At 62.3% G+C, this 56,590-nt stretch carries 53 protein-coding genes (2 of these 53 cut by a window edge); 41 read left to right on the forward strand and 12 right to left on the reverse strand.

Features of this window, described 5'->3' with window-relative positions:
- The 10 genes in view from AC1RT2_RS15775 to AC1RT2_RS15820 are tightly spaced (at most 32 nt apart) and all read left to right on the forward strand, a layout consistent with a single transcriptional unit that may run on beyond the window.
- Positions 1–608 carry the end of an ABC transporter substrate-binding protein gene (locus AC1RT2_RS15775; protein ID WP_069063574.1) on the forward strand. The gene continues 616 nt to the left of window position 1, outside the view, so only the last 608 of its 1,224 coding nucleotides appear in the window; the start codon falls outside the window, past its left edge; its stop codon occupies positions 606–608.
- 26 nt (positions 609–634) lie between these two features.
- Positions 635–1,510 carry a sugar phosphate isomerase/epimerase family protein gene (locus tag AC1RT2_RS15780; protein ID WP_493103309.1) on the forward strand — a complete coding sequence of 292 codons (876 nt, stop codon included), beginning with the start codon at positions 635–637 and terminating at the stop codon, positions 1,508–1,510.
- Entirely contained in the window at positions 1,507–2,292 is a 786-nt protein-coding gene (locus AC1RT2_RS15785; RefSeq protein ID WP_493103311.1) for a 6-phosphogluconolactonase, read from the forward strand. Before AC1RT2_RS15780 ends, AC1RT2_RS15785 begins: the two co-directional genes overlap by 4 nt.
- Positions 2,289–3,254, forward strand: coding sequence for an ROK family protein (locus AC1RT2_RS15790; protein WP_493103313.1), 966 nt, complete (start codon positions 2,289–2,291; stop codon positions 3,252–3,254). The genes AC1RT2_RS15785 and AC1RT2_RS15790 overlap by 4 nt, the downstream gene beginning before the upstream one ends.
- The gene (locus AC1RT2_RS15795) at positions 3,251–4,324 is read left to right on the forward strand and encodes an ABC transporter ATP-binding protein (protein ID WP_493103315.1); all 1,074 of its coding nucleotides are present in this window, start codon (positions 3,251–3,253) and stop codon (positions 4,322–4,324) included. Before AC1RT2_RS15790 ends, AC1RT2_RS15795 begins: the two co-directional genes overlap by 4 nt.
- A gap of 1 nt (position 4,325) precedes the next feature.
- Positions 4,326–5,234, forward strand: a complete 909-nt coding sequence (locus tag AC1RT2_RS15800) for a carbohydrate ABC transporter permease (RefSeq protein ID WP_493103317.1) — start codon at positions 4,326–4,328, stop codon at positions 5,232–5,234.
- A 1-nt stretch (position 5,235) separates the two neighbouring features.
- Positions 5,236–6,075, forward strand: a complete 840-nt coding sequence (locus AC1RT2_RS15805; RefSeq protein ID WP_493103319.1) for a carbohydrate ABC transporter permease — start codon at positions 5,236–5,238, stop codon at positions 6,073–6,075.
- Between the two features lie 28 nt (positions 6,076–6,103).
- Entirely contained in the window at positions 6,104–7,189 is a 1,086-nt protein-coding gene (locus AC1RT2_RS15810; protein ID WP_493103321.1) for a Gfo/Idh/MocA family protein, read from the forward strand.
- Positions 7,190–7,221: 32 nt separating this feature from the next.
- On the forward strand, positions 7,222–7,788 hold the full coding sequence (locus AC1RT2_RS15815) for a TetR/AcrR family transcriptional regulator (RefSeq protein WP_493103323.1): 567 nt from the start codon (positions 7,222–7,224) through the stop codon (positions 7,786–7,788).
- Positions 7,789–7,818: 30 nt separating this feature from the next.
- On the forward strand, positions 7,819–8,664 hold the full coding sequence (locus AC1RT2_RS15820) for a cupin domain-containing protein (RefSeq protein ID WP_493103325.1): 846 nt from the start codon (positions 7,819–7,821) through the stop codon (positions 8,662–8,664).
- Between the two features lie 469 nt (positions 8,665–9,133).
- On the opposite strand, the gene AC1RT2_RS15825 is transcribed toward AC1RT2_RS15820, so the two are convergent.
- Both AC1RT2_RS15825 and AC1RT2_RS15830 read right to left on the reverse strand, forming a co-directional pair.
- A complete protein-coding gene (locus AC1RT2_RS15825; protein WP_493103327.1) occupies positions 9,134–10,093 on the reverse strand; it encodes a sugar phosphate isomerase/epimerase family protein in 960 nt (319 codons plus the stop codon).
- Positions 10,094–10,104: 11 nt separating this feature from the next.
- Positions 10,105–11,118, reverse strand: a complete 1,014-nt coding sequence (locus AC1RT2_RS15830) for a Gfo/Idh/MocA family oxidoreductase (RefSeq protein ID WP_493103329.1) — start codon at positions 11,116–11,118, stop codon at positions 10,105–10,107.
- Between the two features lie 323 nt (positions 11,119–11,441).
- Here AC1RT2_RS15830 and AC1RT2_RS15835 point away from each other — a divergent pair, with 323 nt between their 5' ends.
- The 9 genes from AC1RT2_RS15835 (at position 11,442) to AC1RT2_RS15875 (ending at position 21,170) form a co-directional block, all read left to right on the forward strand.
- Positions 11,442–12,467 carry a LacI family DNA-binding transcriptional regulator gene (locus AC1RT2_RS15835; protein WP_493103331.1) on the forward strand — a complete coding sequence of 342 codons (1,026 nt, stop codon included), beginning with the start codon at positions 11,442–11,444 and terminating at the stop codon, positions 12,465–12,467.
- 499 nt (positions 12,468–12,966) lie between these two features.
- A complete protein-coding gene (locus AC1RT2_RS15840; protein WP_493103333.1) occupies positions 12,967–13,995 on the forward strand; it encodes a sugar ABC transporter substrate-binding protein in 1,029 nt (342 codons plus the stop codon).
- A 100-nt stretch (positions 13,996–14,095) separates the two neighbouring features.
- A complete protein-coding gene (locus AC1RT2_RS15845; protein WP_493103335.1) occupies positions 14,096–15,052 on the forward strand; it encodes an ABC transporter permease in 957 nt (318 codons plus the stop codon).
- Between the two features lie 17 nt (positions 15,053–15,069).
- Entirely contained in the window at positions 15,070–15,840 is a 771-nt protein-coding gene (locus tag AC1RT2_RS15850; RefSeq protein WP_493103337.1) for an ATP-binding cassette domain-containing protein, read from the forward strand.
- The gene (locus AC1RT2_RS15855) at positions 15,840–16,814 is read left to right on the forward strand and encodes an ABC transporter permease (protein WP_493103339.1); all 975 of its coding nucleotides are present in this window, start codon (positions 15,840–15,842) and stop codon (positions 16,812–16,814) included. The genes AC1RT2_RS15850 and AC1RT2_RS15855 overlap by 1 nt, the downstream gene beginning before the upstream one ends.
- A gap of 262 nt (positions 16,815–17,076) precedes the next feature.
- Positions 17,077–18,186 (forward strand): phytanoyl-CoA dioxygenase family protein, encoded by a 1,110-nt coding sequence (locus tag AC1RT2_RS15860; RefSeq protein WP_493103341.1) that lies wholly within the window; start codon positions 17,077–17,079, stop codon positions 18,184–18,186.
- A gap of 64 nt (positions 18,187–18,250) precedes the next feature.
- Positions 18,251–19,195, forward strand: a complete 945-nt coding sequence (locus AC1RT2_RS15865; protein ID WP_257947775.1) for a sugar ABC transporter substrate-binding protein — start codon at positions 18,251–18,253, stop codon at positions 19,193–19,195.
- A gap of 77 nt (positions 19,196–19,272) precedes the next feature.
- The gene (locus AC1RT2_RS15870) at positions 19,273–20,394 is read left to right on the forward strand and encodes an ABC transporter permease (protein WP_493103344.1); all 1,122 of its coding nucleotides are present in this window, start codon (positions 19,273–19,275) and stop codon (positions 20,392–20,394) included.
- A complete protein-coding gene (locus AC1RT2_RS15875) occupies positions 20,394–21,170 on the forward strand; it encodes an ATP-binding cassette domain-containing protein (RefSeq protein ID WP_493103346.1) in 777 nt (258 codons plus the stop codon). Before AC1RT2_RS15870 ends, AC1RT2_RS15875 begins: the two co-directional genes overlap by 1 nt.
- 38 nt (positions 21,171–21,208) lie before the next feature.
- Here the strand turns inward: AC1RT2_RS15875 and iolE are convergent, their stop codons facing one another.
- Entirely contained in the window at positions 21,209–22,111 is a 903-nt protein-coding gene (iolE, locus tag AC1RT2_RS15880) for a myo-inosose-2 dehydratase (RefSeq protein WP_493103348.1), read from the reverse strand.
- Positions 22,112–22,226: 115 nt separating this feature from the next.
- On the opposite strand from iolE, the gene AC1RT2_RS15885 reads away from it, so the two are divergent.
- From AC1RT2_RS15885 to AC1RT2_RS15920, 8 genes are all read left to right on the forward strand, one after another.
- Positions 22,227–23,348, forward strand: coding sequence for a Gfo/Idh/MocA family protein (locus AC1RT2_RS15885; protein WP_493103350.1), 1,122 nt, complete (start codon positions 22,227–22,229; stop codon positions 23,346–23,348).
- Between the two features lie 212 nt (positions 23,349–23,560).
- Positions 23,561–24,997, forward strand: a complete 1,437-nt coding sequence (locus AC1RT2_RS15890; RefSeq protein WP_493103352.1) for an NAD-dependent succinate-semialdehyde dehydrogenase — start codon at positions 23,561–23,563, stop codon at positions 24,995–24,997.
- 10 nt (positions 24,998–25,007) lie between these two features.
- A complete protein-coding gene (locus tag AC1RT2_RS15895; RefSeq protein ID WP_493103354.1) occupies positions 25,008–25,823 on the forward strand; it encodes an HpcH/HpaI aldolase family protein in 816 nt (271 codons plus the stop codon).
- On the forward strand, positions 25,824–26,810 hold the full coding sequence (locus AC1RT2_RS15900; RefSeq protein WP_493103356.1) for a hydroxyacid dehydrogenase: 987 nt from the start codon (positions 25,824–25,826) through the stop codon (positions 26,808–26,810).
- 2 nt (positions 26,811–26,812) lie between these two features.
- Positions 26,813–28,321, forward strand: coding sequence for a sugar ABC transporter ATP-binding protein (locus AC1RT2_RS15905; RefSeq protein ID WP_493103358.1), 1,509 nt, complete (start codon positions 26,813–26,815; stop codon positions 28,319–28,321).
- A complete protein-coding gene (locus tag AC1RT2_RS15910; RefSeq protein ID WP_493103360.1) occupies positions 28,318–29,334 on the forward strand; it encodes an ABC transporter permease in 1,017 nt (338 codons plus the stop codon). Before AC1RT2_RS15905 ends, AC1RT2_RS15910 begins: the two co-directional genes overlap by 4 nt.
- 34 nt (positions 29,335–29,368) lie before the next feature.
- Positions 29,369–30,313 carry a substrate-binding domain-containing protein gene (locus AC1RT2_RS15915; protein ID WP_493103362.1) on the forward strand — a complete coding sequence of 315 codons (945 nt, stop codon included), beginning with the start codon at positions 29,369–29,371 and terminating at the stop codon, positions 30,311–30,313.
- 196 nt (positions 30,314–30,509) lie between these two features.
- Positions 30,510–31,421, forward strand: coding sequence for a MurR/RpiR family transcriptional regulator (locus AC1RT2_RS15920; RefSeq protein WP_069063817.1), 912 nt, complete (start codon positions 30,510–30,512; stop codon positions 31,419–31,421).
- Between the two features lie 44 nt (positions 31,422–31,465).
- Here the strand turns inward: AC1RT2_RS15920 and iolG are convergent, their stop codons facing one another.
- The gene (iolG, locus tag AC1RT2_RS15925) at positions 31,466–32,467 is read right to left on the reverse strand and encodes an inositol 2-dehydrogenase (protein WP_493103364.1); all 1,002 of its coding nucleotides are present in this window, start codon (positions 32,465–32,467) and stop codon (positions 31,466–31,468) included.
- Positions 32,468–32,575: 108 nt separating this feature from the next.
- Here iolG and AC1RT2_RS15930 point away from each other — a divergent pair, with 108 nt between their 5' ends.
- From AC1RT2_RS15930 to AC1RT2_RS15950, 5 genes are all read left to right on the forward strand, one after another.
- Positions 32,576–33,769: a Gfo/Idh/MocA family protein gene (locus tag AC1RT2_RS15930; protein ID WP_493103366.1), complete on the forward strand. Its 1,194-nt coding sequence runs from the start codon at positions 32,576–32,578 to the stop codon at positions 33,767–33,769.
- Between the two features lie 93 nt (positions 33,770–33,862).
- Complete coding sequence (gene iolD, locus AC1RT2_RS15935) at positions 33,863–35,704, forward strand: 3D-(3,5/4)-trihydroxycyclohexane-1,2-dione acylhydrolase (decyclizing) (protein ID WP_493103368.1); 1,842 nt, start codon at positions 33,863–33,865, stop codon at positions 35,702–35,704.
- 45 nt (positions 35,705–35,749) lie between these two features.
- Positions 35,750–36,802: a sugar phosphate isomerase/epimerase family protein gene (locus AC1RT2_RS15940; protein ID WP_493103370.1), complete on the forward strand. Its 1,053-nt coding sequence runs from the start codon at positions 35,750–35,752 to the stop codon at positions 36,800–36,802.
- 53 nt (positions 36,803–36,855) lie between these two features.
- A complete protein-coding gene (locus tag AC1RT2_RS15945) occupies positions 36,856–37,989 on the forward strand; it encodes a Gfo/Idh/MocA family protein (RefSeq protein WP_493103512.1) in 1,134 nt (377 codons plus the stop codon).
- A 60-nt stretch (positions 37,990–38,049) separates the two neighbouring features.
- Positions 38,050–38,856 (forward strand): SDR family oxidoreductase, encoded by an 807-nt coding sequence (locus tag AC1RT2_RS15950; RefSeq protein WP_493103375.1) that lies wholly within the window; start codon positions 38,050–38,052, stop codon positions 38,854–38,856.
- Positions 38,857–38,962: 106 nt separating this feature from the next.
- Here the strand turns inward: AC1RT2_RS15950 and AC1RT2_RS15955 are convergent, their stop codons facing one another.
- The gene (locus tag AC1RT2_RS15955; RefSeq protein ID WP_493103377.1) at positions 38,963–39,556 is read right to left on the reverse strand and encodes a hypothetical protein; all 594 of its coding nucleotides are present in this window, start codon (positions 39,554–39,556) and stop codon (positions 38,963–38,965) included.
- A 236-nt stretch (positions 39,557–39,792) separates the two neighbouring features.
- Here AC1RT2_RS15955 and AC1RT2_RS15960 point away from each other — a divergent pair, with 236 nt between their 5' ends.
- Entirely contained in the window at positions 39,793–40,146 is a 354-nt protein-coding gene (locus AC1RT2_RS15960; RefSeq protein ID WP_493103379.1) for a type 1 glutamine amidotransferase family protein, read from the forward strand.
- A gap of 1,089 nt (positions 40,147–41,235) precedes the next feature.
- Here AC1RT2_RS15960 and AC1RT2_RS15965 read toward each other — a convergent pair.
- Positions 41,236–42,168, reverse strand: coding sequence for a LysR family transcriptional regulator (locus AC1RT2_RS15965; RefSeq protein ID WP_493103381.1), 933 nt, complete (start codon positions 42,166–42,168; stop codon positions 41,236–41,238).
- A 114-nt stretch (positions 42,169–42,282) separates the two neighbouring features.
- On the opposite strand from AC1RT2_RS15965, the gene AC1RT2_RS15970 reads away from it, so the two are divergent.
- The 7 genes from AC1RT2_RS15970 (at position 42,283) to AC1RT2_RS16000 (ending at position 49,026) form a co-directional block, all read left to right on the forward strand.
- Positions 42,283–43,257: an ABC transporter substrate-binding protein gene (locus AC1RT2_RS15970; RefSeq protein WP_493103383.1), complete on the forward strand. Its 975-nt coding sequence runs from the start codon at positions 42,283–42,285 to the stop codon at positions 43,255–43,257.
- Entirely contained in the window at positions 43,254–43,787 is a 534-nt protein-coding gene (gene uraD, locus AC1RT2_RS15975; RefSeq protein ID WP_493103385.1) for a 2-oxo-4-hydroxy-4-carboxy-5-ureidoimidazoline decarboxylase, read from the forward strand. The genes AC1RT2_RS15970 and uraD overlap by 4 nt, the downstream gene beginning before the upstream one ends.
- A 147-nt stretch (positions 43,788–43,934) precedes the next feature.
- Positions 43,935–45,524, forward strand: a complete 1,590-nt coding sequence (locus AC1RT2_RS15980) for an ABC transporter substrate-binding protein (RefSeq protein ID WP_493103387.1) — start codon at positions 43,935–43,937, stop codon at positions 45,522–45,524.
- A 1-nt stretch (position 45,525) separates the two neighbouring features.
- Entirely contained in the window at positions 45,526–46,560 is a 1,035-nt protein-coding gene (locus AC1RT2_RS15985) for an ABC transporter permease (RefSeq protein WP_493103389.1), read from the forward strand.
- The gene (locus AC1RT2_RS15990; protein WP_493103391.1) at positions 46,560–47,456 is read left to right on the forward strand and encodes an ABC transporter permease; all 897 of its coding nucleotides are present in this window, start codon (positions 46,560–46,562) and stop codon (positions 47,454–47,456) included. The genes AC1RT2_RS15985 and AC1RT2_RS15990 overlap by 1 nt, the downstream gene beginning before the upstream one ends.
- Complete coding sequence (locus tag AC1RT2_RS15995; protein WP_493103393.1) at positions 47,456–48,295, forward strand: ABC transporter ATP-binding protein; 840 nt, start codon at positions 47,456–47,458, stop codon at positions 48,293–48,295. Before AC1RT2_RS15990 ends, AC1RT2_RS15995 begins: the two co-directional genes overlap by 1 nt.
- Entirely contained in the window at positions 48,292–49,026 is a 735-nt protein-coding gene (locus AC1RT2_RS16000) for an ABC transporter ATP-binding protein (RefSeq protein ID WP_493103395.1), read from the forward strand. The genes AC1RT2_RS15995 and AC1RT2_RS16000 overlap by 4 nt, the downstream gene beginning before the upstream one ends.
- A gap of 60 nt (positions 49,027–49,086) precedes the next feature.
- On the opposite strand, the gene AC1RT2_RS16005 is transcribed toward AC1RT2_RS16000, so the two are convergent.
- The 6 genes from AC1RT2_RS16005 to AC1RT2_RS16030 all read right to left on the reverse strand — a co-directional run bounded on the left by AC1RT2_RS16005 (position 49,087) and on the right by AC1RT2_RS16030 (position 55,669).
- A complete protein-coding gene (locus tag AC1RT2_RS16005) occupies positions 49,087–49,881 on the reverse strand; it encodes a MurR/RpiR family transcriptional regulator (RefSeq protein ID WP_493103397.1) in 795 nt (264 codons plus the stop codon).
- A 43-nt stretch (positions 49,882–49,924) separates the two neighbouring features.
- A complete protein-coding gene (locus AC1RT2_RS16010; RefSeq protein WP_493103399.1) occupies positions 49,925–50,782 on the reverse strand; it encodes an inositol monophosphatase family protein in 858 nt (285 codons plus the stop codon).
- The gene (locus tag AC1RT2_RS16015) at positions 50,779–51,876 is read right to left on the reverse strand and encodes an ABC transporter ATP-binding protein (protein ID WP_493103401.1); all 1,098 of its coding nucleotides are present in this window, start codon (positions 51,874–51,876) and stop codon (positions 50,779–50,781) included. Before AC1RT2_RS16015 ends, AC1RT2_RS16010 begins: the two co-directional genes overlap by 4 nt.
- Positions 51,877–51,881: 5 nt before the next feature.
- On the reverse strand, positions 51,882–53,564 hold the full coding sequence (locus tag AC1RT2_RS16020; protein ID WP_493103403.1) for an ABC transporter permease: 1,683 nt from the start codon (positions 53,562–53,564) through the stop codon (positions 51,882–51,884).
- Between the two features lie 111 nt (positions 53,565–53,675).
- Positions 53,676–54,695, reverse strand: coding sequence for an ABC transporter substrate-binding protein (locus AC1RT2_RS16025; RefSeq protein ID WP_493103405.1), 1,020 nt, complete (start codon positions 54,693–54,695; stop codon positions 53,676–53,678).
- A 185-nt stretch (positions 54,696–54,880) separates the two neighbouring features.
- Complete coding sequence (locus AC1RT2_RS16030; RefSeq protein ID WP_444801556.1) at positions 54,881–55,669, reverse strand: DeoR/GlpR family DNA-binding transcription regulator; 789 nt, start codon at positions 55,667–55,669, stop codon at positions 54,881–54,883.
- A 262-nt stretch (positions 55,670–55,931) separates the two neighbouring features.
- Here AC1RT2_RS16030 and AC1RT2_RS16035 point away from each other — a divergent pair, with 262 nt between their 5' ends.
- Positions 55,932–56,590 carry the 5' portion of an inositol monophosphatase family protein gene (locus AC1RT2_RS16035; RefSeq protein ID WP_493103407.1) on the forward strand. It continues 160 nt past the right edge of the window, so only the first 659 of its 819 coding nucleotides appear in the window; it begins with the start codon at positions 55,932–55,934; its stop codon lies beyond the right edge, outside the window.

Consider the following 56,590-nt stretch of genomic DNA (forward strand, 5'->3'; position numbering starts at 1 on the left):
ATCCGAAGGCGGTGGAGGCGCTGGAGCTTGCCCGCACCTGGATCGGCGGCATCAGCCCGGAAGGTGTTCTGAACTATGACGAGGAAGGCTCGCGCGGCGTCTTCGAAGCCGGCAGCTCGGTCTTCCATCGCAACTGGGGTTATGTCTGGGGCACCAGCCAGGCAGAAGGGTCATCATTGCTCGGCAAGGTCGGCGTGATGGCGCTGCCGGTCGGTGCGGAAGGCGAAAAATCGAGCGGCTGCTATGGTGCCGGCCTTCTCGGCGTGTCGAAATATGCCGACGACACCGATGCAGCGGTCAGCCTCGTGCGCTATCTTACGAATGCCAAGGAGCAGAAGCGCCGCGCCATGCAGGGCTATAGCCCGACCTTGAAGGCGCTCTACCAGGATGAGGAAATCCTGGCGAAGAACCCCTCGCTACGCTTCGCCGAAAAGGCCTATGCGGAAAGTGCATCCCGGCCTTCGCAGGTTACGGGCGCCTCCTACAACCGGGTCTCGCAGCGCATTTTCAACGGGGTCCACAACGTGCTGAGCGGCAAGGAGGGCGCCGAGGACGCGCTCGCCAAGGTGAGCAGCGATCTGGAACGGTTGAAGAAGCGCGGCTGGTAAGCGCTTAGAAGATCAAGGAAAAGACAGTGAATATCGCGATCGCACCGTGCTGCTGGGGCGTCTATTGGCCCACCGGCAACGACCTCGGCTGGACCGACTATCTCGACCGCATCGTGGCGGCCGGCTATCGGCACACCGAGCTTGGCCCCTACGGTTATTTCTCGACCGATCCAAAGGTGCTTTCGCACGAACTCGACCGCCGCGGCCTCTCCGTGGTCGCGGCGGCCAATGTCCACACGCTGGCGGATCCGGAGACGGTCGGGGCACTGGCGGAGCGGACACACCAGATCTGTGCGTTGCTTTCTGCCGTTGGCGGCACGCATTTCATCCTGATGGACGAGTCGGAATTCTATCCGAAGGACCGGATGGGTGTCGTCGATGAAGCGGGCTGGCGCACCGTCGTCGACCTCACCACACAGGCCGCTCGCATCGTGCGGGAACATGGCCTGCAATTCAGCTTCCACCCCCATGTCGGCACCTGCGTCGAGCATGAGAACCAGATCGAGCGGCTGCTTGCCGAGACGGATCCGGCGCTGGTTGGCCTCTGCCTCGACACCGGCCATCACGCCTACTGGAAGGCCGATCCGAAAGACTTCTTCCTGCGTCACGCAGCGCGCATCAACGCCATCCATCTCAAGAATGTCGACGGTGCCTTCCGTGAAAAGGTTCTGGTCGAAAACATCCACTGCGACCGTGCCTTTGAAGAAGGCATCATGACCGACCTCGACCGCGGCGTGGTCGATATCGCCGATTTCATGCGCACGCTGATCGCCCATGGTTATGACGGCCCGCTGGTCGTCGAGCAGGACCTTGCGCCGAAGCACTCCGAGACGCCGGAGGCGATCGCGGCGCAGAATTTTGCCTTCGTCTCCTCACTGTTGCGGGAGCAGGCAAGCCGATGAAAGTTACGGTTCACAACAATCCTGCGGCAATCGGCGAGCATCTCGCAACCCGCATCCTTACGGAACTGTGCGCTGCCAATGCCGCCGGACGGCCCTATGTGCTCGGCTGCCCCGGCGGGCGCAGCCCCATGCCGGTCTATGAGGCGCTGCAGCGGCAGCTGGCCGTCCGCCCGGTCGATTGCTCCGGGCTGATCGTGGTTATGATGGACGAATATCTGCTGTCGGGCGCACAAGAACTTGTTCCGCCGCCGGCTTCCGCACACTATTCCTGCCGCGGTTTTGGCGAGCGGGAAATCGTCGGCCGGATCAATCGGGCTCTGCCGGCAGACCTGCGCATGCCGGCGGCGAATTTCCGCATGCCGACATTGCGTGAGCCCGAAGCCTACGACGCGGACATCGCAGCGCTCGGTGGCATCGACCTCTTCCTTCTGGCGTCCGGCGCGGGTGACGGTCACATTGCCTTCAACCCACCGGGCTCTGCCCGTGACAGCCGAACGCGCATCGTGACGCTCGCCGAACAGACGCGGCGCGACAATCTCGCGACCTTTCCTGAATTCCGAGGGCTGGACGACGTGCCGACGCATGGCCTCACCGTCGGCGTCGGCTCCATTGCAACCCTCTCGAAGGCGGTTGCTATGATTGTCTGGGGCGAGGGCAAGCGTGAGGCTTTCCGGCGCCTTTCGATCGTTTCCGCTTACGACCCTTCCTGGCCTGCGACCATTGCGGTCGAATGCCGGAATGCCGAGTTGCATGCCGATGCAGCCGCTGGAGCAGCCCCATGACACGGCACGCGATCGGCATCGACGTCGGCGGCACCAAGACCAAGGGCTGCATCGTGCGGCTTTCGGATGGCGCGGTCGTCGCTGAACGCACCGAGGCGACGCGTTGCCAGGATGGCGGCGCTGCGGTGCTCGATCTCGTCTGCGCGCTGGCAGCTTCCATGCGGGAGCGCGGGGACAGAGAGGCGCTCGATGTCACGGCGCTCGGCATCTGCCTGCCGGAACTCGTGACGCGCACCGGCGAGCCGGCCTCGGCCTGGAATTTCGACTGGCGCGGTCTCGACTATCGCGAGCGCCTCGGCGCCTTCGGCGCGTTGCACATCGATAGCGACGTGCGCGCCGCCGCCTTTGCGGAGGGCTGGATGGGCGCGGGCAAGGGCATCGATCCCTTCGTCTACGTAACCATTTCCACCGGCCTTTCCCATTCGCTGGTCATCGGTGGAGTGCCCTATGAGGGCGCGCGTGGCTTTGCCATCCACTTCTCCGGCAGTGATCTCGTCGCCTTCGACGGGCCAAACCGTAACCGCCAGGTCCGCCATAATCTTGAGCTTTTTGCCGGCGGCAAGGCGCTCGGCGAACGCTACGGCACGGTGATCGACCGGCCGGAGACGACGGCACTCGACCTTTTCGAGGCAGAAGCGCACGATCCGCGGGCGGCGGAGATGGTGGCAAACGGGCTGCTCTCGCTCGCCTCCTATCTCGGCCAGCTCGTCAACACGCTCGACCCGGCAGTTCTTGTGCTCGGTGGTGGCATCGGCAGCGACCCGAAGGTGACGCCGCGGCTGGCGGCGCTGACGCGTCCGTTCATCTGGGCCGACGGCGCACGCGACATGCCGATCATGCCGAGCCGTATCGGCGATGCCGCCTGCGCCATCGGGGTGGCGGCGCTTGCGGCCAAGGCAAATCCGGCAAAGGGCCGCCGCGGCTTTGCGCACACGACAACCAGCAAGATGGAACGGCCATGAGCGGTATCGATCTCATCAACGTCGTTAAGCGCTTCGGCGCACTGACCGTCATCGACGGTGTTAATCTCAACGTTGCCGAGGGCGAGTTCGTGGTCTTCGTCGGCCCGTCCGGTTGCGGCAAGTCCACGCTGCTGCGCATGATCGCGGGGCTGGAGGAAATCTCCGACGGCGAGCTGCGCATCGCCGACAAGCGCATGAACGAGACACCGCCGGCCAAGCGCAACATCGCCATGGTCTTCCAGTCCTACGCGCTGTACCCGCACATGAATGTCGAGCGCAATCTCGGTTTCGCGCTGGAGACCGCCCGGCTTCCGGTCGCCGAAATCCGCGAACGCGTGGCCAAGGCTGCGAAATTCCTCAAGATCGACCACCTACTGGAGCGGCGGCCCGCACAGCTCTCCGGCGGCCAGCAGCAGCGTGTCGCGATCGGCCGCGCCCTCGTGCGCCAGCAAAAACTCTTCCTCTTCGACGAGCCGCTCTCCAACCTCGATGCCGATCTGCGCATGGAAATGCGCGTCGAGATCGCTCGCATCCACCGCGAGGTGAAGGCCACCACCGTCTACGTCACGCATGACCAGATGGAGGCGATGACGCTCGCCGACCGCATCGTCGTGCTGAAGGACGGCCGCATCGCCCAGATCGGCACGCCGATGGAGCTCTACGAGCGCCCGGCCAATCGCTTCGTCGCGGGCTTCATCGGCTCGCCGCGCATGAATTTTCTCCCCGGTCTTCTGGCCCGCGAGGGCGAGGAGAGCGTGCTGTCGCTGTCTGGCGGACGCCACCGGCTCGCTGCCCATGACTATGCGGGCGACGTCACGCTCGGCATCCGGCCGGAAGACCTGATACTCGGCGGCGGCGATGCCGCGCTGGAAGCGGAAGTCCTGCTCGTCGAACCGCTTGGCGGTGAATCCCTCGTTCATCTCAATGTCGGCGATGGCCGCTCCATCGTCGCCAAGGTGCAGGGCAAACCCGATATCCGGCCGGGCGCCAACACGCTCGTCGGCTGGAGGAACGAGCGAGCGCACCTCTTCGACAAGGATGAACGCGCGCTGCTGCCGGGGAGGGTGTGACATGGCGAACGGAGCGATGCGCATCGGCCTCAATGCGATGCGGGCGCGAACGGCCTGGCTGTTCCTCGCGCCGAGCCTCGTCGTGCTCTTCGCGGTCGCGCTCTGGCCGCTTGGCCGAACCTTCGTGTTCTCCTTCACCGACGCCTTCCTCACTGAGCCGGACATTTACGACTATGTCGGCTTCGAGAACTATTTCACCTTGTTCGAAGATCCGCTCTGGTGGCAGTCGGTCCGCAACACGCTCTATTTCACCGTCATCTCGGTCTCGATCGAGACGGTGCTGGGGCTCGCCATCGCCCTTCTGTTGAACGCCCACATTTCCGGCCGCGGCCTGATGCGCGCCGTCATCCTCATTCCCTGGTCCATTCCCGTCGTCGTCAGCGCGCGCATGTGGCAATGGATGCTGCATGACCAGTTCGGCATCCTAAACCATGTGCTGAAGCTCATGGGCCTCATCGATAACGGCATTGCCTGGACGGCCAATCCGGACCTCGTCATGCCGGTCATCATCGCGGTCGACGTCTGGATCACCACGCCCTTCATGGTGCTGCTCATCCTCGCTGGCCTGCAGATGTTGCCGAAGACCCTTTACGAGGCGGCGTCCATCGACGGCGTGCCGGAATGGCGTCAGTTCACGGCGCTGACCCTGCCGCTGCTGGCGCCCAGCATCGCCGTCGCCGTGCTCTTCCGGCTGCTCGATGCGCTGCGCATGTTCGACCTGAGCTTCGTTCTGTCCTCCAACAGCGACGACACGAAAACCGTGTCGATCTATGCCCGCGAGGTGCTGGTCAATTTCCAGGACATGGGCGTCGGCTCGGCGGCGAGTGCTGCCATCTTCCTGATGATCGCCGTGGTGACGGCGGTCTACGTGACCGTCTTCCGGCTCAACCGCAGGCTCCTGGGGGTGTGATATGGTACGCAGTGCAGCAAACAGGCGTCTTCAGCGCATCGCGATTTACACGCTCTTCGGCGTGGTCGCGCTCTACACGCTGTTTCCCTTCTACTGGATGATCGCGTCCTCGCTGAAATCCGGCCAGGCGATCTTCGACGTCACCTTCCTGCCGGACCTGAAATTCAACAACTACGCAGCGATCCTGTCCGACGGCGTGTTCCTGCGCAGCCTGCTGAACTCGCTCGTCGTCGCGGCCTCCGTCGTCGCGCTGTCGCTGGGGCTTGCCATCGCGGCCGCCTATGCGCTCGGCCGCATCGATTTCCGCGGACGTTCGCCGATCATGTTCCTCTTCCTTGCCGTCTCGATGTTTCCGCAGATCGCGCTGCTCTCAGGCCTCTTCGAGATGATCCGCTGGCTCGGGCTCTATAATACGCTCGGCTCGCTGATCTTCGCCTACATGATCTTCACGCTGCCCTTCAACATCTGGGTGTTGACGACCTTCATGCGCAGCCTGCCGCGGCAGATCGAGGAGGCGGCCATCATGGACGGTTGCTCGCCGCTGCGCATCGTGCGCTGCATCTTTCTGCCGATGATGGGGCCGGCGCTGATTTCGACGGGGCTGCTTGCCTTCATCGCCTCGTGGAACGAGTTCCTGTTCGCGCTCACCTTCATCCTCACGGACGAGAACCGCACGGTGCCGGTGGCGATCGCGCTTATCTCCGGCTCCAGCCGCTACGAGTTCCCCTATGGCGCGATCATGGCCGCGTCGACCATCGTCACGGTGCCGCTGATCGTGCTGGCGCTGCTCTTCCAGAAATACATCGTCTCCGGTCTGACCGCCGGGGCGGTCAAGGGATAGGCCCCGTCCGGGGCAGAAAGGTCTTGTCATGCGTATCGTCCGTGTCGGTCTGATCGGTCTTGGCGAGGTGAGCCAGCTCATGCACTTGCCGATCCTTGCCGATCACCGCCATCTGTTCGAGATCGCCGGCGTTTTCGATGTCTCGCCGAGCCTCACCGCCTATTGCGCCGGGCGCTATCCCAATGCGCAGGCCTATGAAAGCGCCGAGGCCCTCGTCGCCGCACCGGATATCGACGCCGTCTTCATCCTGACGCCCGACCAGACGCACCGCCACTATCTCGACCTGGCGCTGAAGGCTGGCAAACACGTCTTCCTCGAAAAACCCGCCTGCCTGACGCTTGGCGAGATCGATGACGTGATGCCGCTCGCCCGTCAATCAGACCGCCTCGTCTTCGTAGCCTATATGCGGCGTTATTCGGCAAGCTTCCTGAAAGCCAAAGAGATGATGCCGGCGCAGGAGGAGCTGCGATACGTGCGCGTGCGCGATCTCATCTGCGAAGGCCCGTTCTTCATTCGCCAGACGCGCAACATCTTCTATCCGAACGATCTCGACGCCGGTTTCCTCGCCCAGTCGCGCGCCGACACGGAGGCGCTGCTGCGCGATGTCGCCGGCAAAGATGCCTCCCCCAGCCTCATGCGCGCCTACCAGGTCCTGACCGGCCTGTCCTCGCACAGCCTGTCGGCCATGCGCGAGCTGATCGGCCTGCCCCAAAGGGTGATCGCCGCCCATCACAAGCAGAACGGCGAGCAGATCGTGGCGCTCTTCGACTATGGCCACTTCACCGCGATCTACGAGGCGTTGATCGACAATGTCGCGCGCTTCGACGCCCGCATCGAGGTCTATTCCGATCGCCGCCGCCTCAGCTTCGGCTACGACACGCCCTATATCCGCAACCTGCCGACCGCGCTGGAGGTGACGGATTCGACGGATACCGAGACGGAAACCCGGGTCTTCGGGCCGAACTACACCGATCCCTTCGCCATCGAACTGCGCGCCTTCCACGAGCATCTCGTGAGCGGCACGACGCCAAAGACGACACTCGATGACTCCCGCCAGGATCTTGCTTTGATGGCGGAAATCGTCGGTCGCCTGCGAGAAAGTTCGCAGCTATAGCGGGAAGACCAGCAACAGCATCGGGGTTCGATATGGCAAAACGTGGCACCGTCCGGGAGCGCATCCTCAGCGCCGCCGAGGAGATCGTCGTCAACGAGGGCGTCTCCTCGCTCACCTTCGATAAGGTGGCGGAAGTGACCGGCCTCAGCAAGGGCGGCATCCTCTACCACTTTGCCAGCAAGGACGCGCTGGTGCGCGCCATGGTCGAACGTTTCGTCTACCGCTTCGAGACTGGCCTCGCCGGGCTCGAAGGGACGGACGACGAGCCGCATGGCCGCTACACGCGCGCCTATGTGGCGGCGACCATGGGCGATGCCGCCAGCACTGGCGACGAGTACGACCGGCTCGGCGCCAGCATCACCGCGGCGCTGTCGAACTTTCCCGATCTTCTCGAAATCGTCCACCAGCAGAACATCCGGTGTCAGGCCGCCGTCGAAAAGGACGGCCTCGACCCGGTCGACGCGACGATCATCCGGCTTGCCATCGAGGGCATGTGGATGGCCGAGGTGTTCAACGTCATGCACCTCGACCCCGCCATGAAACAGGCCGTCATCGATCGGCTGATCGCCCGCACCCGTCCCGAGAGCGCCACCCCCTAGCGCTTCATCGTTTTAAAGAAGGAGTTTTCCATGGGCTACAAGCCTTCCCCCCGTCCCGTCTTCGACCGACCGAGCCACATTCCCTATGCCGGCGTCACGCGCCATCTGTGGGGCGAGGAGAATGCCGGTCTCGTGGACGACTGGATCTATGCCTCCACGGAAAACATCCATCAGATCGTCTTCGGTATGCAGCCGGGCGGCTGCTTCAAGCATACGGATGCGTTCCGCACCATCTTCGGCGCCGACGAACTGCTTTACGTGATCAGCGGCACGCTCGGGCTTGCCAATCCTGAGACCGGCGAGGTCTGCATCGCCAAGCAGGGCGAGGCGCTGTTCTTCCGCAAGGACACCTGGCATCACGGCTTCAATCTCGGCGAAGAACAGGTGCGCGTCCTGGAGTTTTTCGCGCCCCCGCCGGCCAAGGGAACTTCCGGCCCCTATGCCCGCACCAAGCCGCTTCTCTCGGAGAACCGCTACATCCAGCAGGAGTTCCTGGGACGCTGGCCGATGGAGGCCACGGCCCGTGAGAAGGCCCGCACGATCCACCCGATACGCGACTCCGAAATCCTCTTCAGCCTCGATGCCGAAACACAGGGCGCCTACACCGGCTTCTACTGCGCAACGGACCAGCTGACGGTCGGCAAGACCACGGTGCTCGGCGGCAAGCGCACGTCCATCGAGCGCCACAAGGGCGACGAATGCCTCTATGTCGTCTCTGGCGTGCTAAACATCCATATCCCGGATGCCGAGGGCCAGGCCTGGTTCGAGCTCAATCCCCGCGACGGCTTCTACATCCCCGCCGGCTTCGATCACCAATACTTCAACATGTCCCAGACGCCCTGTGAATTCGTCTTCGGCGTCGCACCGGATTTTTAGGGTAGGGCACCGATCTGAAAAATGACCAGAGGCATGATGGGCTTGTCCCACCGCTGGGGCACATCACGTTGTTTGAGCTTGTTTGAGAGGGAGGGTGGCTGTGGCTGAGACCAAACGAGCGTTTCAGTCGCAGCTTTCCAGTGCGCCATAGCGTGCAAGCGGTAGAGGCGGATGGAGAACGCAAACCGTTTTCAGCGTGGCGGGACGAAGAGTTGAGAAGGTCGAGGCGAAGCATTGCAGCGATCCTGGCGATCGAAAGCCCAGCATCATTCATTGCCTCCTAGTACAGCTTTCCCGTCTCGGAAGCCTGTAAATCTGAAAGCGCGGTCTTGAAGAAACATTGGGAATCTCCGGAGAACGCAACCTCTCCGGAGGCGACCCGCTATTAGACCTCCGAAAGGTTCTCCGGAGGAGGCTATTGTTTCCGACGCAGCGCTTTCGGGGCTACACTTCTTCGGCGGCGTGACCGTCAGATTGCCTGCAGTTTGAAATCGCTTGCCGCTACCGGCATGACCGTCTTGAGGAGCGCCACCGATTTTTCCAGCCCTTCGACGCTGTTGAGCAGCACGTCCTCGTGCTCGATCGAGAGCCAGCCGTCATAGCCCGCCATCTGCAAGCGATAGCAGAACTGCCGCCACCAGGCTTCGCCGTGGCCGAAACCGAGCGTGACATAGGACCAGCTTCGCGCGGGAATGTTTAGCAGCGAGCCGTTTTCCAGAAGCGAGGTCGTCGCCTGGATCGGCGCATTCAGCATCGTGTCCTTGGCGTGGACATGAAAGACGGCATCGCCGAGCGCTTCGGCCGCGACTAGTGGATCCGCCCCCATCCAGAAGAGGTGGGACGGGTCGAGATTGGCGCCTACGACCGGGCCGACGGCCGCCCGCAGCTTCAAGAGTGAAGGGACGTTGTAGACATATTGATTGCCGTGCAGTTCCAGCGCGATACGCTCCACGCCGCACTCCCTGGCGAGCGCGACGGTGTCCGTCCAGAACGGCAGGAGCTTTTCCTCCCACTGGTAGCGCAGGATCTCCTGCGTTTCCGGCGGCCAGGACGAGACGATCCAGTTCGGCATGAGGTCACCCGCACGGCCAGCCGGCAGGCCAGACATGGTGCAGACGGTCTTGATACCCATGTCTCCGGCAAGCCGGATCGTGTCCTTGAGGCATTCCCCTTGCTCGGGCTGGGTCGGGTGCAGCGGATTGCCGTTGGCGTTGAGCGCAATGATCTCCAGGCCACGATCCTCGAAGGCCTTGGTAAAGTGGCGTCGCGCGTCGGCGCTGCTTTTCATCGCCTGAAGATCGAAATGGGGGGCCGTGGACCAGCCGCCGGTGTTCACCTCGACGCCCGAGACACCGAGCCGCGCGGCGTTGTCGAGGAGGGCGTCGAAAGACAGGCCGCCGAGGCTGTCGGAGACGAAACCGAGTTTCATAGGAGCGTTTCCTATCGTGCGTTGTAGAGAGAAGGTTTGTCCATTGCGGCGAGGCCGATGCGCCTGCCTGTGCGCAACGCCTCGACGCCGGCTTCGGCGACAAGGGTCGCGCAATAGCCGTCCCAACTGTCGGAGGCGATTGCGGAGAACGTGCCGGTTCGAACGAAGTTGATGAAGGCCTTGTTCTGCAGGCGGTAGGCTTCCGCAAAGCGGGGGCGCCAATCGGCTGGATAGTGTTCGAATGCCATGAGGTCGCTGTTGCGGCGCGTATGGACGGGGGCATTGAGCTGGATCGATCCCTTTTCGCCAACAAGCTCACCGCGCACGTCGTAGCCATAGGCTGCGTTGTTGTTGACCTCGATGTTGACGAGCTGGCCCTTGTCGGTTTCGAGGACCATGAAGACCGGCGCTCCGGTTTTCGCCGTATCGATACCGGCGGGCTGAAAGACCGATATGGCGGTATAGTCGGCGTCGAGCATGAAGCGTGCGACGTCGAATTCGTGCGGCGCCGAGTTGGTGATCGCCATCTGGCCGGTGAAATTCGCCGGTGCTTCAACATTCCGGTGGGTGTTGTGCATCATGATCGCCCGGCCGAGCGAGCCGTCTGCGAGCGCGGTCTTCATATCCCGATAGGATGGGTCGAAACGGCGCATGAAGCCGAGCTGAACAAACCGGCGTTCGCGCGCGACCTCCGCGGCTATGACCGCGCGGCATTCGCTTGCATTCTGCGACAGGGGTTTTTCGCAGAGCACCGGCTTTCCCACCTCGATTGCGGCAAGCGACAGGGGGGCGTGGGTTTCATCGGGACTTGCGATGATCACCGCGTCGATGTCGTCGCGCCGGATCGTCTGGAGCGGATCGGTGGAGATGTCGGCCGCGCCACAATCCTCCGCGATCGCACGAGCGCGCGCCTCGGACGCATCGCAGACGACCTGCAACACGGCTCCGGGCAAATCCTCCGAGACAATCCGGGCGTGGTCGGCACCCATGATGCCCGCACCGATGATTGCAATTCTGACAGACATTCCACGTTCCTTGTTTTCGAAGGCGAGACCAGGCGAGGATGCGGGCGAACGATGTCCCGTGACGTTGATGCAGGTTGGGACCGGAACGAGCGCTCGGTGCCTCGTGATCGCGCCGTGCCGGGAACCATGCCTTCCTCAGCTTGACGGTTGGATTATCGAGATTGAAATGTCATCATTCAACGAGCGTAGCGGGCATTTTCCGATGTATTTTACATCAATAATTTCGCATTGCGGCAATTCACGGCAAACGCTTCAGGCGCTAAGTATTCGGCGTACGGTTGTTCGATCCCATGATTTGAATCGCATCAGCTAGTGAGGGGAAAATGCCAAAACCCGCGAAGCCCGGAACCTGGAAAGGGCCATCGGTTCACGAGATAGCCAGGATCGCCGCAGTCGGTTCCGCAACCGTCGACCGGGTGCTCAACAACCGCAGCGGCGTGCGGGAGAAGACCCGGGCGCGGGTTCTCGCGGCGCTCGAAAAGCTGCGCCATGAGAGTGCCGACAGCGACGTCCCGGTGCTTATTCGCCTGTTCTGTGAATCGGGCGAAACCTTCAATGCAGCTATGGCAGCCGCCGTGTCGGAAGTGAACCGCACGCAGGCTGGCATTGATGTACAAGGGGTATATGTGACGACGAGCGACGCCGAGCCGCTCGCCTTCGCGCGGCGAGTCGAGCAGGGAGGTGGCGAGGCTGATGGGGTCGTCGTTATCGCCCGCGAGCACCCGGCGACCAACCGGGCGATCCGAAAGCTTCGCACGCTCGGCCGGCCGGTGATCTGCCTCACGACGGATCTGCCGAGTTCACGAAGAAGCATCTATGTCGGGAACGACCAGTACGCCGCCGGAAGTGTCGCGGCATTGCTGATCGGCAATGCCTTGCCGAAGGTCAGCAACAGCATTCTGATCGTCATGAGCGTGCCGTTTCGTTGCCAGCAGGAGCGAGAAATGGGGTTTCGGCGCGTGCTGCGGTCCGATTTCCCCTATCTGAAGATCGAAGAGCGCGTGATGTCGGACGACAGGCCGGAGAGCACATGCGAGCAACTGACGCGGTATTTCGAGGCGAATGGCCATCCGGCTGCGATATACAACGTCGCGGGTGCCAATCGCGGAATCGCAAAGGCGCTGGAGGCTGTTGGCAAGGTGGGGGAAACGGTGTTTGTCGGGCATGAATTGTCAAACCATTCCCGCGCGCTGCTTGAGGCCGGGGTCATGGATTATGTTATCTCGCATGATTTTGCGGCCGAGCTCGCGTCGGCAGCACGATGGATCAAGAGCAATCTGAATGGCGTGACCAGTGAACCGGGCTACTCGCAGATTCTCGTTCATACGCGGTACAACTGTGGTCTTTAGCGGAGCGCGTGCTCCTATCCCAACCAAAGGAACGTGCGGGTCGTCGCTAGAGCGTCCTACCTCTTCACGTTGCCCTTGATGGCGCGTTTGCCTCAAAAATCCCGTGGCTGGTGATGTAGTTTGCATCATCTTATTCAGATTTTTTGAATAAGCGAAATATTTTCAGTAATTTGAGTTCTTAGCGCCCATCGAGTCAATTTGATGGAGAGACGATCAGGATCTGGCCTATGAAAGGCTTGTGAATCCTCTCCCCCATCCATGAAAATACCTCCCAGCGATCTCGTCTTCAGGCGGCCCGAAGATAGCCGCAAACGCTGACGCAATGCCGAGTTCACTCCCGGTCTGGAATAAATGTTGACATAATGAAATTAATGCAATTAATGTTGCATCTAGGAGTTCAGCAGGCGACGTGGAGGTTGCTTGTGATGCCGTCTGAAGACGACTGAGCAACCCGCTCGCATCGATAACTCCGTCTACCCATTCAAGGAGGAGGAACCTTATGAGAATTGGAAAAAGCATCCTGTATTCTGCTCTTTTGGCGTCGGCTGCGCTTGGGGGCGCCCATGCTCAGGACGGCGAAAAGCAGTATCGCTTCGTCATGGTCTCGCACATCGGATCCAACGATCCGAACATGAACTGGCTGACGACATCCCTGAAGGAGTTCGAGGCGAAGTATCCGGATGTGAAGACCGAATACATTTCCACGAACAATTACTCGGTTCAGGAGCATGTCCGCCTGCTCGAGCAGGCGATCGCAACCCAGCCGGACGGCATTGCCGTGCCGATCGTCAGTTCCGATGCCTTTGAAGGCCCGCTGCGCAAGGCGATCGAGGCCGGCATCCCGGTCGTCGCCTTCAACATCCCGGACGGTCGGCCCGATGGCGAGCGCATTCCCTATCTCACCTATGTCGGCGGCGACGAGTTCCTGACGGGCAAGAAGCTCGGGGAATACGCGCTGACGAAGGTCGAGGCCGGCGAAATTCCGAAGCCGACGCACGTGGTCTGCGCAAGTCATGACTCGGCGCATCAGGGTCTCAAGGCGCGCTGCGCCGGCATGAAAGAGGTGATGGAGAAGGCGGGCGCAAAGTTCGACGAACTCTTCATCGGCGCGGAGCCGGCAACGGCGCGCAACACGCTGCAATCCTTCTTGCAGGCCAATCCGGACACCAACTATATCTTCACGGTCGCTGGCTGGTCGTCCCCCTGGGCGTGGGGTGTGGCAAACGAGATGAAGCTCGATCCTGACGTCGACGACAAGGGCGTCACCGTGCTGACCGTCGATGAAGGTCCGGTGTCGATCGAAGGCGTGCGCGCGGGGCATATTCTCGCGACGAACAGCCAGGGTTTTTGGCTGCAGGGCTACGCACCGATGGAGTGGCTGTATTGGAACAAGAAGTTCGGATACGCGCCCCAGCAAAGCATCCTGACGGGTCCGCTCGTGATCAACAAGGATAATGCGGATCAGTGGGCCGAGCAGGTCCGCGGCGTGTTCGGCGACAAGGCCTACGACGAACAGAACACCTGGTAACCGGTACCCTCCCGGGCGAGGGCGGCTGGCCTTTCTGGCAAGGCCGGCTGCCCTCATTTGCGCCTCCCGCAGCGCATATCAACGAGCAGGATCAAGAACCATGAAGTACCTTGTCCGCAGCCAGGGCTTCGGCGCGACCATCGGCGTCATCGCCATGCTGGCCGTTTTCACAGCGATCGATTTTTCCGGATGGTGGACGGTGCAGACCCTGTCCAACGTCACGCAGTTCACGGCCATCCTCGCCCTGGTGGCGTTGGGGCAGGCCCTTGTGATCATGACGAAGGAGATCGACCTGTCCGTCGGGTCGATCTACGGGCTGACCGGCGTGGCCTTCATAACACTGGAGCCCTCTCTCGGCGTGCCCGGCTCTCTGGTCGTGGCTCTCCTCATTGCGGCGGCGGCCGGGTTTATCCAGGGAACCGCTGTTGTGAAAGGTGAGCTTCCATCGATGATCGTCACGCTTGGCGGCCTGTTTGCGGCGCGCGGCATCATCTACGTCTGGACGGGCGGATCCGTCCACAATTTCTCCCCAGACGCTCGCACTCATGCCCTGACCCGGCTCCTGGGTGGAGAGCTCTTCGGTGTTGCAGCGGCCATCTACTGGGTCGGTATCATTTCCGTCCTGCTGGCAATCATGCTCTGGGGCACCCGTTTCGGGAACCGGCTTTTGGCGACCGGCGGCAGCCGGGAAAGCGCTGAATCGCGGGGTGTCCGCACCGATCGCGTCAAGACGGCGGCCTTTGTCCTCTGCTCCCTCCTCGCAGGCTTCGCCGGCATCCTGACACTGTGCAACCAGCCGCAGACCCATGTGACGCTCGGCGAGAACATGGAACTCGAGGCCATCTCGGCAGCGGTGATCGGCGGGTGCCTGCTGACTGGCGGGCGAGGGTCGATCCTCGGGGTCATCCTCGGCGCCTTGATCGTTGTCAGCTTCCGCTACGAGCTGACCGCGCTTGGCGCACCATCATCCTGGTACATCACATTCGTCGGCGCCGTTCTCATCGTGGCGGTTATTTTCAATCAGAAGCTTGCCCGCTTTCTCGGGCACAGCGTTTGACGCGGGAGGACGCTCAAATGACCCAACAACCCCTGATCCAGGTGAAAAACCTCGACCTCTATTTCGGTGCCTTCCACGCTCTGAAAAACGTTTCGGTCGATTTCAACGCTGGCGAACTGATCGGTCTGGTCGGCGACAATGGTGCCGGCAAGACCACGCTGATCCGCGTTCTGTGCGGTATCCACGCCCCGTCGAAAGGTGAGGTCTTTTTCGACGGGAAGAAGGTCGAGAAGTTTCACCCGAAGCTCGCCATCGACCAAGGCATCGAGACTATCCAGCAGTCTGTCGGCCTTTGCGACAACCTTTCGATCGCGCGGAATTTCTATCTCGGGCGGGAGCCGGTCAAACGCATCCTCGGGATACCGTTTCTCGATTTCGGCAAGATGCGCGAGAAATCCAGCCGCGTCATCCGCCAGTTCGGCCTTCGCGAGAACGTCTCGGCCGATGACGAGGTGGAACGGCTGTCGGGCGGTGAGCGCCAATCGGTCAAGATCGGCCGGGCCGTCGAGTTCAAGAACCGCGTCGTGATCATGGACGAGCCGACCAACCACCTGTCGGTGCGCGAACGCGAGCATGTCAACGAGTTGGCGGTGCAGCTGAAGGAGCAGGGTCTGCTCGTCATCTACATAACGCACGACATCTTCCAGGTGCACAAGCTCGCCGATCGCATCGTCATCATGGAAAACGGCGAGAAGGTTGCCGATGCGTCGACCGACAGCATGTCGGCGGAAGCGCTTGAAGACGTCATCCGCCAGGGCGGTCGCGTCGTCGAGAAGGAGGCGGTCTGATGGCGCTCTCCGCAGCAAAGCCCCTCATTCGTCGCCACGCGGAAATCGGCATCTTCCTGATCGGCGCCATCCTGATCGTCATTTTCGCATCGACCTCGGACGGGCGTTGGGCCAATCTCTACAATATCGGCACGATCATGCAGGTGACCGCGACGCTCGGGCTGATGAGCCTGGGTGTCGCCATCGTGATCGGGACCGGCGAAATCGACATTTCAGTTGGGTCGACCTTCGGCATGGGTGCGCTCGCCTACCTCTGGCTTGCCGCCCGTGTCGATCCCGTGTTTGCCGCGTTGGCCGCCATCGCCGTTGGCGCGGCTATCGGTTATGTGAACGGCTGGCTCATCACCAGAACCAAGACACCCTCGCTGATCATCACCCTTGGAACGCTGATGATCTTTCGTGGCATCGCGATTGCGCTGACGGATGGCTTTTCGTTTTCCATTCCCTATGCCGCGCGAAACGGCTGGACCTACTTTCTTCTCGGCGGGGGCGATTTTCTCGGCTTCAATACCGCTCTGTTCTGGTTGATCGCGGTCTTTGCTATTCTCTTCGTCGTCCTGAAGGCCATGCCATTCGGCAACCGGCTGCTGGCCGTCGGCGGCTCGGCGGACAGTGCGCATTCGCGCGGTGTGCGTGTCGATCGCATCAAGCTGTCCGCATTCGTCATCTGCGGTATGCTCGCCGCCTTTGCCGGCGCGCTTGAGGCTGGAAAGCTCGGATTTGCCGATGGATCCATGGGGCGACTGATGGAGTTGCAGGCCATTGCCTCCTGTGTTCTGGGCGGCTGCCTGCTGGCTGGCGGGCGGATCTCGCTGATCGGAGCCCTGATGGGTGCATTCGTCCTGTCCTCCATTCAGTCCTATCTGGTCGTCACCGGTGTTCAGCCGCAATGGTTCATTCTCATTCTCGGCCTCATCGTCGTCGGGGCGGCCTATGGCGACAAGTCGCTCCGGAATTGGGCGATCCGCAAGTAGCGGCACCTTCTCTCACCCTGTCTGACCGTATCGGCGCCGCTCACCGGCGCCGATTTTTTTGTCTTTCTGATGGGTGATTTCCCGTTCGTGCGCCATGGCTGCGAAGTGTGTTGACATTCCATTATCTGCAATTAATGTTGCTCCTTGAGGATAAGTGCAATTATTCAATCCCGGCAGTGGCTTGCGACGTGCAACAGGCGCGTCGCGAGAGCGTCACGTGCTGATTTCTGCAGGGGTCGATACAGATCGGTAGGAGGATCTCATGAATGACATTGCAGCGGTGATTGATCTTGCGCAGTTCCGGCGCGAGGTCGAAACCGAAACCACGAAGACGATGTGCCCGACGGCCATTGCGATCGAGAAGAACATCCCGATCTATGACGGCGCGTCCGTCAACGATGCCATCGGCCTGGAATGGGCCTCGGTCATCGGCGAGGGGCCGGGTGTCTTCGTGGTGAAGCGCGCTTTCACCGATCCTGGCGCCATCGATGCGGCCAGTGACGTGTTTCGCCAGATCATTGCCGACGAGCGTGCGGCAGGCACGGCGGCGGGCGATCACTTTGCCAAGGCCGGTGCCAATGACCGTATCTGGAACAGCCTGCAGAAGCTGTGCCTGCGCAATCCCGCCGTCTACGCCCGCTACATGGCCAATCCGGTGATTGATATTGCCTGCCGCGCCTGGCTCGGCCCGGGTTACCAGATCGCGACGCAGGTCAATCAGGTGCGCCCCGGCGGCAAGGCGCAGGCGCCGCATCGCGATTACCACCTCGGCTTCATGAAGCCGGAGCAGATGGCAGAGTATCCGACGCACATCCACGCCACCGGCCCGACCCTCATCCTGCAGGGCGGCGTCGCCCATTGCGACATGCCCGTCGAGAGCGGAACGACGAAGCTGCTGCCGCATTCGCAGCGCTACCTGCCGGGTTACGTCGCCGCCACGCGGCCGGAATTCCAGGCCTATTTCGAAGAACATTGCGTCCAGCTTCCACTGGAAAAGGGCGACGCCATCTTCTTCAGTCCGGCGCTGTTCCATGCTGCCGGCGAGAACCGGACGTCGGATGTCGTGCGCATGGTGAACCTCATCCAGACGGCATCGGCTTTCGCCCGCCACATGGAAAATCTCGACCGTACCGCCATGGCCCGCGCCGTCTATCCACATCTGGCGGCACTTTCGCCCGAGGGACGGCGGGCGGTGATTGCCGCGACCGCGGACGGTTATCCGTTTCCGACCAATCTCGACACCGACCCGCCGCTTGGCGGTCTCGCACCGGAAAGCCAGCAGGAGCTGCTTGCCCGGGCCGTCGTGGAAGGTTGGGATGAGGCGCAGCTCGACGCAGCGCTTGCCGCACAGGGCGCCAAGCGCGCCGCTTAAAAGTTACCCGCAATGGCTTCGGGCGGGGAGGAAACAGGAAGCCAATTTCGGGAGGAAATCGTTCATGAAGAAAATTCTGCAATCGCTCGCCCTCGGCGCGCTGCTTGCCACGACGGCGTTTGCCGGTATCGCCAATGCGGACGGCGAGAAATTCGTCTGGATCAGCCATGGCCCGGATAGCGACAGCTGGTTCAACGTCATCAAGAACGCGATCAAGGTCACGAACGAGCAGATGGGCGTTACGACCGAATATCGTAACCCGCCGAGCGGCGACCTTGCCGACATGGCGCGCCTCGTGCAGCAGAGCTCGGCGGCCGGCGTCGACGGCATCATCGTCACGATCGCCGATTTCAACGTGCTGGAAGGACCGATCAAGGATGCCGTTGCCAAGGGCATTCCGGTCGTCACCGTCAATTCCGGCACGGTGGAAGAAAGCCAGAAGCTCGGCGCACTGATGCATGTCGGCCAGCCGGAATACGAAGCGGGCCTCGGTGCCGGCAAGCGCGCGAAGGAGGCGGGCATCAAGAGCTTCCTCTGCGTCAACCACTATATCACCAACCCCGCTTCCGTTGAGCGGTGCCGCGGCTTTGCAGAAGGCATCGGTGTGGAACTCGGCAACCAGATGGTCGATTCCGGCATCGACCCGTCGGAAGTTCAGAACAAGGTGAAAGCCTATCTCACCGCCAATCCCGATACCGGCGCGATCCTGACGCTCGGCCCCAACTCGGCCGAACCGTCGATCCGGGCGGTCAAGGAGATGGGCCTCGACGGCGACCTCTATTTCGGCACCTTCGACCTCTCCGCAGAAATCTCCGCGGCCATCAAGGACGGCACGATCAACTTCGCGATTGACCAGCAGCCGTTCCTGCAGGGCTCGATCCCGATCCAGGTGCTGACGAACTTCGTCCGCTACGGTGTGACGCCGTCGAACTCCATCTTCACCGGCCCGGGCTTCGTGACGAAGGACAACATCGCGCTCGTCGAGTCGCTGGCAGGCCAGTACCGCTGATCTGACGGATTTTTGGCGCGCACCGGCTCATTGCCCGTGCGCGCCAAAAAAATGCTTCTGAGGGAGGAAATGCATTCATGACGGACGTCATTCCGGACGCGCTGAAGGACGAGCGCATCAAACCCGTCTCGCCGCTCAGGCGCGCGCTGATCCGGCCCGAGCTTGGCGGCATCTGCGGCACCATCCTGGTCTTCCTGCTGTTTGCGGTGATTGCCGGCGACAGCGGCATGTTCGCTGCCGAGGGCGTGATGAACTGGACGGTGGTTTCGGCCCAGTTCATGGTCATCGCGGTGGGCGCCTGCCTTCTGATGATCGCCGGCGAGTTCGATCTTTCCACCGGTTCGATGATTGGTTTTTCCGGCGTCATGATGGCCATTCTGTCGGTCCATCTCGGGGTGCCGCTCTGGCTCGCCATCATCGCGACCTTCGTCTTCTGCGTCCTGCTTGGCGGTGTGAACGGCTGGCTGGTCATCCGCACCGGCCTGCCGTCCTTCATCGTGACACTCGCCTTCCTCTATATCCTGCGCGGGTTGACCATCTGGGGCTCGATCTATTTTACCCGCCAGACGATCATCGGCGGCGTTGCCGAAAAAGCGGCTACCGACTGGCTCGCTCCGGTCTTCGGCGGCAAGGTTTTAGGCTGGCTCTTCACCTGGATGGGGGAGGCGGGATGGATCGCCACCTTCACCCGCGGCAATCGCGCCGGGCAGCCGGTCATCGACGGTATTCCGATGCTCGTCGTCTGGGCGATCGTGCTCGTGGTCTTCGGTCACTGGCTGCTTACCCGCACCAAGTTCGGCAACTGGATTTTTGCCGCCGGCGGAGACGCGCTCGCCGCGCGCTACGTCGGCGTGCCGGTCAATCGCGTAAAAATCCTGATGTTCATGTTCTCCGCCTTCTGCGCCGTCGTCTTCGCCACCTGCCAGGTGATGGAATTCGGCTCGGCGGCGGCCGACCGCGGCCTGTTGAAAGAGTTCGAGGCGATCATCTGCGTGGTCATCGGCGGCGCGCTGCTCACCGGCGGCTACGGCTCGGTCATCGGGGCGGCACTCGGGGCCATCATTTTCGGCGTGGTGCAGCAGGGCCTATTCTTCGCCAATGCGGAAAGCTCGCTCTTCCGGGTGTTCCTCGGCGTCATCCTGCTGACGGCCGTGATCATGAACACCTACATCCGCCGCATCATCACGGGAGAACGCTGATGTCCGCCATCGTGGAGATGAGAAACATCACGAAGCATTTTGGCCATGTCATTGCGCTGGCCGGTGTCTCCTTCGACGTCAAGGCCGGCGAATGCCACTGCCTGCTCGGTGACAACGGTGCCGGAAAATCGACCTTCATCAAGATCATGTCCGGTGTCTACAAGCCGAGCGGCGGGGAGGTGCTGGTGGAAGGCGCGCCGACGCTGTTCCAGAGCCCGCGGGACGCCATGACGGCGGGCATCGCCACGGTCTATCAGGACCTTGCTATGATCCCGCTGATGAGCGTCAGCCGCAATTTCTGGATGGGGCGGGAGCCGGAGCGCGGCGTCTGGCCGTTCAAGACGTTCGATACGGACAGGGCCGATGACATCACCGTCAAGGAAATGCGCAAGATGGGCATCAGCCTGCGTGGGCCGGACCAGGCGGTGGGTACGCTCTCCGGCGGCGAGCGCCAGACGGTGGCGATTGCGCGAGCGGTCTATTTCGGCGCCAAGGTGCTGATCCTCGACGAACCGACCTCCGCGCTCGGCGTGCGCCAGACGGCGAATGTGCTGAGCACGATCGATCGGGTGCGCAAGCAGGGCATCGGTGTTGTCTTCATCACCCACAACGTCCGTCACGCGCTCGCTGTCGGTGATCGCTTCACGGTGCTGAACCGCGGCCAGACGCTCGGTACCGCCGAACGCGGCACCGTGGATGCGGCAGCCTTGCAGGACATGATGGCCGGCGGGCAGGAACTGGCGCTGCTGGAATCCTCGCTCGGCGGGACGATCTGAAACGGACGTGCCGGCTCGGGCCGGCACGTCCCGTCGCTCTATTGACGAACCACCTCGTAACCGGCGGCAGCCATAACGCGGAGGAGTTCCTTATGGCCGATCTTCGCCATGTCGAGCGGTGGATTGTGAGTGGGATCCTGTTCCGCCTCGACGACGAACCAGCCCTCATAGCCGTGGGAGGCGAGGCGCTTGACGATGGCTTCGAAATCGAGGCTGCCGTCGCCGGGAACCGTGAAGGCGCCCTTGATGACGGCGTCGAGGAAGCTTTCGCGCGCTCGATCGAGCGCGTCGATCACCGGCAGGCGGACATCCTTGGTGTGCACATGGGTGATGCGGCTGTGATGCTTGTCGATGACGCGCAGGACGTCGCCGCCTGCAAAGGCCATGTGGCCGGCATCGAAGAGCAGCGGCAAGCCTTCGCCGGAATGTTTCATCAGGAGATCGAGTTCTTCCTCGGTCTCGATCGGCGCCGCCATGTGATGGTGGTAGGAGATCGGCATGCCCTGCTCGGAACACCATTCGCCGAACGCCGTCATCTTGCGACCGTAGGCCTTGATCTCGTCCTCGGAAAGTTTACGTTTGGTGGCAAGCGGCGCGTTGCGGTCGCCCTGAATGGTGCCGGCCGTCTCGCCGTAGACGATGCAGGGAGCGTCGACCGCCTTGAACAGCGCCATCTGCTCGGCGATCCGGTCCTTCTCCGCTTCGATGTCGCCATCGAGCAGCAGGCCGGAGAACCAGCCGCCGCAAACCTGGATGCCGTGCTTGTCGAGGATGGGGCGCAGGATCTTCGCGTCCATCGGGAACCGGCGGCCGGTCTCCATGCCGGTAAAACCGGCTTGCGCGGCCTCGGCAAGGCATCCTTCCAGCGAAATGTCGCTGCTGATTTCCGGCAGGTCGTCGTTCCACCAGGCGATGGGGGCAATGCCGAGTTTGGCTTTCATGGTCGGGCTCCGGGTAAGGGGTTTCGGGTGTCTGAAAAACAAATATTGACACTTGTGTATTTTTGCAATGATAATTGCATTAAACAAAATGCGCATCATCCAGGGAACAGGGAAAATGAAAAAGAAGCTCCGTCTTGGCCTTATCGGGTCGGGTTTCATGGGCAAGACGCATGTCTTCGGCTTCGCCGCCGCCGAGCGGGTGTTCGATCTGCCCTATGAGGTGGAACTTGCCACGATCGCCGATGTGACCATGGCGCAGGCGGAAGCCGCGCGCGCGGCCTTCGGTTTCGAGCGCGCCACGGATGACTGGCGCAGCCTGGTGGCGGATCCCGATATCGATGTCATCGACATTACGGCCCCGAATGCGCTGCACAAGGAGATGGCGCTTTCGGCCATCGCCGCCGGCAAACACGTCTATTGCGAAAAACCGCTCGCCCCGCTGGCTGCCGATGCGCGGGAGATGGCCGAAGCGGCGGAGAAGGCTGGCATCAAGACGCAGGTCGGCTTCAACTATCTTTGCAACCCGATGCTCAGCCTCGCCAGGGAGATGATCGCGGGCGGGGAACTGGGCGAAATCCGTGGTTACCGTGGCCTCCATGCGGAGGACTATATGGCCGATGCAAGCGGCCCGTTCACGTTCCGGCACGATCCCGCCGGTGGCGGTGCCCTGGCGGATATCGGCAGCCACGCGCTGGCGACGGCGGAATTCCTGATGGGACCGATTACGAAGGTCATGGGCGACTGCGTCACGATGATCGCGAGCCGCCCCGATGGCAAGGGCGGTGTGCGGCCGGTCGAGACGGACGATGTCGGCAGCGCCTTCCTGCGCTTTGCCAACGGCGCGACCGGCTCCATCGAGGGCAACTGGATCGCAACCGGCCGCAAGATGCAGCACGATTTCGAAGTCTACGGCACGAAGGGCGCGCTTGCCTTTTCACAGGAGCGCTTCAACGAGCTTCATTTCTATTCGACGGCCGACGCGAAGGGGCGGCAAGGTTTCCGGCGGATTGAGGCCGGCCCCGACCACGCGCCCTATGGCCGCTTCTGTGTCGCTCCCGGCCACCAGCTTGGCTTCAACGATCTGAAGGCCATCGAGGTCGCCGGCTATCTGGAGGCGATTGCAGGCCTTAGGCCCGAGCCGTTCAATTTCCGCGCTGGCCTGCGCATCCAGACGCTGGTGGAGACGATCCAGCAATCGTCGCGCGCCGGCGCATGGCTTGATGTGAATGGTGATTGACCGCAGGACGATGGTGGCGCAATAATAATTGCATATGGAGTTTTCCCGGCAATTCGTGCCGCGCTCGCCGGCACCGCGTCCGGCGCTCCATTCACCCCGAACAAGCTGTCCATCGTGCCGATTACGCTTGACGTGCAATTAAAATTGCGTCTTTGTGATAATGAAAACGAATGTTGCTGATCGGGTCTCCATCAGCAATCCGAGGAGGAAACATGTACGCGTCCTACGGCTTGTTCATCGATGGTGCCTGGTCAGGTCCCGCGACTGGCGCATCGACTGAAATCACGGATCCGGGCAATGGCGACGTCTTGGGTGTCGTTCCCGTGGCAAGCGTCGATGACACCAACAGGGCGATCAGCGTTGCGGACAAGGCTTTCCACGCGTGGAAGAGAATGCCGGCCTGGACACGCGCGGACCACTTGCACAAGGCGGCCGATGTGATGGCGGCGCGCACGGCCGAGGCTGCACGCCAGATCACGCTCGAAACCGGAAAGCCGCTGGCGCAGGCGGGTCGCGAATGGGCGCTCGCCGTCGACCAGTTCCGCTGGTACGCGGAGGAAGCCCGCCGCATCTACGGCCGTATCGTCGAAAGCCGCGTGCCGGGCGGCCGCCTGGAGGTCACGCATGAGCCCGTCGGCGTCGTCGCGGCCTTCACCGCGTGGAATTTCCCGGCGGCGTTGATTGCCCGCAAGGTCGCGCCCGCGCTTGCTGCCGGTTGCGCCGTCATCGTCCGTCCTTCCGTCGAGGTGCCGGGCGTGGCAATGGTCCTGTTCGATAGCCTGCGCGAAGCCGGCCTTCCGGCGGGCGTCGCCAACCTCCTGATCGGCCCGACTGGCAACACCTATAAGCCCATCATGGCCTCGCCGGTCGTGCGAAAGGTTTCGCTGACGGGATCGACGCGCGTCGGCCAGCAGATGATCCGCGACAGCGCCGAGACGGTGAAGCGCATCAGCATGGAACTTGGCGGCAATGCGCCGATGATCATCTTCGACGACGCCGATCTCGATAAGGCGCTCGATCTCGCGGTGCCGACGAAATACGCCAATGCCGGCCAAGTCTGCGTGACGCCCGATCGCTTCTACGTGCACGAAACGCTGCACGATCGCTTCGCCGAAGGCTTTGCTGCCCGCGCCCGCGCGCTAAAACTCGGCCATGGCCTTGACGAGGCGACGCAGGTGGGGCCGCTGATCAACGAGCGGCGCATCGCTGCAATCGAAGAAATCGTTGCCGACGCCAGCGACCGAGGCGGCAAGATTCTCGCGGGCGGCCGGCGCCCGGCGGATATGAATGCCGGCTTCTTCTTCGAGCCAACCGTCATCACCGGCCTGCCGGATGATGCCAAGGCAATCGCCGAGGAGAACTTCGGCCCCATCGCCGCCATCACGCCGTTTTCCAGCACGGATGAGGTTTTCGAGCGGGCGAATGCCTCCGAAATGGGCCTCTCCGCATACGTCTTCACCCGCGATGCCGGCCGGGCGCGCGAGGCTGCGGCGCGGCTGGAGGCGGGCATGGTCGGGGTCAACAGTTTTGCGCTTGCCGCCGCCGAGGCGCCGTTCGGCGGCATCAAGGCGAGTGGCATGGGTCGCGAAGGCGGTACCGAGGGCATCCTCGACTATTCCAACGTCAAGCTCGCGCAAATGCTGGTCTGAGGAGGCAGCCATGATCAAGAACGGTGTCAAACAACGCTGGGCCGAAGGCAAGCCCGTCCTCAACGGCTGGCTCTCCATCGCCAATTCCTTCAGTGCCGAAATCATGGCCGCGCAGGGCTACGACTCGCTCACCATCGACATGCAGCACGGCATCGTCGGTTACGACGGGGCCGTGCCAATGCTGCAGGCCATGCGGGCAAGCGGGGTGACGCCGCTGGTGCGCGTGCCGTGGCTCGATCCCGCCGACATCATGAAGGCGCTGGACGCCGGCGCCTATGGCGTCATCTGCCCGATGATCAACACGCGCGCCGAGGCCGAGCGGCTCGTCTCCTATGTGCGCTATCCGCCCAACGGCGTCCGCAGCTTCGGCCCAAGCCGGGCGCTGTTTTCCGCCGGTGCCGGATATGCCGCTGAAGCCGACGACGAAATGATCTGCCTCGCCATGATCGAGACCGCGCAGGCTTACGAGAACCTCGAAGACATCCTTGCAACCCCCGGTCTCGATGGCGTCTATATCGGCCCCGCCGACCTGACGCTGGGGCTCCAGGGCAAGCGCTACGCGCCCGGCTTCGACCGCCGCGAGCCGGAGATGATCGAGGCGATCAAGTCGATCCTCCATGCGGCCCACAGGGCCGGCAAGCGGGCGGCACTGCACAACGGCACGCCCGACTACGCGGCGGAAGCGGTGGGCTGGGGCTTCGATTTCGTGACGGTCACCAACGATGTCCGCCTTCTTGCAGGCGCTGCCGAGGCGAGCGTGCGGAAATTCCGTGATCTCGTGCAGGAGGTTGCTCCCGCCAACACGATCGACACGGGAGGATATTGAATGCCCAGGATCCTGGTGGCAGGCAAGATCCACGCGGACGGCCTTGCCGTTCTCAAATCCGCGCCCGGCGTGACGATCGACTATGTCGAGGAGGTCTCCGCGGCAAGCTACGCGCCGTTCCTCGTGACCGCCGATGCGCTGCTCATTCGCACCCAGCCGCTGTCGGCGGTGTTCATTGCCGATGCGCCGAACCTCAAGATCGTTTCGCGCCACGGCGTCGGCTACGATTCGGTCGACGTTACAGCCCTGAACGGCCGCGGCATCCCGCTTGCCGTCGTGGGGGATGTGAATTCTCGCGCCGTGGCCGAGCACGCCGTCATGCTGATGCTCTCGGCCGCGCGCCGCACGGTCCTCTTCGACCGCAAGATGCGGCAAGGCGATTGGAATTACCGTAACAGTTTGGATGCCGATGAGTTGGACGGTGGCACATTGCTGGTGGTCGGCTTCGGCCGCATCGGCAGGCGGCTGGCGCAGATTGCAACGGCGCTCGGCATGACCGTGCTTGCCTACGACAAGTTCCAGGCCGCGGACCAGATCGCGGCGGCCGGCGCAACGCCGGTGGATGACTTGCTTGATGGCCTTTCGCGCGCCGATGTGGTGTCGCTGCATGTGCCCAAGTCCGGCGCCGAGCCTTTGATTGGTGCGAGGGAGCTGGCCGTGATGAAACGCTCGGCCATTCTCGTCAACACCGCCCGCGGCGGCCTGATCGATGAAACGGCGCTGCTTTCCGCACTCAACGAGGGGCGGCTTGCCGCGGCTGGTCTCGACGTGCTCGATGCCGAACCGCCGGCGAATGACGATCCCATGCTCGCTTGTGACCGGGTGGTGCTATCCCCGCACAATGCCGGGCTCACCGAAGCCTGCGCGCGGCGCATGGCCATCTCGGCGGCGGCAAACATCCTCGATTTCTTCAGTGGCACGCTCGACCCGGCACTCGTCGTCAACCGCGCCGAGATTGCTCCGCGTCTTTCTCCGGTCGGCGGCTGATCATGGCGCTCCTGGTATTTCGCGACATCGCCAAATCCTATGGCATCGTGCCGGTGCTGAAGGGCATCGATCTCGTGGTGAAGCCGGGTGAGGTGCTGGCGCTCGTTGGTGAAAACGGTGCGGGTAAATCCACCCTCATGCGCATTGCCGCAGGGCTGGCGCCGCCGTCTTCGGGCACGATGCTGCTGGACGGCGCAGCTGCGCCGGCAACGCTGCATGCCGCCGAAGGCGCGGGCATCGTCATGGTGCATCAGGAATTCTGCCTGGCGCCCCATTTGACGGTGGCGGAAAACGTCTTTCTCGGCCGGGAAATCACACGCGGCCTCTTCACCGATCGCAAGGCGATGGAGATACGGGCGCGCGATTTGCTGGCTGAACTCGGTTCCGCGGCTCCCGTTCGAGCACGGTTGCGCGATCTCCCCGTCTCGGACTGGCAGATGATCGAGCTCGCAAAGGCCTTCGCCCGCCAGCCGAAACTCATCCTGATGGATGAACCGACCGCAGTGTTGTCGGCGACGGAGGCTGGCAACCTGTTCGCTCGTATCCGCGCGTTCCGCGAGACGGGCGGTTCGGTGATCTTCACCTCGCATCGCCTTGATGAGGTGAAGGATATCGCCGATCGCGTTGCGGTCCTGCGCGACGGCCAGATCGTGCGCGTCGAGAACACCAGCGATATTTCCGAGGATGCGATGGCCGAGGCGATGGTCGGGCGGCCGCTTGCGGAAATCTATCCACCCCGGCGCGGTGCGGCGGACCGAAAGGCATTGCTCAGCGTCGCCGGCCTCACATCGCCGGGCACCGTCGAGGAGGCGACGCTTGATATCCGCGAGGGTGAAGTGCTCGGCATTTCCGGACTCGTCGGCTCCGGCCGCACGGAACTTTTCGAAGCGCTCTTCGGGCTGCGACCGGCACGCTGCGGGTCCTTCGTGCTGCGTGGGGAGGCGCGCAAGCTGCCGGCGGCGCGCGAAGCCTGGGGGCTGAAACTCGCCTACCTGACGGAGGACCGCAAGGGCAAAGGCCTGCTGCTCGGCAAGTCGCTCGACCAGAACGTGGCGCTCACCAAGGGGGCGATCAACGGCGCGAGTTGGATCGATCGGCGGGCGGAGCGGCGAGATCTCGAAACCGCCGTCGGACGCTACGACATCCGCGCCGGCCGCCTCGACGTCACGGCCGGCGCGCTCAGCGGCGGCAACCAGCAGAAGGTGCTGATCGCCAAGACACTTGCCGTCGAGCCCGACCTGATCGTCTTCGACGAGCCGACGCGCGGCGTCGATATCGGCGCCAAGCAGCAGATCTACGAGATCATCGCCACGCTCGCCGCAGAGGGCAAGGCGATCGTCGTCATCTCGTCCGAGATGCAGGAGATCGTCGGGCTGTCCGACCGGGTGCTGGTCATGCGGCGTGGGCGCATTGCCGGCGAGCTTTCCGGCGACGCGATCAGCGAGACCGACATCATTCGATTTGCCATGGGCCTGGAAGACAAGGCCCCGCAGGAGGAGGCAAGCCATTGACCGACATTACCGCGACATCCGCCGGCACCGCAGCAGCGTCGCCGGGCCGCACCCTTGCGGGCATTTTCGAGGCTGCCGGCCCGCTGATTGCCCTCATCCTGCTGATGCTCATCGGTTCCCTGATGAGCGACAGCTTTCTCGGCGCGGAAAACCTCTCGAACGTTTTCACGCGCAGCGCCATCATCGGCATCATTGCGGTCGGCGCTACTTTCGTCATCACGGCGGGTGGGCTCGACCTTTCCGTTGGGTCACTCTCGGCGCTTGTCGCGGGTGTGACGATCATGTTCATGAATTCGGCGGCCGAGGTGCTGGGGCCGGGTTGGCAGCTCGTTGTCGCCGGCATCGTCTGCTCTCTTGTCGTTGGTGCCGCGGCCGGTCTTCTCAACGGGGTCATGATCGTCAAGGGGCGGGTGGAAGCCTTCATCGTAACGCTCGGCGCCATGGGCATCTTCCGTTCGGTCATCACCTGGCTTGCGGATGGTGGCTCCATCTCGCTCGATTTCTCGCTGCGCGATGCCGCACGCCCGATCTATTACGGTCAGGTTCTCGGCATCGCCGTGCCGATCCTCGTGCTCGGCGTCATCGCCGTCGTCGGCGAACTGGTGCTGCGGCGCATGCGCTTCGGCCGGCATGTGGCCGCCATCGGCTCGAACCGGCACGTCGCCTTCTATTCGGCGATCCCGGTCAACCGCGTGCGCATCCTCACCTACGTCATCCAGGGCCTCTGCGTCGCCGTCGCGACGGTAATCTACGTGCCACGCCTTGGTGCCGCGACCCCTTCGACCGGCCTGATGTGGGAACTGGAGGCGATTGCCGCCGTGATCATCGGCGGCACGGCGCTCAGCGGCGGCTTCGGCCGCATCTGGGGCACCATCGTCGGCGTGCTGATCCTAGGTTTCATCAGCAACATCCTCAACCTCACCGGCTTCATCAGCCCCTATCTCAACGGCGCATTCCAGGGGGCGATCATCATCATCGCAGTTCTCCTGCAACGCGACCGCTCGCAGGGCTGAACCTTCTTTTCGTTTCAACAGGGAGACACGTGAAATGTTCAACAGATTGAAATCCATGATCGCCGCGGGCGCGGTCGTCGCGGGGCTGGCAACGCCGGCATTCGCTGCCGACGCCGTCATCGGCGTCTCGATCCCGGCCGCCACGCACGGCTGGACGGGCGGCCTCAACTACCACACCAAGCGCACCATCGACCGGATGAAGGAAGCCTTCCCGAATATCGACTTCGTGCTGGCGACCTCGTCGAGCGCCACGCAGCAGGTCAACGATATCGAGGATCTGATGGCGCGCAACATCAATGCGCTCGTCGTCCTGCCCTTCGAATCCGATCCGTTGACGGAGCCGGTCAAGGCCGCCAAGGCCAAGGGCGTGTTCATCGCGACGGTCGACCGGGGTCTTGCCGAAGAAGGCATCGAAGACCTCTATGTCGGCGGTGACAACCCGCAATACGGCAAGGCGGCGGCCGAATACTTCAAGAAGAAGTTTCCCGATGGCGGCAAGATCGTCGTGATGCGCGGCATCCCGACCGCGATCGACAACATCCGCATCGACGCCTTCAACGCGGCGCTGAAGGATACCAAGATCGAAGTGCTCGACATGCAGTACGCCAACTGGAACCCGGACAAGGGTTTCGAGGTGATGCAGGACTATCTCCAGCGATTCCCTGAGATCGACGGCGTGTGGGCCGGCGACGACGATGCTGCACTCGGCGCCATCGAGGCGATCAAGCAGGCGGAGCGCAAGAACGTGACGGTACTGGGCGGTTCCGGCATGAACAAGGTGATCAAGCTGGTGATGGACGGCCACGACATGGTCGATGCCGACATCTTCTACCCGCCGACGCTGATCATTCCGGCGATCGAACTCGTCACCATGAAGTTCGCCACGCAGGCGCCGATCAACGGTCGCTACGTGCTCGGCAGCCCGCTGATTACCAAGGACAATGCGGCGGAATACTACTTCCCCGACGCCCCCTATTGAGGAATGACAGGGGTGCGCTCGTCAGGGCGCACCCCGTATCGTCGCCCCTGGAAGGGCCGCTGGACAGGTCCGCCGCGACAAGCGTTGCGGATTGTCGATTTTTGCAATACTGCACTGATCAGGCGATTGGACCGCGCGCAAGACACGTATGGAATGCCGCGGCCTCTTGCACATCACGCTTCAGGAGTTGCGCTGCATGCCACGGGTAAAACAGTCCGATCAGCCGCCACCGCGCACAGCCAACTACGAGACATTCGTCAATCTCGTCACGGAAGCCTATCCGGACTTGAGCGACCGTTTCCAGCAGGTTGCCCGCTTCATCACGCAGAACCCGAACGTTGTCGCGATGAAATCGATCAACGCGATTGCCGAGGAATGCGGCGCCCATCCCTCCATCCTCGTGCGCTTCGCCCAGAATTTCGGGTTTTCCGGTTTCAAGCAGCTCCAGGCCGTTTTCCAGACCCGCCTCTCGACGGCAGCCCCCGGCTATCGCGAGCGTATCAGCGCACTGGACGTCGATCTGGAGAAGAACAAGCGGAAGGGCAACCTTGGCTTCCTGCACGATCTGGTCGTTCGCGATATTGCAACGCTTCAGGAACTGCTGAGCTCGACGCCTGAGGAAAGCCTGTCCAAGGCGGCCAAGGTCATAAAGAGCGCGAATACGATCTTTATCGCCGGGCAGCTGCGCTCCGAGCCGATCGCGAAATTCCTCCGCTACGTGCTCTCCATGCTTCAGTTGCGGGTCATTCTGCTCGACCCTGCGGGCGGGCTCGCGCCCGAGATGGCGCAGGTCATGGGCAAGAAGGACGTGCTGATCGCAATCGCCTTCCGCCACTATGCCAAGGAAGTCGTGACGATCGCCGACGTTGCGGCACACAATGGCACGCCGATGGTTGCCATCACGGACAGCCAGCTATCTCCGCTTGCGAAGAATGCCAGCGTTCTGTTCACGATCCCGGAGGATGAATATTCGTTCTCGCGCTCGCTTGCGGCACCCATGTGCCTGACCCAGGCGATCGCCGTCGCCGTTGCAGCGCTGCTCCAGGAAGACAAGAAGGACTCGCCGCAAATTCCGACGGTGACGGGAAACCAGCGCCGCAAGCCCTGAGAAGGAATGCCCGCCATATCCATCTGGACCGGCGGGCAGGGGTCTCAGCCGACGATTTCGCGGATGTTGACGAACCGCCGCTCCGCACGTGAGAGATTTGCAGCCTCGGCAAGCGCCAGGGACTTCTCGCCGTCTTCAAAGGTGGCATCCGGCGTGGCGTTGGTTTCGACGCAGTCGATGAACGATTCCAGCCCCAGCGCATAGGCTTCCGCATAGCGCTCGATGAAGAAGTTGAGGAAGGGTTCTGCTGCGCCCGTCGCGGTTGGCCCGAACCGTTCAAGGCCGTGCGCGCGGCGGTTTCCGGAGATGAGCATGCCGTTTGAACCCAGGATCTCGACGCGCTGGTCATGGCCGTAGATCGCGGCGCGGGAGTTGTTGATGTGGCAGAGCTTGCCGCTTTCCGTGCGCAGAACGACCATGGTGGAGTCGATATCGTTCAGCTCCGCAAGCGTTGGGTCGATGAGCGCACTGCCCGCGGCGAAGACTTCGACGGGCTCTTCGCCCAGCATGAAGCGGGCGAGGTCGAAATCGTGGATGGTCATGTCCTTGAAGATGCCGCCCGATGCCTTCAGGTATTCGCGCGAGGCGAGGCCGGGGTCGCGCGACGTGATGATCACCTGGCGGATATCGCCGATCTCGCCGGAGCGCGCCGCATCGCGCGCCGCCCGGTGGCCCGGATCGTAACGGCGGTTGAAGCCAATCTGGATCGGCCTGTCGAAGCCCTTCAGCGCCGCCCGGCAGGCCTTGACCCGGGCAAGTGACAGGTCGATGGGCTTTTCGCAGAAGATGGCCTTGCCGGCTTTCGCGGATGCCTCGATGAGGTCCGCATGCGTCGGCGTGGACGTCGCGATCAGCACGGCATCGGCCTGCGCGATCGCCTCTTCGGCACTGCCGGCAACCATGCATCCGAACTGGCGGCCGACCTCTTCGGCGGCCGCGGAAACGGGATCGTAAACGGCTGCGAGTTCGGCTTTGCTTGAACGCACAATCGTGGCAGCATGCATCTTCCCGATGCGCCCGCAGCCGAGCAACGCAATCCTGATCATCAACTTCCTCCTGATGGTAATGCAAAAAAAGTTGCGCATTTGATATTCCGTCAATATTAATTCTGCAAGCCCGTTTTCGGGCAGGCGCAGATTTTGAGGGAGGGGATCATGACAGAGGTTTCAGGCAGCCAAGAATTTCCGCTGGCCGAGCGTCGTTTGCGGCTCGGCATCGTCGGTGGAGGGCAGGGCAGTTTCATTGGCAAGGTGCATGCGCGCGGCGCCCGCCTCTCCAATCGCTGGGATCTCGTTGCGGGCGCACTGTCGTCCCGGCCGCAGGTGGCGCTGGAATCCGGGCGTGCCTGGCTGCTCGCCGAGGACCGCATCTACACGGATTACCGGGTGATGGCCGAGCGCGAGGCGGCGCGGCCGGATGGCATCGATGCGGTGGCGATCACCACGCCGAACAATTCCCACCATGCCATCGCCTGCGCCTTCATGGAAAAGGGCATCGACGTCATCAGCGACAAGCCGCTGACGACGACGCTTGCCGATGCGCTCGATCTCGTGCGCCGGCAGAAGGAGACGGGTCTCGTCTTCGGCGTGACCTATGCCTATGCCGCCTCCGCCATGGTGCGGCAAGCCCGGGCGATGATCCGCGAGGGCGCGCTTGGAAAGTTGCAGCAGGTGCATGTCGAATATTTTCAGGAATGGGCGCTGACGCCTCTGAGCGATGCCGGTGCCGGCGCGCAATGGCGTGTCGATCCGTCGATCGTCGGCCCCACCTTCACGACCGGCGACATCGGCACCCATTGCCATCATCTCGGAGCCTTCGTCTGCGGCCGTCCCGTCACGGCGGTTCGGGCGGAGTTCCACACACTGGGCCCGCCGAAGGCGCTGGAAGACACGGCCTTCATGCATGTGCGCTACGAAGGCGACATTCCCGGCACCATCATGATCTCGCAGGTCGCGCCCGGCGCCCATTGCGGGCTGCGCATCCGGGTCTTCGGTGACAAGGCAAGCCTGGAATGGAACCAGGAAGAGCCTGAAATCCTGCATTTCCGCCGCTTCAACGAGCCGGCCCGCGTGCTGACGCGCGGCGAGGGGGCCGGCATCGGCGTGCATGCGGCGCGTTTCGTGCACATGCCGCGTGGCCACCCGGAGGCGCTGAGCGACGCCTGGGGCAATCTCTACGAAGAATTCGCGATTGCCGTCGAGGCACGCCGTCTTGGCAGGACCCTGCCCGCAGGGCTGCTGGAATATCCAACGGTGATGGACGGTGCGCTTGGCGTGAAGTTCATCGAGGCGGCGCTCGCATCGAGCCAGTCGGGCGGGCAATGGACGGATTGCACGCTGTCGATGTGAGTTGCAATAAGTATTGCAATATCTAGATTTATGAAATAATAAGTTCTGCGAAGAGGGCTGGCGCGGCAATGCCGGCTCAGGGAGGTTTTTTAAATGGGTACCGTTCGTCTCACCATGGCGCAGGCCCTGGTCCGCTATCTCTGCAACCAGTTTACTGAAATCGACGGCCGACACGAGCCGCTTTTCCCGGGCGTCTTTGCTATTTTCGGCCATGGCAACGTCACCTGCCTCTCGGAGGCGCTGGAGGCGGTCCAGGATACGCTACCGACCTGGCGTGGCCAGAACGAGCAGTCCATGGCGCTTGCCGCGATCGGTTTTGCCAAGGCGACGCGCCGGCGCCAGATCATGGTCGCGTGCAGCTCCATCGGTCCGGGTGCGCTGAACATGGTGACGGCTGCGGGCGTGGCGCACACCAATCGCCTTCCCATCCTGCTTTTGGCCGGTGACAGCTTCGTCAACCGCCGCCCCGATCCGGTGATGCAGCAGGTCGAGCATTTCGGCAATCCGACCATCACCGTCAACGATGCCTTCAAAGCCGTGACGCGCTACTGGGATCGCATCACCCATCCCGAACAGATCCTGTCCTCGCTACCGCAGGCGGTTGCCGTGATGCTGGACCCCGCCGATTGCGGGCCGGCCTTCCTCGGCCTGCCGCAGGATGTTCAGGAGATCGCCTGGGACTATCCGGAAAGCTTCTTCACGCCGACCGTGCACAAGGTGCCGCGCCCGCGGCCCGACCGCGACAGCCTTGCGGAAGCGATCCGCGTGCTGAAGGCAGCCAAGCGCCCGCTGATCATCTCCGGCGGTGGCGTGCGCTATTCCGGTGCGGAAACAGCGCTGGCCGATTTTGCGGAAAAGCATGGCATCCCGCTTTGCGAGACCATTGCCGGCAAGGGCACCGTCACCCACGACCATCCGGCCCATGTCGGCCCGATCGGCATCGTCGGCTCCACTTCGGCCAATGCGCTTGCCGGTGAGGCCGATGTGATTCTGGCGGTCGGCACACGCCTCATGGACTTCACGACGGGCTCCTGGACGGCCTTCTCGCCCGACGCCCGGTTCGTCTCGATCAATGCGGCGCGCTGGGATGCCAACAAGCATCGCGCCGTCGCCGTGGTGGGCGATGCGTTGGAAACTGTCGGTGAGCTTGAGGCCGCCATCGGCGACTACAAGGCCGACGCCGGCTGGACGGAAAAGGGCAGGCTCGAATTCGCCAAGTGGAACGATGCGCTCGACGGTTATCAGAAGCCGACGAACGCGCCCGTTCCGACCTATGCCCAGGTGGTCGGCATCGTCAATTCCAAGGCGAAGGACCGTGACCTCATCATCACCGCCGCCGGTGGCCTGCCGGGCGAGGTGATGAAGAACTGGCGCGTCAAGGCGCCGAACACCTTCGATTGCGAATTTGGCTTCTCCTGCATGGGCTACGAAATCGCCGCCGGCTGGGGCGCTGCCATGGCCGATCCCACACGCACACCGATCGTCATGATCGGCGACGGTACCTACATGATGATGAACTCGGACATCTACTCGACCGTGCTTTCCGGCCACAAGATGATCCTCATCGTCTGCGACAACGGCGGCTACGCCGTCATCAACCGCCTGCAGAATGCCAAGGGCGGCGCCTCGTTCAACAATCTCATCAAGGATTGCCGCGTCAAGGAGCCCTTCGCGGTCGACTTCGGCAAACATGCCGAGTCGATGGGCGCACTCACCCGCCATGTCGAGAGCCTTGCCGATCTCGGCGACGCGGTTGAATGGGCGCAGACGACGGACCGCACGACGGTGCTGACGATCGTCTCCGATGCCTTCACCTGGACCCCCGGCGATGCCTGGTGGGATGTCGGCGTGCCGCAGGTCAGCGAGCGGGCGGAAATCAATGCCGCGGCGAAAGACCAGCAGGAAGGTCGCAAGAACCAGCGCGTCGGCGTCTGATCGCGACACGACCTCGGCACCATACTCATCTGAAGGACGACAAGCATGAGAACCATCAAGGGTCCCGGCGTGTTTCTCGCGCAATTTGCCGGCGATGATGCCCCGTTCAACTCGCTGAAGGGACTGGCCGGCTGGGCTGCCGACAAGGGGTTCAAGGGTGTTCAGATCCCCACCTGGGATAGCCGGGTGATCGATCTCGAACGTGCGGCGGATAGCCAGGATTATGTCGACGAGATCAAAGGGACGCTCGGCGAGCATGGCCTCGTCGTGACGGACCTCGCCAGCCACCTGCAGGGGCAGCTCGTCGCCCTCCACCCGTCCTTCAACCTGCCGGCCGATTCGTTCGCGCCGGCCAAGGTCCACCGTGATCCAGTGGCCCGGCAGGAATGGGCCGTCAACCAGTTGCTCTGCGCGGCCAAAGCCTCGCGCCGGTTTGGCCTTGATCGCCATACGACCTTCAGCGGAACGCTCCTGTGGCCCTATTTCTATCCCTATCCGCAATGGCCGGACGGGTTGATTTCCGACGGCTTCGATGAACTGGCGTGGCGCTGGCGGCCGATCCTCGACGCGTTCGATCACGAGGGCGTCGATGTCTGCTACGAAATCCATCCGACCGAAGACCTGCATGACGGCCTGACCTTTGAGATGTTTTTGGAGCGCGTCGACAATCATGCGCGCTGCAACATCATGTACGACCCGAGCCACCTGGTTCTGCAGTCGATCGACTACCTCGCCTACATCGATCACTACCACCAGCGCATCAAGACCTTCCACCTCAAGGACGCGGAGTTCCGGCCAACCGGCAAGACGGGCGCCTATGGCGGGTATCAGCCGTGGGTCAACCGCGCCGGTCGCTTCCGTTCGCCCGGCGACGGACAGGTCGATTTCGGCGCGATTTTCTCGAAACTCACGGGTTACGGTTTTGATGGATGGGCCGTGCTCGAATGGGAATGCTGCCTGAAGAACTCGGAAGACGGCGCGGCCGAGGGCGCGCGCTTCATCCGCGATCACATCATCAAGGTCTCGGATCGCGCCTTCGATGATTTCGTTAAGTCCGGCGCGGACCGATCCGTCAACAATGAAATCCTCGGTATTTAAGGACTTTGGCCGTGTCGAACACTAACCTGTCCAACCGTCGTCTTCGCCTCGGCATGGTCGGTGGCGGCGAAGGCGCCTATATCGGCGGCATCCACCGCTTCGCCGCGCGTCTCGACAACCACTTTGATCTCGTGGCGGGCGCTTTCGATGTCGATGCCGAACGGGGCCACAGCTTCGCCGCCAAGAATTTTATCGATCGCGATCGCTCCTATGGCGACTATCTCGCCATGGTGGCGGGAGAGCGGGCACGCGATGATCACATCGATGTGGTGGCGATCTGCACGCCCAACCACACGCATTTCCCTATCGCCAAGGCGTTTCTCGAAGCGGGGTTCGACGTCATTTGCGAAAAGCCGATGACGACCACCATCGAGGATGCGATCGCGCTCCACGACCTGGCGCAAACGACGGGGCGCTTCCTGGGGGTGACCTACACCTACAGCGGCTATCCGATGGTTCATGAGGCGCAGGCCATGGTTGCGCGCGGAGACCTCGGCAAGGTCCGCGTGGTGCAGGTAGAATATCCGCTGGAGTGGATGGCGACCGGTATCGAACTGCAAGGCAACCAGCAGGCGGCCTGGCGCACAGACCCTAAGAAGAACGGGCGCGGCGGTTCGATCGGCGACATCGGCACGCATGCCTATCATCTCGCGGGCTTCGTAACCGGATTGAAGGCGGAGGCCGTCGCCGCCGACCTCGCAACGTTTGTCGAGGGCCGCGCACTGGACGACAACGCCCATGTGATGATCCGCTACGAAGGCGGCGCGCGGGGCCTTCTATGGTCCTCTCAGGTGGCGATCGGCCAGTCGAACGGCTTGAGGTTGCGGGTTTTCGGCGAGAAAGGCCGCCTCGCCTGGCATCAGGAACAGCCGAATGAACTGGTCTTCACGGGGCTCTTCGCCGCCCCGGAAACGATCAAGCGCGGTCGCGACGATCTCACCGATGGTGCGCGCGTTCGAACCCGCACACCGCCGGGCCATCCCGAAGGTTACATCGAAGCGTTCACGAACCTCTATTCCGGCTTCGCCGCCATCATCCGGGCCAAGGAGAGCGGAGCCTCGGCCGGACCGTTCGGGGAGGGGATCCCTTCCTCCTATGACGGGCTCAAAGGCGTGGCCTTCGTCGACGCCGTCGTTGACAGCCATGAGAAGCACAATGGCGGATGGTTGCCGCTGCAGTTCGCCTAGAGCGCGCACTGGACGAACCAAACCGTAAGACATCGCGCAGGCGCAGGAGAGGAAATTCGAATGGCACAGTTTGAAAACAAGATCATCGTCGTGACCGGCAGCACCCAGGGGCTTGGTGCCGCAACAGCAAGGCTTCTTGCGGAGCGCGGCGCGAAGGGGCTGGTCATTTGCGGGCGATCTGAAGAAAAGGGTGCGGCGCAGGCGGCCCAACTTGAAGCCCTGGGCGCGAAAACCGTCTTCGTGAAAGCCGATCTATCTGATGTGGACGACTGCAAGTCCGTCATCGCCGCCGCCGACAAGACATTCGGCCGGCTCGACAGCCTGGTCAATGCGGCCGGCATGACAAATCGCGGCACGATCCTCAACACCAGCCCGGAACTCTTCGACCAGCTGTTCGCGGTCAACACCCGGGCACCGTTCTTCCTCATGCAAAGCGCAATCGAGCTTTTCAAGCGCGACGGCGTTGCCGGAACGATCGTCAACATCTCGACCATGTCCTCGATGGGCGGACAGCCGTTCCTGGCCGCCTACAGCGCCTCCAAGGGCGCTCTTGACACACTCACGCGCAACACCGCCTACGCCGCCCTCAGAAACCGCATCCGCGTCAACAGCCTCAACATCGGCTGGATGGCATCCGAAGGCGAAGACAGGACGCAGCGCGAACTGGATGGCCAGCCGGCCGACTGGCTCGAGAAAGCCGTCATCGCCCAACCCAATGGCCGCCTGATCGATCCGAATGAAGTTGCCCGCGCAATCGCATTCCTCGCATCGGAAGAGTCCGGCTTGATGACCGGCGCGATCATCAATTTCGACCAGGCGATCTGGGGCGCCTATGACAGCCTGCCCCATGCGAGTGCCGCTCTGTAAATACCTCTCATCAGTTCGCCGAACCGGACGGCCAACTGATGGACTGAATTGTGTAATACGGCCAACAGCGCTTTCCAAAAACTGCGGGTTGGCGGTTCAAATCCCTTCAAGGTGGAGAATTGCGACCTTGCCTCCAAGTTTTATCCAGTTTTGAGTTCGATCCAGCGGTTTTGGGTTGCTGTATTCGGGGCGGTATCGACCGGATCGCCTCCGCCATCGATTTGCCTTGCGCATTCAGCACATCACCCTGACTTAGTTTCGCGAAAATCTCTTCTATCTTGTGTCTTTTCGCTGCCATTTCAATGTCCTTCTGAGGCTCGTAAGACATACTCCAAGAAGGATCACTTTTCGCCACATCTGGGTTGCGGACATTGTCGCGTTCTGGAAAATGCTGGCGGGCAAGGAAGATGGTTCGGCAAGCGGGAAAGTATCCGATCGTGCCTACCGCGAATGCATACTCTGGCTCGGCTCTATGCCCTTCAGGCTCTGGGCGAAGGGCATATGCGCAATGTCGAGCCGGAAAGGCGCCTGTTTTTCTGTCTGTCTTTCGCGTATTCTTGAAAACATCTTCGACTAGGAATTGTCGGTAAGTCTGAATGCCAAGCTCGGTCAGCTCTGGCTGGATCCTGCTCATGGTCATCGCGATATCATCTGGCGTTTCGGCCGCCTGCCGTACCACAATTCCATGCTCGGCACGCATCGTGACACCTGATGAAGCAGACTGCCTGAAGCACGGTGGGTTCCAAGGATGATACATCACGACCAAGAGATCGGGGACCAAGGAGTGATCAGCATATGCCCGCATCTGATCTTAAGGTCGAAACTCCTTCGACTTGAAACGCAAGCCGCGCCGTATCCTGTCGGTCGTTTTCAGTAAGAGGCAGCTGAAAGGCTTTTCCGCAGCTTCTTTGCTTAGAAAGTGATGCGGCCTTCCTTATGTTCACGGCAATCCGGCACCAGGTGGACCTCGCTTCACTGAATGGCGGCGAGGTGATGTTCGATACCCATAGTGATCCGCGCACGCCGGGCGACGCCTATTCCGACGATCTCATCAGTCTCGGCTTCGTGCACCGTGCTAGGTTCCGCGCGATACGTAAGAACACGCTACCAATCAGCGCTGCCGATGTGAATGGCTATGACGTGGTCTGGGGCGCCGGCGGCGGTCCGCTCCTGGCGTTCGAGGATGACGTCGCGTTGCATGCGTTGATCGTCTCTTTCTATGAACGGGAAGAGCTCGTCGCTCCTTCTGTGGATCCGCCGCTCCAACGGCCGGCTGCTCGCCGAGGGTAGGAAATGGGCCGATTTCACCAATGAGTAGGAAGAGAAAATGAACGTCGTCATCGGCATGACGTTGAGCGACTACACCATTCATAGCGAGGCGGCCCACACTGGCGAAGAGGAGGCGGATGCCAGGTCCAGGTGTAGATGCATGGGGCCAGATCGAAGCACTGCTGGGCGTTACCTCACACTCTCAGCAGGAAGATCGATCGGGCGGTTCTCGAAATGGCACTCTGACCGGAATAATTGGTATCGACACAGCAAATCCGGCATCAACCGAAGCACATGGGTGAGGCTGAGGCAGACCTTTTGAACGATCACCGACTTGCACGCTGGATAAGGCATCGGCGATGGCCGCTTCGGGGCGTCGAGATTGCGGCCGACCGACTTCAGGAAGTGCGGTCGCTGGTTTCAGCGAGCACGAGCTTGCGGGGGAAACGCTGGTACAGGTGAACGCGCAATTACATTGCAGCATCGCAACAACGTTGGAGCTAACGGCGGGCGAGGAGACTGCTATGTGCGGCGCGGGCTTGGAGAAGCTGGAGGACACCTGCCGGCCTAAGAGGTTCCGCGAACAACCCCTATCACAATGCACTGGGCGAGAGCTTCAGGAGGCAACGCAAATGGAGCGCATATCCCGCTGGTTACGAGAACTTTGCGGATATAACCGAGTGGATGCCCAGAATCATAGAATAGATCCGCAACTCCAGACGGATGCACTATGTTCAATGAAGATAATTTCCGTTTAACTTGATATATTACTATGGAGATGTGCTGGATTGATAAATACAAAAGATAATTTTTATTATTAACTTTTATATTAATGAGGTGATTATGAAATAATATCATCATATATGTATGGACTATGTATTTAAATTACAGTAAATTTTATTCGATATAGATTTAAAGAAGAAAATTTGCGTTTTGTATATAATTTACATTTTTAGGCGTTTTCATTTTGCAGAGGAGCATAAATAGCTAAGGATGCTGTATAGAGGTGGTGAAATCGTTCAGGCGTCGGGCAATTCTTCGTGAGGTTGTCGTGCGTATTTAGGCGGGCTATTGCGGTCTTGGTTTTCGTTAGAGCATAGCCATCCACAATCAGCGCGGACCGATCCGGGCGGAAGCCAGTGCCGCTTCGATGACCTCCGCCGCACCGTCGGCGACGATCTGCGCCAGCGTGTTCAGGGGCTTCGATGCGTCGATGGCGATATCCGAGGACTGGGGCAGGGCGTCGATCTCGGTGAGGGGGAGGAAACGTAATGTGCCCTCGGCAAGCTCCGTCGCGGCATCGAGTTCCGAGGTGAAGGCGACGTAGTTGCCGCTGCGGGCAAGGTTCTTCACGAGATGCAGCGAGTTGGTCTCGACGCGGCCGTGTGGTTCGGCAAAAAGCCAGCTGTATTGCACTTCCAGGAAGCGCCGGATCAGCAGGGACCGGCTTTGCAGGGCGATCGGATACGTCACCACATCCTGGAATTTCACGTCCGATCGGGTCAGCAGGGGGTGGTGCGGAGCGACCACGCAGCCAAAGGGCAGCGGCAGGCTCCAGAGGGAACGCACGTCGCTGCGCTGCGGCAGGTTGAAGACGATGATGACATCGGCCTGGCCGGAAAGCAGCGCTGCGACCGCCTCGTCCGTCGAGCCGATCTGGATGGAGAGACTGATCAGCGGATGGGCCGTGGCGATGTTTTGCACGAGTTGCGGCAGGATGGTCGTGGCGTGGCTGTCCATGGCGAAGACATTCACCTGCCCCTGCTGCACACCCTGCAACTGGAAGATTTCCGCAACCGCGTTGCGTTCCTCTGCCCGCCAGCGGTGGACGAGGCGAACCAGCGCCTCGCCGGCGGCCGTCAGCCGCATGCCCTTCGGCATCCGGTCGAAGAGTTTGACGCCGAGCCGCTCCTCAAGCCCGATGATCTGGCGGTCGATGGCGGAAGCCGCGATATTCTGCGCGCGGGCGGCGGCCTGGATCGAGCCGGTCGAGGCGACGCGGTCGAAGTAGAGCAGCGCGGCGGGGATCAGCGAGCGAGACATGCGGCCTCCCTATTCTAATTTCGGCAATGCACTATTCCATAGTTTGATATAGACGGCAATGATGGCAGCGCGCACACTCCCCTCAATCACTACCAACCAACAGGGAACAGTGGCGTGGTCCAGCAGGTAAAATTCTTCCTGAACAGCTTTTTCTCGGGGCCGCAGGCCCCCTTCTTCCTGGCCGCCGACAACGGGCATTTCGCGAAGAACGGTCTCGACGTTCATTTCACCGAAGGTGAGTCGCTGGCCTATTCAGTGCCGGTCCTGGCCGGCGGTGGTTATGATGTCGCCTATGGCGACATGAACACGCTGATCGAGATGAAGTCCGTCGATCCGGCATCGTCGCCGCTCGCCGTCTGGGCCATGCACAACCGCTCGCCCTATACGATCGCCGTCGATGCCGACGGACCGGTACAGAGCCCGGCTGATCTCGCCGGCCGCAAGCTGGTCTCACATCCGGAAGATGCTGCCTGGAAACTCTTTCCGGAATTCTGCGCTGCGACAGGTCTCGATATGTCGACCGTCGAGGTCGAGCCGTCCGATCTCGGCCATGATGAAATGGTGCCGATCATGCGCGATACGGGCCGCTGGGAGGGTATTTTCGGCTTCGTCAACACGGTGCGCGCCCATACGATCGAAGCCGGCCTCGATCCGGATAAGGTGCTGCGCCACCTCGAATTCCGCCACTACCTGCCGGAACTCTATGGCGGTGCCGTCATGGTGACGCGTGACTTCGCAGAAAAGAACCCCGAAGCCGTGCGCGGCCTGCTGGCTGCGATCAATCTCGGCCTGAAGGATGCGATCGCCGATCCGGATGCGGCCATCGCCGCCGTCGCCCGCCGCAACCCGAAGATCGACATCAAGGCCAACCGCGCCCGTCTTCTCGGCACGCTGGCACTCGAAATGGCCGGCCCCGAGGGTGGGCGCATCGGCATCGGTGATGCGGATGACGGCCGCATCCTTGCCGGCGCGACCCTGATCACCAAGGCCAAGGGTCTGAGCCGTATTCCAAAGCCGTCGGAAGTCTTCGACCGCCAGTTCCTGCCGCCGTTCAGCCAGCGCGTCACCATCCTGGCTGAACGTTCATGACAGCGCGCCCGCTCGAACAGTTCAACGCCCTGCCGCATGAGGATTTCGCCGCAGCCCTGGCGGCGGTGTGGGAGAATGCCGGCTGGGTGGCGGAAAAGGTCTCGTCGGAGCGGCCGTTTTCTTCGGCGGTCACCCTGCACGAGGCGATGGTGGCGCTCGTTAGGGCGCTGCCGGAGGACGAACTTCTGGCCTTTCTCAATCGGCATCCCGATCTCGGAGGAGCCGATGTGCGCGCCGGCCGGGTTACGGCGGAGTCGGATGCGGAGCAGAGTTCCATCCGCCTCAATGTGTTGGCGCCGGAGCAGGTCGCGGAATGGGATGCGCTGAACGCCACCTACAAGGCGCGTTTCGGTTTTCCTTTCATTCTGTGTGTCCGGAGGCAGGATCAGGCTTCGGCGCTGGCCGCCATCCGCGCTCGGCTGAACGGCTCGCGGGAGGGCGAGCTGGAGGCCGCCTTGCAAGAGATCGCATGGATCACGCGCTACCGCCTTGCCGACCGGATCGTCGATCACGGGATTGTCGGGCTTTAGAGCATTTTCAGCCGAAGCTGCGACGTTACGGTATGGGATAATGCTATAAAAACAATGTGCTATAGCAAAGGTGATGAACCGAACTGCTCTACAATACGGACGATTTTGAACAACCCGGCGTGCCGGACCCTATGGGAGGAGGGGAAAATGAAAAGAAGACAGTTTCTGGGAAGCGTGGCCGCAGCGGCCCTGTTCATCGGCATGGCGGGTGGCGTGGCTTTTGCCGATACGCCGGCCGATACACTGGTCATCGCCAAGGTGATCGACGACGCGATTTCGTTTGATCCGGCGGAGTCCTACGAGGATACGGGCTCCGAGGTGTTGCACAACACCTATGAGACCCTCGTCGAGTATGACGCGGCCGATATTTCGAAGCTTTCCGGCGGCGTTGCCGAGAGCTGGAGCTTTTCCGCAGATAACAAGACGGTCACCTTCAAGCTGCGCTCGGGCGTAACCTTCGCCTCCGGCAATCCGCTCACCGCCAACGACGTCGTCTATTCCTTTACCCGCGTGGTGAAGGCCGACAAGACGCCGGCCTTCATCCTCAAGCAGTTCGGCTGGACGGCGGACAATATCGGCAGCATGGTCAAGGCGGTGGACGACCAGACCTTCGAAATGAAGATCGCCGTCGACTATGCCCCCTCGCTGGTGCTGAACATCCTGTCCTCCGTCAACGCCTCCGTGGTCGATTCCAAGACGGTCATGGAAAACGAGACGGACGGCGATTTCGGCCTCGCCTACCTCAAGGACAAGTCGGAGGGTTCCGGTCCCTTCATCCTGAAGGCCTGGAAGCCGAACCAGACAGTGATGCTGCAATCAAACCCGTCCTATCGCCACGGCGAGCCGGCGATGAAGCGGGTGGTGCTGCGCCATGTGCCGGAAGCCGCCTCCCAGCGCCTGCTGCTTGAAAAGGGCGACGTCGATATTGCCAGCAACCTGCCGGGCGACCAGATCAAGGCGCTGGAAGGCAATGCGGACATCGCGATCAGCCGCAACAACACGACGCGCAACCTCTATATCGGTCTCAGCCAGTCGGTCGATGCCTTCACCAGGCCGAAGGTGCGCGAGGCGCTGAAATATCTCGTCGATTACAAGGGCATGACGGAATCGCTGCTGAAGGGCGAGTTCACCGTGCTGCAATCCTTCTGGCCCTCGGGTTTCTACGCCTCGGTGGACGAAAACCCCTATAGCTACGATGTCGAGAAGGCGAAGGCGCTGCTGGCCGAGGCCGGCTACAAGGATGGTTTCTCCTTCAAGCTCTCGGTGCGCAATGTCAGCCCCGCCATCGACATCGCCCAGGCGGTGCAGCAGTCGATGTCGGCCGCCGGCATCAAGATGGAAATCCTCCAGACGGACCAGAAGCAGTTCATCACCGCCTATCGCGGGCGCCAGTTCGAGGCGGCACTCGGCACCTGGGAGCCGGACTTCCTCGATCCGCATGCCAATGCGGCGACCTTCGCCCTCAACATCGACAACGGCCCGGATGCGAATACGAAGACGGTCGCCTGGCGTAACAGCTGGAAGGACGATGCGATCAACGCGATGACGGAAGCGGCCGTGCGCGAACCCGACGACAAGAAACGCCTGGAGATGTACAAGGATCTGCAGCGCAAGGTCATTGCCGATGGCCCCTATATCGGTCTCGTGCAGCGCACCTCGCAGGTCGCCATGCGCGCCAACGTCAAGGACTATGTGGTCGGTCCCGCGATGATCTTCTACCGGCTGGTCAGGAAGTAACGTGCACAGCCCCGCCAAACGGCTCTATGCCGTCGCCAAACTCTCGACAGGGAGCGCGATTTCGGTCGCGCTCACCCTGCTCGGCCTCATCTTCGTCACCTTCGCCGTCGGGCGTCTGATCCCGATCGATCCGGTCGTGGCCGCCATCGGCGAGAAGGCGCCGCAGGAGGCCTATGACAAGATGTACAAGGAGCTCGGCCTCGACAGGCCGGTCTACGAGCAGTTCCTCACCTATGTCGGCAAGGTCGTGCAGGGCGATTTCGGCAATTCCGTCTTCACCGGCCGGCCGGTGGTGGACGACCTAACGAGCGTCTTTCCCGCCACGCTGGAGCTTGCGACGATCGGCATCCTGATCGGCGTGCTGGTGGGCGTGCCGCTCGGTGTGATCGCGGCGGCAAACAACGGGCGCTGGCAGGATCAGGTAATCCGCGTTTTGAGCCTGTCCGGCTACTCCGTACCGGTCTTCTGGCTCGGTATCGTGCTGCTTCTGATCTTCTATGGCAAACTGGACTGGGTTGCGGGGCCTGGGCGCATCGATATCGCCTATGACGGGCTCGTCGAAGAATGGTCGGGCATCCTCACCATCGATGCGCTGCGCGCCGGCGACATGGACGTCTTCCGCAACGCGATCTCACACATGATCCTGCCGGCAACGCTGCTCGGCCTGTTCTCGCTCGCCTACATTTCGCGCATGACCCGCAGCTTCATGCTGACCCAGCTGAACCAGGAATATATGACGCTCGCCCGGGCCAAGGGCGCTTCCGAGCGTGCCGTGATCTGGCGCCATGCGCTGAAGAACGCGCGAGTGCAGATCATCACGGTCTGCTTCCTCTCCTATGGCTTCCTGCTTGAAGGCGCGGTGTTGACGGAGACGGTGTTCTCCTGGCCGGGCCTCGGCCTCTACATGACCAATGCGCTTTTCAACGCCGATCTCAATGCCGTCATCGGCGGCACAATCCTGATCGGCGCCGTCTTCATCCTACTCAACGCGCTGGCGGACGTCGTCTACCGCTTCGCAGATCCGAGGACTGCATGATGAACACCACGCTTGGTCAATGGCTGACCACCGACCGGCCCGCAAGCCGCACGCAAGCCCGGTTCGTCCGCCTCAGCCTCTCGTTCCGCGCGTTGCTCGCCAACCGGCTGGCGCTTGTCGGCCTCGCCATCGTGCTGGCGCTCGTCGCCATTGCACTCGTCGGCCCGTATCTCGTCGGCTCGCCAACAGACCAGGTGTTGGCGAACCGCCTGCTGCCGCCGAGCGCAGACCACTGGTTCGGCACGGACGAACTCGGCCGCGACATCCTCGCCCGCATCGTGCACGGTTCGCAGATCACCGTGCGCATCGTGCTGATGGTCTCGCTGATCGTCGGGCCGTTCGGGCTGATGGTTGGCATCGTTGCCGGTTATTTCGGCGGCCCGGTCGACGCCGTCCTGATGCGCATTACCGACATCTTCCTCTCGCTGCCGCGCCTCGTGCTGGCACTCGCCTTTGTCGCGGCACTCGGCACCGGCATCAACAATGCCATCATCGCCATCGCGGTGACGAGCTGGCCACCCTATGCACGCCTTGCCCGCGCCGAAACGCTCAGCATCCGCAACAGCGATTTCGTACGCATGGCGCAGTTGCAAGGGGCTTCGACGTTGCGCATCCTGCTCAACCACATCGCGCCGCTCTGCATCGCCTCGGTCGTCGTGCGTCTCACCTTCGACATGTCGGGCACGATCCTGACGGCCGCCGGCCTCGGCTTCCTTGGCCTCGGCGCCCAGCCGCCGCAGCCGGAATGGGGCCTCATGGTCGCCGCCGGCCGGCAATATGTGCTCGACCAATGGTGGGTCGCCACCATTCCCGGCATCGCCATCTTCATTGCCAGCCTCGGCTTCAACCTGTTGGGCGATGGCCTGCGCGATGTCTTCGATGCGAGGTCCTCGTAATGTCCCGGCTAGACATCGAAGACCTGCGCGTCGCCTTCGCCAGCCGCACCGGCCCCGTCCCGGCACTGCGCGGCGTCAACCTCTCCATCGAGGGTGGCCGTCTCGGTATCGTCGGCGAAAGCGGCTCCGGCAAATCAACCATGGGCCGGGCCATCATGGGCCTGCTTCCGCCGACCGCCGAGGTCACGGCCCGTCGCTTCCAGTTCGCCGGGGTCGACCTCCTGAAGGCGTCGCCCGCGCAAAAGCGGTCGCTGCGCGGCCGGCGTATCGGCCTCATCATGCAGGACCCGCGTTATGCGCTCAATCCGGTGATAACGGCGGGCGCGCAGATCGCCGAGTGTTTCAAGCTGCATCATGGGCTCACCGGTAAAGTGGCGAAGAGCCGGGCGCTGAACCTGCTCGAATCCGTCCGTATCAACGATCCGGAGGCTGTCTACGATCAATATCCGCACCAGCTCTCCGGCGGCATGGGCCAGCGGGTGATGATCGCCATCGCGCTCGCCGGCGAGCCCGAGCTGCTGATCGCCGACGAGCCGACCTCCGCGCTCGACGCTTCGGTGCGTACCAGCTTCCTCGGTCTGCTCGACCAGATCATTCGCGAGCGCGGCATGTCGCTCGTGTTGATCAGCCACGATCTTCATCTCGTCGCCAATTTCTGTGATCGCGTGATGGTCATGTATGGCGGGCAGGTGATGGAGGAGTGCACGGCCGCCGATCTCGTGGCCCCGCACCACGCCTATACGCAGGGGCTGGCCGCCTGCCGCCCATCGCTCACAGAAAGGTTGCCCGAACTGCGCACCTTCACGCGCGATCCCGCCTGGATGGAGGCACAGTCATGATCGAGATCGAAGCTGTTTCGGTTGATTTCCACACCAAGCTGCGCAGCGTGCGGGCGCTGAACGAGGTTTCCCTCAACGTGCCGCAGGGCACTGTCTTCGGCCTCGTCGGCGAATCCGGCTCCGGCAAGACGACGTTGTTGCGCGCCATGATGGGGCTGACAGCGGTCAGCACCGGTCGGGTCAAAATCGGCGGCGAGGTGGTGAAGCCGAACCCGCCGCTCGCCTTCCGCCGATGCGTGCAGATGGTCATGCAGGATTGTTACGCCTCGCTGAACCCGGTCCATACCGTCGACCAGATCATCGGCGAGCCGCTCGCCATCCACCGCTTCGACAATCCGGAAAAACGCATCCTGCAGGCCTTGAAGGATGTGGGCCTCGGCCCGGAGCATCGTTTCCGGTTTCCCCACCAGCTTTCCGGCGGTCAGCGCCAGCGCGTCGCCATCGCGCGCTGCCTGGCGATCGAACCGCAGGTCATGCTGCTCGACGAACCGACCTCGGCGCTCGATGTCTCCATCCAGGCCGAAATCGTCAATCTCGTCATGCGCCTGCAACGGGAAAAAGGCCTCACCCTCTTCATCATCAGCCACGACCTGCCGCTCGTCGCCCATATGTGCGACCGGCTGGCGATCATGCACAAGGGCGTGGTGCGGGAGGTCATCACCAGCGAGGATCTGATCGGGCAGAACGTGACCGACGCCTATACGAAGGAGCTTCTGAGCGCGTCGATGTGAGGTCGACTTGATCAGGCTGCGGGTCGCCGGGAGAGGAGCCGAAGCGCGAAAGCAGAGGCTTCAACCTTGCGTCGCCGCAACATCGCATTTGCGTGCAAGCAGGGCGAAGAGCACGTCCAGCATCACATACATCGGTGCGCGGCCGGTCGGTACGATGAGTGGGTGGGTAGAGGCGCGGTAGGCGTTGAGGTTGATGTTCTCGTCGGCGAGCGAAGCGACGACAGAGCCGCCGGGCGCGATGGAAAGAATGCGCGCGCCAGCCTTCTTGGCAATCTCCATGTTTCCGATCAGGTAGCTGGTGCGGCCGGAGAAGGAAAGCACGAAGAGTACGTCCTCGGATGTCAGGCGCGGGGCCGAAACCATCTGCAGGGTCGGGTCGGAATAGGCGACGCTGGCGATGCCGAGCGAAGCGAGGCGATGCTGTGCCTCGCCTGCCAGGAAGCCCGATCCGCCATAGCCGTAGACATCAATGCGGCGGGCGTCCGCGAGAAGGTCGACGGCGCGGCGGAGGGACTCGAGGTCGAGGTCGTGGCGAGCCTCATGCAGCGATTGTGCGGCTCGGTTGAAGACATCGTCGACGAGGCCGGTGAACGGGTCGTCGCCGCTTTCTGCCATGCTCGCCGGCGCCTGACGCACGGCCAGTTGCTGGGCGAGCTTCAGGCGGAAATCCGGAAACCCGTCGCAGTCGAGCCGCCGGCAGAAGCGGATGATCGACGGCTCGCTGACCTTGGCGATGCGCGCAGCATCGGTGATCGACCAGGTGATGGCCGTGCTCGGTGTATCGAGGATCGCTTCAGCGATCCTGCGTTCGGCGGGCGTGAACTGGGCGAGGGACTGCCTGATCAGGTCGAGCATGAAACGCTTTGTTCCGGCATGGCGATGCTTTCGCGCTTGAAGACTACAATGTTCCGTCTGTCATCAGCGTCGACAGGCAGGACGATTGATAGTCAAAACCAGCCTGCGCCACAACGAGCCTTTTGACGGATGCCAGTGCATCTTCGCGGGGCTCGATGCGGAGACCGTCCGCATCCTGTGCGACGACCTGTCCGCCCGCCGCCTCGACGAGCTGGATGCCGGCGGCGATGTCCCAGGCGCTGAATTTCGATTCATAGGCGATCGCCGCACGTCCGATGGCGACGTAGGCGAGATGCAGCGCGCAAGAGCCGAGCCGGCGCACGGCGCGGAAGGCGTTGACGAGATCAGCATGGTTTTCCTGCGCCGCGCGCGAGGGGCGCTCACCTTCGTAAGGGGCGTTCGTCAGCACCTCGACCTCGCGGTCGGTGCGCCCGCGCAGGAAGGGCTTGACCGGCTCGCCGTTCAGCGTCAGGCGTCCGCCACTCGCCATGAACAGCTCTTCGCGAACCGGGTCGTAAACGATGCCGCAGACCGGCTTGCCGAGATGGTAGGCGGCTATGGAGACGCAGAAGAAGGGCAGGCCCGAGGCGAAGTTGCTGGTGCCGTCGATCGGATCGATGATCCAGGTTATGTCACCTTCGCCCTGCCAGCCGCCTTCTTCACCAAGGATGCGCGAGGCTGGCAGGCGCGACCAGATGGTGTCGCAGGCTGCCCTTTCCGTGGCCCTGTCGGAGGCCGTCACGATATCGAAGAAGCCGGCCTTCTGTTCCGTTGCTAGCGCTTCCGGGCTCGCATTGACGAAACCCCGGTGCGCGACGATGCCGGCGGCGAGGGCTGCTTCACAGGCGACAGTCGTGATCATTTCGTGGAGATCGTTGGTCGTGGGCTTGATGAGGATCATGCGGCTTTTCCCAGTACGGCGGTTTCCGTTTCCGGCAGGATCCAGACCGGCCGGCTGTCGATGGAGAGTTTGAGCGTCTTGCCGACCTCGGCGACGCCGGACTTGTAATAGTCCGTGTCGAGGAAGACGCATTCCTGGCCTTCGAGGTCCGTGAGATATTCGACATAGGCGCCCTGGAAGACGACGCGGCGCACCTTCGCCTCCATCGTACCGGCGGGGTCAACGCGGATATGCTCCGGTCGGACGACGCATCGCAAGGCCTCACCCGGCTTGAAGGCGCGATTGCCGCGCGCCAGCGTAAAGGCGACCGTTGAGGCGATGCGCACGCGAACCGTCGTCTCGTCCATCGTCTCGACCTTGCAGTTGAGGATGTTCGCCTTGCCCATGAATTCTGCGACAAAGCCGGTGCCGGGGCGGGAGTAGACGTTGAGTGGGCTATCGTCCTGTTCGATCACGCCGTTGCGCATGACGACGACGCGGTCGGAGATCGCCATGGCCTCGCTCTGGTCGTGGGTGACATAGAGGCTGGTGATGCCGAGGCGCAGCTGGATGGCGCGCAGCTCGTCGCGCATGCGCTCGCGCAGCTGCGCGTCGAGATTGGAGAGCGGCTCGTCGAACAGCAGCACCTTCGGCTCGGTGACGACGGCGCGGGCAAGCGCTACGCGCTGCTGCTGGCCGCCGGAGAGACGGGACGGCGAGCGGTCGGCATATTGTGTGAGCGCCATGGTATCAAGGATGGCGTCGACGCGATCCTTCATCACGTGGCGGGTGATGTTGAGGAGGCGCACGCCGTATTCGACGTTTTCGCGCACTGTCATGTGCGGGAAGAGGGCGTAGCTCTGGAACACCATGCCGACATTGCGGGCATTGACCGGCACATTGGTGACGTCGCGCCCGCCGATGGTGATCGTACCGTCCGACGGCGTCTCGAAACCGGCGAGCATGCGCAGCGTCGTGGTTTTTCCGCAGCCTGACGGGCCGAGCAGGGTGACGAGCGTGCCCTCCTCGATGGTCAGGTTGAGCCGGTCGACGGCGGTGGCGCCGGCAACGCCGGGAAACCGCTTGGTGATATTGGAGAAGATGACTTTCGACATGGGGACTACCTCTTCGATGTCGAATTGAGAATGAGCTGCATGACCGCCAGGATGGTGAGCACGACGAAGACGAGAATGCTGCAATAGGCCGCCGCGACGCCGAGCTTGAGTGTTTCCACCTGTGACAGGATGGTGACCGTGATCAGCGTCCAGTTGGCCGAGACGAGGAAGATCACTGCCGAAAGCGTCGTCAGCGAGCGCGTGAGCGCATAGGAGAACGAGGTGAACAGCGCGGGCTTCAGGAGCGGCAGCGTGACCTGGAAGAAGGTCCGCGTGTTCGAGGCGCCGAGGATGGCGGAAGCCTCCTCGATCGATTTGTCGATCTGGCGCAGCTGGTTGGAGCCTGCCTCGATGCCGACCTGCAGGTTCTTCACCACCATGGCGGCGACAACGATGAGGGCAGTGCCGGTCAACAGCAGCGGTGGTGCGTTGAAGGTGCTGACATAGCCGATGCCGAGAATGGTGCCGGGCGCCGCGAAGGAGAGCAGCGTACCCCAGCGCAGAAGGAAGCTGCCCGGGAAGGCCTTGCGGATCAAAAGATAGGCGATCAGTATGCCGGCGACGGCGGTGATCGGTGTCGCTATGCCTGCCAGGAGGAGCGAATTGCTGAGCGTCTGGAAACCGGCGGTGAAGACGGTCGCGTAGTGGTCGAGCGTCAGCGTGTTGTTGACGCCCGGCAGCTTGGTGAAGGAGACGTAGACCACCGTCAGGTAGAACAGCAGGATGGCGAAGACGATGGCGTAGCAGGCAAGCGCCAGCGGCACCACGACCCCGCCGGAAATGCGGATCGTCTGGGCGGACGGCTTGCCGGTGACGGTGACGTAGCTGCGCTTGCTCACCCAGTAGCGATGGACGAGGAAGGCCGTCATGGAGGGAACCAGCATGAGGCTCGCGAGCAGTGCGCCGGCCTGCAGGTTGAAATAGCCCACCATCTGCGAATAGGCCTCGACGGCAAGCGTGTTGTAGTTGCCGCCGATCAGCATCGGATTGCCGAAATCCTCGACCGATTTGACGAAGACGAGCAGTGTCGACGAGAGGATCGCCGGTGTTACCAGCGGAAATGTCACGCGCGAAAAGGTTGTCCAGCGCGAAGCGCCGAGCGAGGCGGACGCATCCTCCAGCGCGGTGTCGATCGATTGCAGCATGCCGCGGATGTTGAGATAGGCGATCGGCGTGAAGGCGAGCGACTGGATCAACACCAGGCTATGGAAGCCGTAGACATTGGCATTGCGGATGCCCAGCAATTCGCGGGTGATGAGGCCCGAGCGGCCGAACAGGATGACCACCGCAAGCGCCATGACGAAGGGCGGCGAGATGATCGGCAGCAGCGCCACGCCATGCACGAAGGCTTTGCCCGGCATGGTGGTGCGGGTCGCAGAAAAGGCGAGCAGGAAGCCGGCAGCAGTGGCGATCACAGCCGAGGTCGCGCCGAGCAGCAGCGTGTTGAACAGTGATTCCCAGACGAAGCGCTGCGACAGCGTGTCGATCAGCACGCCGAAATCGAAACCGTGCTCGGTGATGACGGCCTGCTTCATGACGGTGAAGATCGGCAGAACGGCGAAGACCAGCACGGAGAGCGTGACGAGGGCAAAAATACCGAACAGCCACGGGTCGACGACGATCTTGCGCAGGAAGGCCGGCGATGTCCCGGTCCTTCCGGACGGGGTCGCTTGCGAGACGAGGGTCATGCGGGGGCTCCTTGGGCAATTCCAGGAACGGCTTTCCGCTCGGAATCGCATAAAACAAAACGGCAGGAGCATTCCCGCTTCGGAGAAAAGCGGGAATGCTCCTGCCTGCTGTTACTTGGCGTCGGCCTTGTGGCGCACGTCGTTTTCGTAGCGCTCCAGCAGGCGTGCTCGGTTCTCTCCGGCCCAGGTGAAATAGTAGTCGATCATCTTCACATTGGAGAGGTTGATCTTGGCTTCGGGGTTCTTGTAACCGGGAATGATCGGCCCGCGGAAGGTCGCGCCGATGGCGGCCTGGCCCTTTTCGGTCAGCACCCAGTCGAGGAAGGCAGAAGCGCCCTTGGCCTGATCCTCCGGTGCATTGGCAATAGCGGCGGCGGCATTCACTTCGAAACCGGTGCCTTCTTCTGGGAAGGAGTAGCCGACCGGATACCCCTGCGCGAGGGCCGCCTCGATGTCCTGCGTGTAGGCCATGGCGAGCGCGATCTCGTTGTTGGCGACCATGCGGGAGGGCGCGACGCCGGAGCGGGTATACTGCACGACGTTTTTGTCGATCTCCTTCATCAGCGTGAAGGCCGGCTCCTCGCCGAGGAGCTGGATCATGGAGGCGAGTGCCACATAGGCGGTGCCGGATGCCGCCGGGTGCGCGAGCGCGACGCTCTCCTTGAAAGCCGGATCGGCGAACGATTTCCAGCTCGTCGGCGGCTTGGCGCCGATTTCGTCCAGCACCTGCTGGCTATAGGCGAAGACGATGGGCGACAGCGAAATCGGCGTCCAGCGGCCGTCCTTGTCGGTGTAGCGCTGGTCGACCTTGTCGACACCGGTCGCCTTGTGTGCGGCGAGAAGCCCTTCGCTGGCGGCCTGAATGAAGTTGTCCGCGGCACCCGCCAGCCAGAGGCCTGCCTGCGGATTGGCCTTTTCAGCGCGGATACGGGCGAGGATTTCGCCAGCGCCGATGCGCACGAACTGCGCCTCGATGCCCGTATCGTCCTTGAAGGCCTTCAGCACGGCGCCGCAATCGTCTTCCGACATGGGGCAATAGACGGTCATTCCCGCAGCGTCGGCGCTACCGGCCGAAAAGACATGCGAGCACAGGACTACGAGCGCTGAAGCCAGCGCGAAACGGCGTTTCATATGATTTCCTCCAGGTGAACGCCACGGCCCCTTAGAAAGCTTTTTCCGAAGCCTTCAGGTCTCACTCGCCGTGCGTGATTGTCGGTATAATTAAGAAATCTACATTTGTCAAAATAAATGTAGGTAAGCTACATTTTCTTTTCGACATGTAACTTGAGCTCGGAAACCAGGCCATGACACACGGCCTATTCACCCGCGACCACGAGGCCTGGCACGGCGGCGGCCAGCGCTTCGAAGCCGGGCTTCTGGCGAGCTTTCGCATCGGTGATGAGATGGGCCATCTCTGCGGTCTCGCAGAAGACCGAGCGGCTGACGACGCCCACTTTCGAATGATCGGCGAGGATGATCGTGCGCCCGGAATTGCGCACCATGGCGCGCGCGATCTCGGCGCCGTGCAAAAAATAGTTCATCGCACCCATCGTGGCATCGACGCCCCAAGGGGCGAGCAGCGCAATATCCGCGCGGTAACGCTGGATATCGTTGATGGTGGCTTCGCCATAGGTTTCCATCGGGTCCTGCTTCACATTGCCGGCAAGCAGAATGACGCGCGTGCCGCGCGAAAGCTCGCCTTGTCGCTCCGTCAGCTGGCTCGCGACGTCGATGGAATTGGTGAGGATGGTGAGGTTGGTGAGCCCGCTCGGACCGGCAAGTGCCTCGGCCATCGTCGAGCTGGTCGAGCCGGCATCCATGAAGATCGTCTGGCCGCTTTCGAGGAAGCCGAGGGCGGTGGCGCAGATCGTGCGCTTCTCCTGCAGGCGCAGCGTGATGCGCACGTCGAAGGTCGTGTCCTCGCGCGCCACCGGAACCGCGCCACCGCGCACCCGGCGCAATTCGCCCGCCACTTCCATTTCCATGAGGTCGCGGCGGATCGTTTCACGCGAGACGCCGAAATCGTCGACGATACGGTCGATGGACACCTGACCATAGGCTGCAAGCAGCGACCGGATTTTCTGTTGACGCTCTTCTTGCCACATCACGACGTCTCCCGAACCGGTATCATTGATACGCGACGCCTCGCTTTGCCACAAGTGCCATGTGGGTTGCCTCATAAAAACTCATTTTGCCAATTAAAACACATATTGCCACATTGATGAAATCCATGTAGGTAAATTTCAGGCGCCGGAAATGGCCCACACGAATCCATCAATCGGTCGGAAAGCATCACCGGCACGCCAACCTGCATGACTTGTGGGAGCGATGGCGGCTGCTCGAAACCGGGAAAGTGCCAAAGAGAGAATGATCAACGCCGCCCCTATCGCAGATCAGCATGTGGCATTCGCCGTGGAGCTGGCAGAGGTCGCCCGCGCTGTGCTCCGGGAAAACGACCTGGCACGCGTCGACGTCTCGGTGAAACCGGATCGCAGCCTCGTCACGGCGATGGATATTCTGATCGAGGACCGGCTGCGGATGATGATTTCCGCGCGCTACCCCTCTCACGGCATCATCGGCGAGGAGCGTGATTGGGTTCGTCCCGGCAGCGAGCATGTCTGGGTGCTCGATCCGATCGACGGCACGACGGCCTTCATCGCCGGCATGCCGGTCTACGGCACGCTGATCGCGCTCGCTGTCGGCGGCGTGCCGCGCCTCGGCGTCATCGACATTCCGGCCATCGATTCCCGCTGGATCGGCGCGGAAGGCCGGCCGACGACGCGCAACGGTACGCCCGTTCGTGTGCGTTCCTGCCCCTCGCTCGCCCAGGCGATCATGACCAACAGCAACCAGGATTATTTTGCGCTGAGAGAGCGCCCGGCGCTCGACCGGCTGCGGGCCGTCACCAGCGCGCGCGTCTATGGCGGGGCAAGCCTCAACTATGGCCTGCTTGCCGATGGCCGCACCGATCTTGCAATTGATGGCGGCCAGAAAGTTTTCGATTTCGCCCCCTTCCGGCCCATCGT

Source organism: Shinella sp. GW821-FHT11G07, from assembly GCF_058808115.1.

Bases quoted from the DNA above. Each gene is read 5' to 3' on its own strand.
- AC1RT2_RS15785 (WP_493103311.1), top strand. From the start codon at position 1,507: ATGAAAGTTACGGTTCACAACAATCCTGCGGCAATCGGCGAGCATCTC.
- AC1RT2_RS15790 (WP_493103313.1), top strand. From the start codon at position 2,289: ATGACACGGCACGCGATCGGCATCGACGTCGGCGGCACCAAGACCAAG.
- AC1RT2_RS15795 (WP_493103315.1), top strand. From the start codon at position 3,251: ATGAGCGGTATCGATCTCATCAACGTCGTTAAGCGCTTCGGCGCACTG.
- AC1RT2_RS15800 (WP_493103317.1), top strand. From the start codon at position 4,326: ATGGCGAACGGAGCGATGCGCATCGGCCTCAATGCGATGCGGGCGCGA.
- AC1RT2_RS15805 (WP_493103319.1), top strand. From the start codon at position 5,236: ATGGTACGCAGTGCAGCAAACAGGCGTCTTCAGCGCATCGCGATTTAC.
- AC1RT2_RS15810 (WP_493103321.1), top strand. From the start codon at position 6,104: ATGCGTATCGTCCGTGTCGGTCTGATCGGTCTTGGCGAGGTGAGCCAG.
- AC1RT2_RS15815 (WP_493103323.1), top strand. From the start codon at position 7,222: ATGGCAAAACGTGGCACCGTCCGGGAGCGCATCCTCAGCGCCGCCGAG.
- AC1RT2_RS15820 (WP_493103325.1), top strand. From the start codon at position 7,819: ATGGGCTACAAGCCTTCCCCCCGTCCCGTCTTCGACCGACCGAGCCAC.
- AC1RT2_RS15825 (WP_493103327.1), bottom strand. From the start codon at position 10,093: ATGAAACTCGGTTTCGTCTCCGACAGCCTCGGCGGCCTGTCTTTCGAC.
- AC1RT2_RS15830 (WP_493103329.1), bottom strand. From the start codon at position 11,118: ATGTCTGTCAGAATTGCAATCATCGGTGCGGGCATCATGGGTGCCGAC.
- AC1RT2_RS15835 (WP_493103331.1), top strand. From the start codon at position 11,442: ATGCCAAAACCCGCGAAGCCCGGAACCTGGAAAGGGCCATCGGTTCAC.
- AC1RT2_RS15840 (WP_493103333.1), top strand. From the start codon at position 12,967: ATGAGAATTGGAAAAAGCATCCTGTATTCTGCTCTTTTGGCGTCGGCT.
- AC1RT2_RS15845 (WP_493103335.1), top strand. From the start codon at position 14,096: ATGAAGTACCTTGTCCGCAGCCAGGGCTTCGGCGCGACCATCGGCGTC.
- AC1RT2_RS15850 (WP_493103337.1), top strand. From the start codon at position 15,070: ATGACCCAACAACCCCTGATCCAGGTGAAAAACCTCGACCTCTATTTC.
- AC1RT2_RS15855 (WP_493103339.1), top strand. From the start codon at position 15,840: ATGGCGCTCTCCGCAGCAAAGCCCCTCATTCGTCGCCACGCGGAAATC.
- AC1RT2_RS15860 (WP_493103341.1), top strand. From the start codon at position 17,077: ATGAATGACATTGCAGCGGTGATTGATCTTGCGCAGTTCCGGCGCGAG.
- AC1RT2_RS15865 (WP_257947775.1), top strand. From the start codon at position 18,251: ATGAAGAAAATTCTGCAATCGCTCGCCCTCGGCGCGCTGCTTGCCACG.
- AC1RT2_RS15870 (WP_493103344.1), top strand. From the start codon at position 19,273: ATGACGGACGTCATTCCGGACGCGCTGAAGGACGAGCGCATCAAACCC.
- AC1RT2_RS15875 (WP_493103346.1), top strand. From the start codon at position 20,394: ATGTCCGCCATCGTGGAGATGAGAAACATCACGAAGCATTTTGGCCAT.
- iolE (WP_493103348.1), bottom strand. From the start codon at position 22,111: ATGAAAGCCAAACTCGGCATTGCCCCCATCGCCTGGTGGAACGACGAC.
- AC1RT2_RS15885 (WP_493103350.1), top strand. From the start codon at position 22,227: ATGAAAAAGAAGCTCCGTCTTGGCCTTATCGGGTCGGGTTTCATGGGC.
- AC1RT2_RS15890 (WP_493103352.1), top strand. From the start codon at position 23,561: ATGTACGCGTCCTACGGCTTGTTCATCGATGGTGCCTGGTCAGGTCCC.
- AC1RT2_RS15895 (WP_493103354.1), top strand. From the start codon at position 25,008: ATGATCAAGAACGGTGTCAAACAACGCTGGGCCGAAGGCAAGCCCGTC.
- AC1RT2_RS15900 (WP_493103356.1), top strand. From the start codon at position 25,824: ATGCCCAGGATCCTGGTGGCAGGCAAGATCCACGCGGACGGCCTTGCC.
- AC1RT2_RS15905 (WP_493103358.1), top strand. From the start codon at position 26,813: ATGGCGCTCCTGGTATTTCGCGACATCGCCAAATCCTATGGCATCGTG.
- AC1RT2_RS15915 (WP_493103362.1), top strand. From the start codon at position 29,369: ATGTTCAACAGATTGAAATCCATGATCGCCGCGGGCGCGGTCGTCGCG.
- AC1RT2_RS15920 (WP_069063817.1), top strand. From the start codon at position 30,510: ATGCCACGGGTAAAACAGTCCGATCAGCCGCCACCGCGCACAGCCAAC.
- iolG (WP_493103364.1), bottom strand. From the start codon at position 32,467: ATGATCAGGATTGCGTTGCTCGGCTGCGGGCGCATCGGGAAGATGCAT.
- AC1RT2_RS15930 (WP_493103366.1), top strand. From the start codon at position 32,576: ATGACAGAGGTTTCAGGCAGCCAAGAATTTCCGCTGGCCGAGCGTCGT.
- iolD (WP_493103368.1), top strand. From the start codon at position 33,863: ATGGGTACCGTTCGTCTCACCATGGCGCAGGCCCTGGTCCGCTATCTC.
- AC1RT2_RS15940 (WP_493103370.1), top strand. From the start codon at position 35,750: ATGAGAACCATCAAGGGTCCCGGCGTGTTTCTCGCGCAATTTGCCGGC.
- AC1RT2_RS15945 (WP_493103512.1), top strand. From the start codon at position 36,856: ATGGTCGGTGGCGGCGAAGGCGCCTATATCGGCGGCATCCACCGCTTC.
- AC1RT2_RS15950 (WP_493103375.1), top strand. From the start codon at position 38,050: ATGGCACAGTTTGAAAACAAGATCATCGTCGTGACCGGCAGCACCCAG.
- AC1RT2_RS15955 (WP_493103377.1), bottom strand. From the start codon at position 39,556: ATGCGTGCCGAGCATGGAATTGTGGTACGGCAGGCGGCCGAAACGCCA.
- AC1RT2_RS15960 (WP_493103379.1), top strand. From the start codon at position 39,793: ATGTTCACGGCAATCCGGCACCAGGTGGACCTCGCTTCACTGAATGGC.
- AC1RT2_RS15965 (WP_493103381.1), bottom strand. From the start codon at position 42,168: ATGTCTCGCTCGCTGATCCCCGCCGCGCTGCTCTACTTCGACCGCGTC.
- uraD (WP_493103385.1), top strand. From the start codon at position 43,254: ATGACAGCGCGCCCGCTCGAACAGTTCAACGCCCTGCCGCATGAGGAT.
- AC1RT2_RS15980 (WP_493103387.1), top strand. From the start codon at position 43,935: ATGAAAAGAAGACAGTTTCTGGGAAGCGTGGCCGCAGCGGCCCTGTTC.
- AC1RT2_RS15990 (WP_493103391.1), top strand. From the start codon at position 46,560: ATGAACACCACGCTTGGTCAATGGCTGACCACCGACCGGCCCGCAAGC.
- AC1RT2_RS15995 (WP_493103393.1), top strand. From the start codon at position 47,456: ATGTCCCGGCTAGACATCGAAGACCTGCGCGTCGCCTTCGCCAGCCGC.
- AC1RT2_RS16000 (WP_493103395.1), top strand. From the start codon at position 48,292: ATGATCGAGATCGAAGCTGTTTCGGTTGATTTCCACACCAAGCTGCGC.
- AC1RT2_RS16005 (WP_493103397.1), bottom strand. From the start codon at position 49,881: ATGCTCGACCTGATCAGGCAGTCCCTCGCCCAGTTCACGCCCGCCGAA.
- AC1RT2_RS16010 (WP_493103399.1), bottom strand. From the start codon at position 50,782: ATGATCCTCATCAAGCCCACGACCAACGATCTCCACGAAATGATCACG.
- AC1RT2_RS16015 (WP_493103401.1), bottom strand. From the start codon at position 51,876: ATGTCGAAAGTCATCTTCTCCAATATCACCAAGCGGTTTCCCGGCGTT.
- AC1RT2_RS16020 (WP_493103403.1), bottom strand. From the start codon at position 53,564: ATGACCCTCGTCTCGCAAGCGACCCCGTCCGGAAGGACCGGGACATCG.
- AC1RT2_RS16025 (WP_493103405.1), bottom strand. From the start codon at position 54,695: ATGAAACGCCGTTTCGCGCTGGCTTCAGCGCTCGTAGTCCTGTGCTCG.
- AC1RT2_RS16030 (WP_444801556.1), bottom strand. From the start codon at position 55,669: ATGTGGCAAGAAGAGCGTCAACAGAAAATCCGGTCGCTGCTTGCAGCC.